This window comes from Serratia sp. TSA_130.1, assembly GCF_052691795.1.
Genome location: NZ_JBQZFS010000009.1, coordinates 56,337 through 112,414, shown reverse-complemented (window position 1 = coordinate 112,414; position 56,078 = coordinate 56,337). Strand labels below are relative to the sequence as shown.

Below are 56,078 nucleotides of genomic sequence, written 5' to 3'. Positions count from 1 at the left end.
TGCGTTGATTCAACGGGTGTTAAACGCCAGCGTCACGGTGGGTGGCGAGACAGTAGGCAAGATTGGCCCCGGTTTGTTAGTGTTATTGGGCGTGGAGCAGGGCGATAACGAGCAAAAAGCGCAGCGCCTGTGCGAACGCGTATTGGGATACCGCATTTTCGGCGACGAGAACGACAAGATGAATCTCAACGTCCAGCAGGCCGGGGGCAGCGTGCTGGTCGTTTCGCAGTTCACCCTGGCGGCGGACACCCAGAAGGGCATGCGGCCCAGCTTCTCGCGCGGCGCCGCGCCTTTGGTCGCCGATCGGTTGTATCAATATTTTGTTGGCCAGTGCCGCGAACGCGGCGTAGAGACCCAGACCGGCGAGTTCGCCGCCGACATGCAGGTGGCGCTGGTCAACGATGGTCCGGTGACATTCTGGCTACAGGTCTAAGCATTCGGAGAACAGGCGTCTATGTATCACCTACGAGTACCCGTAACAGAGCAAGAACTGAAGGAGTATTACCAGTTTCGCTGGGAAATGCTGCGCAAGCCGCTGCACCAGCCGGTGGGTTCGGAAAAGGATGCCTATGACGCCATGGCCCACCACCAAATGGTGGTGGACGAGGCCGGTAAAATCGTCGCCATCGGGCGGCTGTACATCAATGCCGACAACGAGGCGGCGATCCGTTTTCTGGCGGTAGATCCGACGCTGCAGGATAAAGGGCTGGGGACGCTGGTGGCGATGACGCTGGAGTCCGTCGCGCGGCAGGAAGGCGTGAAGCGGGTGGTGTGCAGCGCCCGTGAAGACGCGGTGGATTTCTTCGCCAAACTGGGCTTCGTCAATCAGGGCGAGATCACCGCGCCGCAGACCACCCCGATCCGTCATTTTTTGATGATCAAACCGGTGGCGACGCTGGACGATATTCTGCATCGCCCCGACTGGTGCGGCCAATTGCAGCAGGCCTGGTATGAACACATCCCGCTGAGCGAAAAGATGGGCGTGCGCATCAGCCAATACACCGGCCAGCGCTTCGTCACCACCATGCCGGAGATCGGCAATCAGAATCCGCACCATACGCTGTTTGCCGGCAGCCTGTTCTCACTGGCGACGCTGACCGCCTGGGGGCTGATTTGGCTGCTGCTGCGCGAGCGCCATCTGGGCGGCACCATCATTCTGGCGGACGCGCACATTCGCTACAGCAAACCGATTACCGGCAGGCCGCGGGCGGTGGCGGATCTCGGCTCGCTGAGCGGCGATTTGGCGCGTCTGGCGCGCGGCCGCCGCGCGCGCGTACACGCCGAAGTGCATCTGTTCGGTGACGAGGACAAGGGCGCAGTGTTCGAAGGCACCTATATGGTGTTGCCGGCCGAGCCGGATGTGCCGTTGGATCAGGGCGGCTCTGAAGCGCTGGAGGAGTAAGGCGGCGGCCCTGCCCTGAGGGCGGGCCGCGCAGTGCACTACGGCAGTTGTTGGTTCACCGCTTGGCCGTCGCCGGCGGTGGCCTGCAGATTGCCTTTCAATGAGGCCTTGAACGGCCCATCGCTGTTCAGCAGCCCTTTCAACTGCAGCTCGAGGTTGCCGTCTCCCGTCAGCGGCACCGGCTGCCATCCCCATTGCTGCAAGGTGTTGATCGGTACCGAACGGCCGTGCAGCGTCAACTGGAACGGCTTGCCCGGCAGCTGATCGACGGTCGCTTTGGCCTCAAGCAACCCATTGGGCATAAAGGCGCTGAGCTCGGTGACGGCGATCTGGTTGGCGTCGGCGTTCAGCGCCAGCGAAGGGCGTCGCACGTCGATTTTGTTGAAGGTGGCCTCGCTGCCGTTCAGGTTCAGCGAACCGGACCAAATGCCCCACTGGTGGTCGCGCGCCAGCAGCAGGTTGCTGCCGTAACCGTCCAGCGCGGTGATCTGGAACGGGAAGGCCGGGTTGATATCGATAATCAGATTGCGGTTGGTGGTCAGCTTGGTGACGTACACCTCCGCCAGCCAGTCCGGCAGCGGTTTCAGCCACAGCTCGCGCCAGTCGAGCGGCAGGGTGTACTCCAGCGCCGCCATGGCCACTTCATCCAGCTGCAGGCGTTTGCCGGCGCGCAGCCAGTTGCCGGAGGTGCGCAGCAGCCCGCCTTCCCAGCGGGTGGTGAACTGCTGAATGGCGATGCCGGCGGAAGAGAGCCGCAGGGTGGCGATCGGATCGATCAGGTGGAAACCGCCGTTGACCACGTCGCCGGCGTTGAAGTTGAGCGAGCCGTCTTCACTGCGCCAGTCGCCTTTTTCGACGCTGACGTTTTGCAGCGACAGGTCGAGATCGTTAACCGCCCACGCCTTGCCTTCCAGGCGCGCATCGATCAGATCGAAACGCTTGAGGGTGACCGGCGGCAGAGTGGTGAAGCGCCGCATGAATTCCGCCAACGTCATCGGGGTCTGCATGCGCACGCCGCTCAGCCGCAGGCGATCCACCTGCCAGCTGCCGTCGGTGGCGCGGCTGGCCACGCCGGTCAGGTCGCCCTGCGCCAGATCGGCGCCGAAGTTGTTCAACAGCAACTGGCCCTGTTTTTGCTCCCCCTGCACCAACACCTTCGAGGCGGGGATGCCGTTCAGCGTCATCGAACCGGCGCTGAACTGGAACTGGTTGTTGTCCCCCAGCAGATGGCCGGCCAGCGGGCGCCACGGCGTGATGCCGGCATTGACCTGCTGCGCGTTGAGCTGCCACTCGCTATCGTTGGACTGCAGCGCCATGTTGCTCAGTTGCAGCACGTCGGCCTGTACGGGCAGCGCAGCAGCCTGTGGCTGCACGTTCAGCGTGCCGTCGCGCAGCGTGACGCTGTAAAAATAGCGCGGTTCGGTGATTTGGCGCAGGCTGAGGCCGAGATCGACGCGTTTGGCGACCAGCGCCTGTGGTTGGCCGCTGCGCGCCAGCTGCACGTCTTCCAGACCGATCTGGCCCGGCTGATTCCACGAGTGGGTGATTTTTCCTATCGACAGGCGGTATTCGCTGTTATCGCTGATCCAAGCGCTCAGACGGCCTGCCGCCCAGCGGGTTTGCCCCACCAGATACAGCACCACCGCCGCCAGCACGATCAGCAGCAGCAACGTCAGCAACAGCTTTCCGATAAATTTCATCGTCTACATCCGCATCGGTCAAAAAAGATACCCTGTTTATGCCGCAATTGGCCGGGCATCTCAAGGGCAATGGTCTGATAGACAATAAAAAACGGCCGCAAGCGGCCGTTTGAACGCCAATGGGCGGGTTACTTTTTCTCGTGTTCCTGCGGGAACACCAGGTTCAGCACGATGGCGGTAATGCCGCCGGCGGCGATGCCCGAAGAGAGCAGGGTTTTCAGCCAGTCCGGCGCGAACTGCAGGATCAGCGGCTGCTGGGAGACGCCCATGCCGACGGCCAGCGACAGCGCCATGATCATGATGGCGCGGCGGTTCAGACGCTCGCGCGACACGATGCGCACGCCGGAGGCGGCGATGGTGCCGAACATCACGATGGTCGCGCCGCCCAGTACCGGCTCGGGGATGTGCTGCACGAAGCCGGCCACCGCCGGGAACAGCCCCAGCGCGATCAGCATCAGCGCCACCACGAAGCCGACGTAGCGGCTGGCGACGCCGGTCAGCTGGATCACGCCGTTGTTCTGGCCGAAGCAGGAGTTGGGGAAGGTGTTGAACACCGCCGACAGCATCGAGTTCAGGCCGTTGGCCAGTACGCCCCCTTTCAGACGCTTCATGTACAGCGGCCCGCTGACCGGCTGTTCGGAGACGTCAGAGGTGGCGGTGATGTCGCCGATGGTTTCCAGCGAGGTGACCATAAAGATCAGCATCAGCGGCAGCAACAGGTTCCAGTCGAAGCCCAGGCCGTAATAGAGCGGCGTTGGAATGGTAATCGCCGCCGTCGGCGCCGCCGGAGCGTCGGCGGGCAACATGTCCATCGCCCAGGCCAGCAGGTAGCCGACCGCCATGGCGATCACCAGCGAAGCGACGCGCAGGTAAGGGTTGCGCTGGCGGTTCAGCAGGATGATGACCGCCAGCACCGCGCCGGCCAGCAGCAGGTTTTTCGGCGAGCCGAAGCTGTGGTCGTTCATCGCGGCATAGCCGCCGCCGATCGAGGTCAGGCCGACCTGAATCAGCGATAGGCCGATGATCATCACCACGATGCCGGAAACCAGCGGGGTGATGATGCGGCGCGCCAGATGCAGCACGCGCGACAACAAAATTTCGGTGCAGGAGGCGACCATCAGGGTGCCGAACAGCGCGGCCATCATGGTCGGCACGTCGGCGCCGCCGTTTTTCAGCGCCAGGCCACCCATGATCAATGGCGAAACGAAGTTGAAGCTGGTGCCCTGAATCGACAGCAGCCCGGAGCCCACCGGCCCCCAGGTTTTGATTTGCAGAATGGAAGCCAGACCGGAAGCGAACAGCGACATGCTGATGATGTGTTGGGTATCCTGCGCCGGCAGACCCAGCGCCTGGCAGATCAGCAGCGCCGGAGTGATCACCGCAACGAACATCGCCAACAGGTGCTGGCCGGCGGCAAACAGCGTTTGTGGCAGCGGCGGGCGGTCTTCGAGGCGATAAATCAGTTCGCTGGCGCGGGGTTCAGAGGCGGTTTGGCGTGCGGCATCAAGCTCGGAGGATGACATGCTCATGGTGTGGCGTTTCCAGATACGGCAAAGCAGGCATTTTAATGCGCCGCCCCGCAAAAGCAAACGGTTGCGCCTAAATATTATGTTGCCGACTTTCCCGTTTATGTCGCATTTTCATTCATTTTTTCTTGTCATCTCAGCGTTTTTTACTTCTAATCCTGCACTCATCAAGTTTAAAAACTACGTGGTTTTCTATAACTTATTATTTTTATTTGGATCTTTTCCCTTACATGGAGTACCTGGATGTTTCATCTTGATACTTATGGCACGTTAGTCGCGGCGACGCTGGTTTTGCTCCTTGGGGGCAAGTGCGTCAGAAGTATTCCTCTGCTGCGAAAATATACCATTCCCGCTCCCGTCGCCGGCGGTTTGCTGGTGGCCCTCCTGCTGTTAGTCCTGAAAAAATTCGCCAACTGGGAAATCAGCTTTGACATGTCGTTGAAGGATCCGCTGATGCTGGCCTTCTTCGCCACTATCGGCCTGAACGCCAACCTGGCGCGGTTGCGCGCCGGCGGCAAAGCGCTGATGGTATTCCTGTTCGTGGTGTTGGGGCTGCTGCTGGTGCAGAACGCCATCGGCATCGGCATGGCGAAAATGCTGGGGCTGGATCCGTTGATGGGCCTGATCGCCGGGTCGATCACCCTGTCGGGCGGCCACGGCACCGGGGCGGCCTGGAGCAAGCTGTTCATCGAGCGCTACGGCTTTGAAAACGCGACGGAAGTCGCCATGGCCTGCGCCACCTTCGGCCTGGTGCTGGGCGGCCTGATCGGCGGTCCGGTGGCGCGCTATCTGGTTAAACACTCCTCTACGCCGGAAGGCACACCGGAAGACAGCGTGCAGCCGAGCGGCTTCGAGAAGCCGGAAAGCGGCCGCCTGATCACCTCGCTGGTGATGATTGAAACCATCGCCATGATCGCCATTTGTTTGAGCCTGGGGCAGCTGATTGCCGGTCTGCTGAGCGGTACGGTGTTTGAACTGCCTAACTTCGTTTGCGTGCTGTTCGTCGGGGTGATCCTCAGCAACACGCTGGCCTTCACCGGTTTCTATACCGTGTTCGAGCGGGCGGTATCGGTGCTGGGCAACGTCAGCCTGTCGCTGTTCCTGGCGATGGCGTTGATGAGCCTGCGCCTGTGGGAGCTGGCTTCGCTGGCGCTGCCGATGCTGGCGATCCTGGCCGTACAGACGCTGGTGATGGCGCTGTACGCGATCTTCGTCACCTACCGGGTGATGGGCAAGAACTACGATGCGGCGGTGCTGGCCGCCGGCCACTGCGGCTTCGGCATGGGCGCCACGCCGACGGCGATCGCCAACATGCAAGCGATCACCGATCGCTTCGGCCCGTCGCACCTGGCATTTCTGGTGGTGCCGATGGTGGGGGCGTTCTTTATCGATATCGCCAACGCCATCGTCATCAAGCTGTATCTGCTGTTGCCGGTGTTCCCGGCGGTGGGGTGATATCGCGAGTCATCATGAGAAGGGCGCCTGCGGCGCCCTTTTTTATGCGTTGGAGTAGCGCGCCTTCTCCGGCAGCCAGCGTTCGATCAGCGCCTGGGCGTGTTCCGGGTAGTGCTGATGGAGATGGCGAGCGACGCGCTGCACTTCGGGGATCATCGCCTGGTCGCGCAACAGGTCCGCCACCTTGAATTCGGCGCTGCCGGTCTGGCGGGTGCCGAGCAGCTCGCCCGGGCCGCGGATCTCCAGATCGCGCTGCGCGATGACGAAGCCGTCGTTGCTGTCGCGCAGCACCTGCAGGCGCGTTTGCGCGGTTTTGCTCAGCGGCGTTTTGTACAGCAGCACGCAGTGTGAAGCCACCGCGCCGCGCCCTACGCGGCCGCGCAGCTGGTGCAGCTGCGCCAGGCCCAGCCGTTCCGGGTTTTCGATGATCATCAGGCTGGCGTTCGGCACGTCGACGCCGACCTCGATCACCGTGGTGGCGACCAACAGCTGCAGCTCGCCCTGTTTAAACGCCTGCATCACCGCCTGCTTTTCCTGCGCTTTCATGCGGCCGTGCACCAGCGCCACCTTCAGCTCCGGCAGCGCGGCTTTCAATTCTTCCCAGGTGGCTTCCGCCGCCTGCGCTTCCAGCAGCTCGGACTCTTCGATCAGCGTACACACCCAGTAAGCCTGCCGTCCTTCTTCCAGACAGGCGTTTTTCACCCGTTGAATGATGTCGGCGCGGCGGGTATCGGGAATGGCGACGGTGGTCACCGGCGTGCGGCCCGGCGGCAGCTCGTCGATGACCGAGGTATCGAGATCGGCATAGGCGGTCATCGCCAGCGTGCGCGGGATCGGCGTGGCGGTCATGATCAGCTGATGGGCATGGAAGCCTTGCTCTTCGCCTTTCTCCCACAGCGCCAGCCGCTGATGCACCCCGAAGCGGTGCTGCTCATCAATGATCACCAGCGCCAGGCCGTTGAACTGAACCTGCTCCTGGAAGATGGCGTGGGTGCCGACCACCATCGACACCTGGCCGCTGGCGATGGCTTCCTGCTGCGCGATGCGCGCCTTGCCTTTCTGTTTGCCCGCCAGCCAGCCGACCTCCAGCCCCAGCGGCTCGAACCACTGGCGGAAGTTGTTGGCATGCTGTTCGGCCAGCAGCTCGGTCGGCGCCATCAGCGCCACCTGCTTGCCGTGCGCGATGGCGCGCAGCGCCGCCAGCGCCGCCACCAGCGTTTTGCCGGAGCCGACGTCGCCCTGCACCAGCCGCATCATCGGGAAGTCTTTTTGCATATCGGCTTCGATGTCGGCCACCACGCGCGTTTGCGCGCCGGTTGGCGAGAACGGCAACTGGGCGAGAAAACGGTTTTTCAGCCGATCGTCCGGCAGCAGCGGCTGCGCCTGATAACTCTGCGCGCCAGCACGCACCGCCAGCATGCTGAGGTTATGCGCCAGCAACTCTTCGAGGATCAGACGCTTTTGCGCCGGGTGTTTGCCCAGCTCCAGATCCGCCAGCTGGATGTCCGGCGGCGGGCGATGCAGGGTGTGCAGCGCCTGCGGCAGGCTCATCAGGCCGCCGCTCAGCTCCGGCGGCAGCAGTTCGGCGATGGCGCAGGTATCCAGCAGCTCCAGCGCCTGGTCGGTCAGCTTGCGCAGCGTGGCCTGCCGCACCCCCTCGGTGGTGGGGTAGACCGGCGTCAGCGACTCCTGCAGCTCAACCTCGCTGGTTTCGCCCTGAATACGGTACTCCGGATGGATGATCTCCGCGCCGTGGTTGCCGCGTTTGATCTCGCCGTAGGCGGTCACGCGGCGGCCGGTGGCCAGGCTGTTCTTCATTGCGGCGTTGAAGTTGAAGAACCGCATGGTGAGGATGCCGGTGCCGTCGCTGATCTGGCAGGTCAGCATGCGGCGGCGGCCGAAGCTGATGTCGCTGCGCAGCACTTCCCCTTCTACCGTGGCGTAGATGCCCGGCAGCAGATCGTTGATCGGGTAGAGGCGGGTGCGGTCTTCGTAGCGCAGCGGCAGGTGCAGCAGCAGATCCTGAATGGTGTCGAGGCCAAGCTTGGCCAGTTTGCCCGCCTGGCTGGCGCCAACCCCGGAAAGCGTGGTGAGTGGGACAGCATCCAGCAGGCGGCCTTTCATTTGCGCACCGTCGCCTGCATGGCCGCCCACCATTCGGCGCTGGCGACCACCTGGCCCTGTTCGTCGATCTGCGGACGCGGCAGCCCCTTGCGCTTGGCCACGTTGGCCAGCACCGGATAGCCGCCTTCGAACAGCAGACGCTGCTGCTCTTCTTCGTCCAGCATGCTGTTGTCGCGGCGATACAGGCCGGCGTTTTGCCGCTGGCGCTGCGCCTCATACAGGATCAGCGCCGAAGCCACGGAGACGTTGAGCGATTGCACCATGCCGATCATCGGAATGACGATGTCTTGATCGGCGAGCGCCAGCGCTTCTTTGGTGATGCCGGTTTTTTCCTGGCCGAGCAGCACGCAGGTTGGCCGGGTGTAGTCCACCTCGCGGAAATCGACCGCGCGCGCAGACAGGTTGGTGGCCAGAATTTGCATGCCCTGCGCTTTCAGGTGGCCGACCGCGTCGCCGATGGTGCGATGGGTCTTGACGCTGACCCAGCTGTTGCTGCCGGCGGCGGAGGAAACCAGGGTGCGCATGCGGGTGGTGGGCCACACGGCGTGGACCTGATGCACGCCGACGGCGTCGGCGGTGCGGATAATGGCGGAGACGTTATGCGGTTTGTGCACTTGCTCCAGGCAGACCGTCAAATCCGGCTGCCGGGTCGCGAGCATTTCACAAATCCGCGCATAGCGTTCAGGACTCATAAGCGCTAGTTTCGGTTGCGGTTAACTTTGATCACATCCGGCATGATACGGATTTTACGCATAATGTTTGCCAAATGGATGCGATCGCGGGTGGTCAAGCGGATAAAGGCGCTATAAACCCGACCGTCTTTCTCTTCGGTGTTCAGGCTCTGAATATTGGATTCGGCCGCGTTGATTGCCGCCGTCAGGTTGGCCAGCGCGCCCTGGTGGTTAAACATATCCACTTTGATCTCGGCGATGAACTCCTGCTCGGTCTCTTTATCCCACTCGACCGCCATGAACTTCTCAGGCTCTTTCTGATAGCCGCGAATATTGCGGCAGGATTCATGGTGGATCACCAGCCCTTTGCCCGGGCTGACGTGAGCGATAATCGGGTCGCCCGGAATCGGACGGCAGCACTTGGCGAAGGTGATCAACACGCCGTCGGCGCCCTTGATGGCCAGGTTGCGCACGCCGGAGGTGGTGCCCAGGCTGGACTGATCGCCCTGCAGGTTCTTCGCCACCACTACGCTCATGGCGTTGCCGAGGCCGATTTCCGCCAGCAGATCGTCCAGCGTCGCCAGCTTCATGCGGTCCAGCTCGTGCTGAATGTTTTCCTGCGGGATTTCGGCCAGCTTGCGGCTGCCGCCCAACGCATGGTTGAGCAGACGGCGGCCGAGGCCGACGGAGTCGTCGCGCTTGAGGTTCTTCAGCATCTGGCGAATCTTGGCGCGCGCTTTCGAGCTGACCACGAAGTTCAGCCAGGCGGCGTTGGGCCGTGCGCCCGGCGCGGTGATGATCTCGACGGTCTGGCCGCTGGTCAGCGACTGCGACAGCGGGTATGGCTGACGATCGACGCGCGCGCCGACGCAGGCATGGCCGATATCGGTATGCACCGCATAGGCGAAGTCGACCGGCGTGGCGCCGGCGGGCAGCTCGACGATGCGGCCTTCCGGGGTGAAAACGTAAATCTCATCCGGGAACAGATCGGATTTGACGCTCTCGATAAATTCAAACGAACTGCCGGCGCTTTGCTGCAGCTCCAGCAGGCTTTGCATCCAGCGTTGGGCGCGGATCTGCGCCGTGGTGCCGGTTTCGCCCTGTTCTCTTTCCTTGTAAGCCCAGTGCGCGGCCACCCCCATCTCAGCCATCTGGTCCATGTCTTCGGTGCGGATCTGCACTTCGACCGGCACGCCGTGCGGGCCGATCAGCGAGGTATGCAGCGATTGATAGCCGTTGGCCTTGGGAATGGCGATGTAATCTTTCACTCGCCCCGGGCGCGGTTTATACAGGCTGTGCACCTGGCCGAGCACGCGGTAGCAGGTATCGACCTCTTTCACGATCACCCGGAACGCGTAGATATCCATGATGGAATGGAAACGCTGTTCTTTCAGGTGCATCTTGAGGTAGATGGAGTAGAGGTGTTTTTCCCTTCCGCTGACGCGGCAGGCGATGCCGGCCTCGGTCAGCCGCCCTTCGATCTCGGAGAGGATTTTTTGAATCATCTCTTTGCGGTTGCCGCGCGCGGCTTTCACCACTTCCTTGATCACGCGATAACGGTTTGGGTACAGCGCCTCGAAGCCCAGCTCTTCCAGCTCGGTTTTCAGGTGATGAATACCCAGACGGTGGGCGAGGGGGCTGTAGATTTCCAGGGTTTCACGCGCGATGCGCCGGCGTTTGTCGGGGCGCAGCGAACCGAGGGTGCGCATGTTGTGCGTACGGTCGGCCAGCTTGATCAGCACGACGCGGATATCCTGCACCATCGCCATGATCATCTTGCGGAAGTTTTCCGCCTGCGCTTCTTTCTTGTCCTGGAACTTCAGCTTGTCTAGCTTGGAGACGCCCTCAACCAGTTCGGCGACGCTCTTGCCGAACAGCTGTTCCATATCTTGATAGGTGGCTGGGGTGTCTTCGATGACGTCGTGCAGCAACGCCGCCATCAGCGTCTCGTGATCGAGACGCATTTCCGCCAAGATGCAGGCCACGGCGACCGGGTGAGTAATGTAGGGCTCACCGCTGGAGCGTGTCTGGCCCTCGTGCGCGTCGCGCGCGACGAGGTATGCCTGTTTGAGGCGCTTAATCTGCTCCTCGGGCAGGTAACGTTGAATCAGCAGATTCAGGCTTTCAAACAGGTACAAGGCGGACTCGCAGTCTAATTAACGACGACCTTCAGCAATCGCGGTAACCGCTTGAATCTCTGCGGCTTCCTGCTCTTGCTGTTCCTGGCGCTCACGCACGTCGAGGATCTGGCTGGTGATCAGGCCTTCTTCGATTTCGCGCAGGGCGATAACGGTGTACTTGTCGTTCTCTTCCGGAACCAGTGCATCTTTGCCGCCGGTCTGGATCTGACGCGCCCGACGAGCAGCGACCAACACCAGGTCAAAACGGTTACCAATTTTCTCTACAGCGTCTTGAACAGTTACGCGTGCCATATTTGTGCTACTCCACAGGTGACGAAAAGACTGGGCATGATACTGAAACTGCCTTCAGTCTGCCAATAGTTTGCTGATTAAAGCGTCATGCCGCAGCAACTGGCGGCCCAAACGCAGGCGTTCGGCGCGAATGATGGTCTTCAGATCGGACAGCGCCAGATCGAAATCATCGTTCACGATCAGGTAATCGTACTCCGCGTAATGCGTCATTTCCGCCACGGCCTGAGCCATGCGTTTGGCGATCACCTCTTCGGAATCCTGCCCGCGCCCACGCAGGCGGCGGCCCAGTTCTTCCTTCGACGGCGGCAGAATGAAGATGCTGCGCGCCTGCGGCATTTTGGCGCGGATTTGCTGCGCGCCCTGCCAGTCGATATCCAGAAACACATCCACGCCGGTCGACAAGACTTGTTCGATGGCGGCGCGCGAGGTGCCGTAATAGTTGCCGAACACTTCGGCGTGCTCAAGAAACGCGTCCTGCTCGATCATCCGGCGGAATTCGTCTTTCGAGACGAAGAAATAGTGCTCGCCGTGATTTTCACCCGGGCGACTGTCGCGCGTGGTGTGCGAAACCGAAACCTGCGTGTCGTACAGCGGTTGCGTCTTTAACAAAGCCTGAATCAGACTTGATTTACCTGCGCCACTGGGAGCAGAGACAATATAAAGCGTGCCTTGAGCCATGATGATGTTCGTTGATAACGGTTGATATGCCAAAAACAGCGGATGTGTATTTTCTCCGCACAGTATACACGGCTAACGCGCCGGGTGCAGCGTTAGCTCGCATTTTGCCCGCGGCTTTGCGTGGAAAAAGCGCCGAAAGGGCGAATATGCGCGCTGAAGGGCGACATTTTTGCAGTTTTGGCCTCGGCGGCGGCGCGTTGCCGCCCCGAGATCAGTGATCCGGATGCTGGTAGTTGAACACCGGCAGGCCGAGGCGGAAGCGCAGGGCGATAAGACGCGCGCTCAGGCCGGCGATCAAGGTGAGGATCACCACCAGATTGTGCGGCAGGCTAAGGTGCTGCAGGCCGATATACAGCCAGGCGGCGCTGAAGGAGATGCCGGCGTAGATCTCCTTCTGGAAAACCAGCGGGATGCGGTTGCAGAACATATCGCGCAGCACCCCGCCGAAGACGCCGGTGATCACCGCGGCGATGGCGGCAATAATGGCGCTGTGCCCCATATCCAGGGCCACCTGAGCGCCGATGATGGAGAAGACGATCAGGCCGACGGCGTCGAGCACCAGGAACAGGCGGCGCAGATGGCGCATCAGAGGAGCCACCCAGGTGGTGACGATCGCCGCTATCGCGACGATGACGATGTATTCCGGGTGTTTGACCCAGCCCAACGGAAAATGCCCGAGCAACATATCGCGCACCGACCCGCCGCCGATTGCGGTGACAGAGGCGATGATGATCACGCCGAACATGTCCATTTGGCGGCGGCCGGCCGCCAGCGCGCCGGTCATGGCTTCGGCGGTGATGCCGATGATATAAAGGATGCTCAGTAACATAAGGGGGTCACAGCGTAATTGCGTCAGAATGATGGCCGGCAGGGTAATCGCCGCCGAGGACGCGCGCCACTGAGTTTTTTTCACCGATGGCGTTTCGGATTAATATAGCTAATCCAAACTCCATTTTTATTGCCGATAACCAGCCTTTTTTAACATCTGGCTGTTAATGAAAGCATTAGAAATTTCGCGCTAATTTCCATCGCTGACTATGATTTTTGCAGCGAATCCTTCAACCGAAAAATCGAGATTGCAGATGAAAAACTCCCCGAGACTGGCCGCCGGCGCCATGGTGGCCGCCCTGCTGCTGAGCGGCTGCGTGGCGCCAAGCCACCAGGCTGTTTCCCCCGCCCCGGCTTGTCGCACCGGCGATCCGCTGGTGCAGACAACGCTCTACTTCGGCCTGAACCGGCCGGCGGGGCCGGCGATCACCGCCGCCGAGTGGCAAACCTTCGTCGATAGCCAGGTGACGCCGCGTTTTAAAGACGGGCTGACGGTGTTTGATGCCAAAGGGCAGTGGCTGGGTCACGACGGCAAGCTGGCGCGCGAGAACAGCAAGGCGCTGCTGTTGATCCATGCGCCGGGCAAAGAGAGCGAGGCGAATATCGAGGCGCTGCGCAGCGGCTATAAACAGCAGTTTGCGCAGGATTCGGTAATGCGGGTGGATGCGCCGGTGTGCGTGGCGTTTTAAAGCGAACTCCCGGCCCTGCGGCCGGGAGTGGGGATTACAGTACCAGGCCGGCGATGGCCGCCGACAACAGGCTCACCAGCGTCGAGCCGTAAACCAGCTTCAGGCCAAAACGGGAAACCACGTTGCCTTGCTGCTCGTTCAGCCCCTTGATGGCGCCGGCGACGATGCCGATGGAGGCGAAGTTGGCGAACGACACCAGGAACACCGACAGAATGCCCAGCCCGCGCGGCGACAGCTCCGCCGCGATTTTCTTCAGCTCAATCATCGCCACGAATTCGTTGGCCACCAGTTTGGTCGCCATGATGCTGCCCGCCTTCAGGGCCTCTTCCGCCGGGATGCCGATCAGCCAGGCCAGCGGATAGAACACGTAGCCGAGGATTTGCTGGAAGCTGATGCCGAGCACCGCCGAGAACAGCGCATTGACGGCGGAGATCAGCGCGATAAAGCCGATCAGCATCGCCGCGATGATCATCGCAATTTTGAAGCCGGCCAGAATGTACTCGCCCAACATTTCGAAGAAGCTCTGATCTTCGTGCAGCTTGTTCAGCTTCAGCTCCGGCTCGTCTTCGACCTGATACGGGTTGATGATCGACAGGATGATGAAGGTGCTGAACATATTAAGGATCAACGCCGCCACCACGTACTGCGCGTCGATCATCGACATGTAGGCGCCGACGATGGAGAGCGATACCGTCGACATGGCGGTCGCGGCCATGGTGTACATGCGGCGCGGCGAGATGTCGCCGATGATGCCCTTGTAGGCGATGAAGTTCTCCGACTGCCCCAGCACCAGCGTGCTGACGGCGTTGAACGATTCCAGCTTGCCCATGCCGTTGACCTTGGACAGCAGGGTGCCCACCAGGCGGATGATCAGCGGCAGGATGCGGAAATGCTGCAAAATGCCGATCAGGGCGGAAATAAAGATGATAGGGCACAAAACGCCGAGGAAGATAAACGCCAAGCCATCTTTGCTCATGCCGCCGAACACGAACTCCGACCCTTGGGCGGCGTAGGCGAGCAGAGTGTCGAAGAAGCCGGCGACGTGTTTGATCACGCTGAGCCCGCTGGCGGAGTGCAGGAAGAAATAGGCCAGCGCGCCTTCGATCACCAACAGCTGGATGATATAGCGCAGGCGGATTTTCTTGCGATTATTGCTGACCAGCAGCGCCAGGGCGATGATCACCACCAGGGCCATAATAAATTGCAGAATTTGTGGCATAAACGGTCCGTACGGTTCACGGGCAGGAAAAAACACATTTAGCCACAGCATCGCCGTCCTTTCATTACCTTGCGTGATAATTAGAACAAAATACTTATGGCGTGCGGGATATCTTGCCGATTGTCATCCGCACGCGCTGCTCGGCAGTTTTTCATAAGTCCCCGACGTTCCTTAGTGGGCTGTCTTCCATGATGCCTGCCGGCTCGCAGCCTGATGCAACCACCGTCCCGCACGTTCAGGCGCCTGGAATCTGGCTCGCAATGGGCGATTTTTCCCGGCGCAAAGCGTGGCTTTCTTGGCTGAGGAAGAGAAACATGTTTGGACAAGGCGCCGGTCGCGATCGGCGCGCATTTTATCGAACAAGGAGACGAACGATGAATATCGGCACGTTGCTCAGGGCGCTGGCCAACGGCGTTAATCCCGACACCGGCGAGCTATTGAGACCGGCTTCAGCGGCCTGCGCGCCGGAGGCTATCCGCCTGCTGTTCGCGTTGGCCGACGAGTTTGACGGTGAATCTGAACTGCAGAAAAAAGCCAGGCTGACGCCGGAAGAAAAGCGGCAGAAGAATCTGGCCGAGGGCCGGCCGGCCAATGCCTACTTCCCCTGGCCGGAAGAAGAAAAACTGCGGCTGCGCGAGAGCCATGCGGCCGGGGCGACGCTGGAGGCGCTGAGCGATGAGTTCGAGCGTTCAACCTGGAGCATTGCGGTGCAACTGCAGACAATGGGGTTGATCGGTGAGGAACAGGCGGCCGCCTATCGCTGATCTATAGCCATAAAAAAGCCCGCGTGGCGCGGGCTTGATGGCGTGCGGAGCGGATCACTCGATGTTCTGGATCTTAATATTTTAGGCAATTCAAGGCAATGAATTTTATGTAAATTTAATACTAAACTGTTTTTTTGTACATGTTTTGGTACATGCGTGTAAACAACATGCTTCTTCTGATATTAGTCATCTATCACTGTTTGGCTATTAAATACATGACAAATATGGATACTAAATGTAACGTAAACAAATGGATTCTTTATGGAAGAGTGGCATGTATATATCTCAAGTTAGTCTCGTTAATTATCGTAATTTTAAAAGAGAGAAATTTGTCTTTGAAAAAGGTGTCAATACCATTATTGGTGAAAATGGTAGTGGTAAAAGCAATCTATTTAGGGCCATGAGATTAATTCTGGACCCTAATTTAATTAGGTATGTATATGCTCTAAATGAAAATGACTTCCACCGAGGGTTAGGATCTTGGAAGGGGCATTGGATAATAATAAGTGTTGAGTTTAAGGAAGTTGGCAACTCAGAAACTATAAGGTCTCTTTTTTTACAAAATGGTTTGGTTATTGATGGCACTAACAAAGGGGTGGCGACGTATAATCTAATTTTTAGACCTAAAAGCAATATCAGGATGAAACTTTCCGCATTAGAGCGTGGAGATAATGAGGGGCTAAATAGAGAGTTGTCAAGTATTAATATTGATGACTATGAAACAATCTTTACAGGTAGAAGTTCCTCTGATTTTTGCGATAAAGAGACTTATTCGAAAATTGTCGGTGATTTTGAAAACGTGATTTTCCCTTCCAAAATAGACCATAGCATTACAGGAGTCACTGTTCCTTTTCAACTATCAATAGCCAAAGAGGTATCGTTTAACTATATAAAAGCTTTAAGGGATGTAGTATCAGAGTTTAATAACAATAAACTTAATCCGCTACTTAACCTTTTACGTACAAAAAGCGAAACATTAGAGCTAGATAAATATGATGAAATAACTCAGGATGTTATAAAGCTAAATGAGAAAATTGAATCACTTGATGATGTTGTTGATGTAAGGAATGACATTAGTGAAACTATTAAGGAGGCGGTTGGGGAGTCATATGCGCCATCCTCAATGTTAATTAAATCAGATTTACCAGAGGATGCTGAGAAGCTTTTCAAAAGTTTGGATTTGTTTGTTGGTGAATCATTTGATGGATTTAATGGGAATATGAGTGAAATTAGTCTTGGTGGGGCTAACTTAATATATATTTCACTAAAAATATTAGAATTTAAATACAAAAAATCAAAAAAAGAATCTGCTAACTTTCTACTTATAGAGGAACCTGAGGCTCATATTCATACTCATATACAAAAGACTCTTTTTGAAAATATAGATTATAACGACACTCAAATAATATATTCAACTCACTCCACTCAAATATCAGAAGTTAGTAATATTAAAAGAGTAAACGTACTAGCGAAAGAGAACGGCTCTTGCATTAGCTTTCAGCCTTCGAATGGGTTGAGCCCAGAAGAGATAAAACATCTACAAAGATACCTTGATGCAACTAGAAGTAGTCTATTATTTGCAAAAGGTGTTATTTTGGTTGAAGGAGATGCGGAAGAGATACTGATACCTCTTATGGTAAAGCGAGTTTTCGGTATTTCTCTGGATGAAATGGGCATAAGTTTAATAAACATTAGAAGTACAGGGTTTGTCAATGTTGCAAATATATTTCACAAAGATAGAGTTCGGCGTTATTGCAGTATAATTACGGATTTAGATGAAGCCATCGGGGATGTTATTGTTCTTGAAGAAGATGATGAAAAGTTACAGGCTTACAAAAAGAGAATGAAAGCATCACAAAAGTCAGGTGCGGAAAGGAAAGCAATACTTGATAACTTTTCAAAAAATAATGAATATCTAAATGTTTTTTATGCGAATAACACGTTTGAGGTCGATTTCATCGCCAATGGTAATTCTTGGGAGGTGGATAATATTGTCGATGATGTTTACAAGCAAGATGGACTAAGGGCGCAAGCAAAATTAGATATTAACAATAATGATAAAAGTATTTATGGTCGTAGGGTTTTATCTATGGCAAAAAAAGTAGGTAAAGGTTGGTTTGCGATTCTTCTTGGGGACGAAATATCAGGAGTAACATACATGCCTGATTATATAATTAAAGCAATAGTTTTCGCAAAAAATGGATTCTCTTTAAATTTATGTATGCGTATAGTTTCATATAGAGCAAAATTTTTAATTAAAAGTTTCCCTAGCAATAAAAAACATATTGAAACAAACGATATACTAAAATCTTACACTGCAGGAGATATTGATTTCATTGACTTAAAAGGTAAGATTATGTCCCAAACAAAAGATAGGGTCATTTATTTTGTTTTGGAAGGTACAAATGAAATTTGAATTTAGCGAAATCCTTAATGAAGAGCAAATGATCGCTCATAGAGCTCCAGGGAGTGTAATGCTCATAGCGTGTCCTGGAAGTGGTAAGACAAGAACTCTCACTTATAAAATCATCAGTGAGCTTAATAGAGAAGATAAGGGAAGATATGTTATAGCTATAACATATACCAATCGTGCTGCCGATGAAATATTAGACCGAATAGAGTTATTGGGAGTTAATACAGATGGTTTATGGATTGGTACAATTCACTCCTTCTGTTTAGAATGGATATTAAGACCTTATGGAATTTATCTTGATAGGCTAAAATTCGGCTATTCAATAATAAACCCCTTTGACTCAGATAGTATAATTGATGGTTTTTGTCGTTCTTACTCTAACCCTAAGATAACCCCGTTCGACTGCGGTTATTATATCTCATCTGGCAAGTTAGTTTTAAACTCATCGGATAAAAGAAAGCACGCTAACATAAAGAGCGTACTGAAGGATTATATTAAATATCTCAAAGATAACAATCTAATTGATTTCGAACTGCTCCTTTTTTACTCCGAGAAGCTTATAAAGTCTTATCCCGAGATATCAGATAATCTCTCTTCATTGTTTGGTATTATTCTAGTTGATGAGTTTCAAGACACGAAACAAATACAGTATAGTATCATAAATAATATTTTTAAATCTGGCAAAGGAAAAACTAGAGCATTTTTAGTTGGAGATCCTAATCAATCAATATTTACTTCTCTTGGAGGGTATCCTATTTCTTTTGATGCTTTCTGTAGTGAGTCAGGCCTAAAGGTAGATGAGCTTTATCTATCAGTAAACTATAGGTCGTCTAAGAACATAATTGAATATTATAGTCATTACAAGGTTTTTAAATCTGAAATAAAAAGCTTCATTGGTAATAAATCAAAAGGTATTATTTCCTATGATAGGAATACAGATCACAAAAATTTACCAAATGAGATAGGACGGATTTTAGATAAAATAACAAAAAATGAAAATGTACCTCAAGAAGAAATATGTATTGTATGTCCGCAATGGATGCCACTGGCATCTCTAACAAGAGCTCTTTCGTCAGCTTACCCTCAATACGATTTTGATGGTCCAGGAATGATTCCGTTTGGAAGAGATATTGAGAATTTCTGGTACAAAGTAAGCAAGCTATCGTTAACTGAGCCTAGTCCAGATATGTTTTTACGTAGAATAAGATGGGCAGGGAATGTAATAAATCATTTGTTGAGATGTGATTTTAATATTTCCTTATCACCAAAGGATTTGTTGGAAATAATAAATGGCATTAACATAACTGACAGTCGTGGCATGGTATACTTGGAAAAATTTTTCCATTCCTTCATGTCGGAGATTGGTATGGAAATTGAATTCTACACGGAAATTAAGAGCCATTATGATTCGTTTTTTAAATCTTCACATGAAAGACTTGATAAAATGAAAGCATCAAATATTTTAGATGCTGATAATATAGATTATTTTAAACGAGTTTTTAGACCAAAAAAAGGAATAACAATATCAACTATACATGGAGTAAAGGGGGCCGAGTTTGAATGTGTGATTGCTTATGGATTGAATGAGGGTATGGTTCCATACTTCGCGGATCCAGATCAAGTTAATAGTGCGAAGAAAACACTGTATGTCGTTTCCTCTCGAGCTAAACGTTACCTTTTTCTAATTTCCGAAGTTAGAGATAGAAAAACACCAACTAAAGTTTTGAGTGCTTATAACTATACCTACGATGAATTTTAATACTCTAATTCATAGAGGTTTCCTGCTTACGCGCAATACTCTCCCCGCCTCGCCTGCCCGCTTCATGTACCGCTTTTCATGCAGTTGCATGACCGGCTCCAAACCGCGCCAGTACTGGCGCGGAGGGGGGCGGCAACTGCATTTTTTTGCATGCAAAATAATGCACCCTATGCATGCACGCTCAAAAAGAGAGACCCGCCAGAGAAAAAGCCGCGAAAGAAGAGGGGGGTGAGGTAATAAAAAACCCGCACCGGGAAGGGGGCGGGTGGGGAGGCATCAATGCACGTGGTGGTGGCTTCCGTATCGGTTAAGCGTTCGATGGGGTGGTGGTGACACCGGTGCCATGAGCGGTTGTGGCGGCAATGGCTGGCGGATCACGTGTTCGATACTCTCTCGCGTCTTAAAGGTGCTGGAGCAGTCAATATTCTGGCACTGGTAATAAGCCTCTTTGGTCTGTTCCGTCAGATAGCGGCTGGTGCGGGTATGTGCGCCGCTGCGGCAGAAAGGACAGCGCATCATGGTTATTCCTCCTCTTCCGCTTTGGCTTGTTTGCGGGCAGCGATTTCCTTGCCGAGTTTGATTCGTGCGGCCGGGCTGTTAATTAGCCTCTGGTCAAGGCCACTGAAATCCGGGCCGTATAACCCAATCGCCTCAAGAATAGGGTCGCCCTCTGTACTCAGGTGGAAATTAGCGGCACGTTCAACCAGTGCCTGCATGACTTCCTGCATCACGACACCGTGTGGATCTCGCGCGCACAGGTTGTTGTTATGGAACTGCTGTTCATCGTGGCCGAGACGCGGCTGGGCATGGAGTCGTAAAGCAACCGCGCGGATCAGGATTGAGGCTTGATCCAGCGCAACCTCCAGCGTCATTTCGGAGTAGGTGCGCAAAAGCGTGCGGTGCTTCTGGTCATAAGCACTGGCGGCGTTGCAGACCGCAACCATTGCTTCTTCCTTATCATCTTCCAGTTCGGCCAGCAGCCCGTCGTATTCATTCACGAGTTCACGTTTGATGATGCGTTGGGTATGCAGGTCTTGCATCTCCGGCGTCAGTTCGCCTTTTGCTTTGCGGAACCGCTTACGCCAGCCTTTGTCGTCCATGACGGCCTGCTCTTCCGCTGCGCGTTTCTTATCGTGTGTGGTCGCAATGACCTGACGGATGTCATTCAGCTCCGTTTTCTTTTTGTAAAAGCCGTTACGTGCGTCATCAAAGCCGGGTTGTTGCTGCAACAAGCGTTCAGACAGTGCGACAAGCGGGGTCTTGGTGGTCATCGAAAAAACTCCAGTTCGTTATGTTGTGTGAACAGTGTCCGATAACCGGCACAACCGCTCAATCAAACACGGTTGTCACTCCGGCTACACAACATGGCTTTTTTTCAATTGGTTAGGTGGCACTTTTGGGGAGGCAATGGCCCGCCAGAGAAGGGGCGTTTCGGTGAATCAGCCTATGCCTTTATCGATTCGCGGGGGTAACAGGGGTTACACAGGTTACAGAGATGATTTAAAAGGAAAAAATGTGTTACCCCGGCGAGAATGGTTGGGGTAACAACGGGTAACAGGATAAAACGACGCCGATATTGTTACCCCTGTTACCCCAACCCAAATAAAAGGGGTAACAGATTTTCTCCAATGATTACAACGTTGTAACCCCTGTTACCTCTGTTACCCTTTAATAATAAGACTCGCGTAAAGCCTTACCCTAAGACGTCACTGGTGAAGACATACAGCTTCTTGACGCCCATCTCTGGCGGGCGGGTGGCCGTTTGCATTTTGCCGTCCTTGGCCGGAACCAGAAAACCTGCTTCCGCACACAGCCTTGCCACCTTCCGTGCATCGTAGCCCTTGCAGATTTCCTTCCAGCCGGACGGCATCACATAGAACGTCGTCACCGCCTCCACCTTCCGGGCATGGTTGCCTTTCTCCACCTTGCGCCAGCCCACCATGTTGCCGGGGCGGTTCATCTCGTTATGCCAGTCGGCAAAGCGGCTGAACTGCCCGGCCGTGAAGAAGGTGCGCACCTGCTCCAGCGCGGCAATGTCTTCCTGATTGGCGCTGTGGCCCCGGTCAGCCAGCCATGCCCGCATGCAGGTCTGGGTTGCCCGCAGCGCTTCCCCCTCCGGCCACCCGGTGATGCCGAGTCGCGTCGCCAGCTCCCCGGCCATGGCAACCAGCGCAAAGCGGTTGATGGCCCGCCCGACCTGATTACCGGCGTTATCCGGCATCAGCAATTGGGTGTACTCCTTCATCAGCGCCTTGGCGTTGGCCGTCATGCCGTTCAGGTCGGCGGTGAGGGCTTTCAGCCAGGCGCGGAACGGCGTGCCGTACACCGTCGCGGTGGCTACTTCAAAATGTTCCGCCAGCGCCTTGCCGCTGTCGAAGCCGTGCAGGCTTTCAAATACGCCGTATTTGCCGGAGTCGCTCGGTATCTGGATCATCCGCACTTCCATCCCGGCAAACGTGCGTTCGCCGGCGCGGGCGGCGTGCTCGGTAAGCGACAGTTCCCCTGTCGAGAAGAACAACAGCCGCCACTGCTTGCGGGCGCGTAACTCGCCGTCGGTGCCTGCCCGCCCCTTGCCTTGGCCGTTCGCCAGCATATAGGCGATGTTTCCGGCCTCGCGGCCGTCCACTTCCCGGATTTCATCGAGCATCATTGCTGCGTCGTTACGTCGGCTGGCGGTGCCTTCCAGCGCATTACCGGTGGAGCGCCACGTGTGCCAGTAATCCGGGCCGCCGCACACCGAGGTGGCCGCCTTCATGGTGGTGGTCTTGCCGTCGGTGGATTCGCCCTTGAGGTGATACCCGCCGCCGTCCATTCCCACCAGTCGCAGCAGCGGCGCGGCAAATGCCAGACTGACCGCAAAGGCCACGCGGGAGTTGCCGACACAATACCGGCCAATCTGCTCCTGCCAGTCCTCCAGCGTACCGGCCACGCGAAAATCTTTGCCCTGCACGCTGGCGGTTTGCAAAATTACCGCTTCCGCACCGTCGCCAATCACCTCGTCCTGCAACACATACACATCGCCGTGCCAGCCGGTTTTGTTCACGCAGGTGACTTTGCGCTCCGGCTTGCACAGGGAGATATACTCCATCAGCCGGGCGCGGGCCTCACCGGTGGTGCTGATGTACGACAGGCCGTTGACCAGCAGGATACGGCGCAGCTCTTCGCCGCTGCCGCTCAGCATCTCCATCGGCATCGCCCATTTACGCGGCTGGCCGTAGGTGTCCTCCCATTCCAGCAAACGGCCGAAGTTGCCGCCGTCGGCGTCGCAGGTGATGGCCGTCACCCGTAACGGGTTGCTGATTTTGATGTTGCGAATTTCGGTGTCGCCGTCCGACTTCTGTACCTGCTTGTCGAACCACAGGTATTCCTGCGTCAGCCGGAAGCCCTGCGGCAGTTTCACCGCCGACTTACCCAGTTGCACCAACTCTTCGTTAAATGCCTCTTTGGCGCGTGCCGGGCCGTTCTCCTGCATAAAGTCGTTCCAGTCCGCCTTATGGCGGGTCGGCGGCAGCGTCACACAGCCGTTGACGGCCTTGGCGGCTTTCTCCGCCCAGACCTTGCCGGTGTTCTCTTTGCCGTCGTAGAAGTCATTGTCTGCGGCGATGACGATACGGGCCTGCGGCCAGCGGGCGTGCACCGCCTGCGCCACGTTCGGCAGGTTGCTGGCCGAGATGGCAGCCACCACCCAGCCTGTGGCGAGCTGGGCGGCCGTCAGCGCGGTGGCGTAGCCTTCGGTGATAATCACCTGCGTCGGCGGCGCGTCGTTCTGTGGGGACGCACTGAGGGCGATAAATGCCCCCTTTTGCACCGTCCCCGGCAACAGCCGCTTATCCCCCAGCGGAGAAATCAACTGCGCACCCGTCACGGTGCCGTCTATGTCCGTCAGCGCCAGCAGCAGCGAGCCCGGCGGAAAGTCCACGCCGCCGCTCTTGCGGGCCGTGGTGGTCAGCGGCTGCGGCAGGCTGGCAAACCCCTTGCCGGTAAGATACTCGCTTTGCCCCTCCGTGCAGGCGGCCAGCCACTGCGCTACCGTGTCGGCCACCGCCGGTGCCGGTTTGGCGGCTTCTCTTCTGGCGGGCTTGGGCGGCTGTTGCTGCACCTGACTCAGTTGCAGCACGTCGGCCACTTCGTTGACGGCCTGACCGAGGCTGAGGCCGTTGACCTTCGCCACCAAGTCCAGTCCGTCGCCGTGTGTGCAGTGCGTACAAATCCAGCGGCCGTCGCCGTTCTTGTCATCCATGCGAAACGGTTTGGTGCCGCCGCACGACGGGCAGGGGCCGTGCTGGCCGTGAGGGGGTACCGTGACCCCCAGCAGCGGAAAAATAACGTCCCAGCGGCCGCGGGCGGCCTGTTTGGTCTGTTCTAACTTGGTCATTGCGCCCCCTTAATGCAGCGTCGGTGCCGGATGACCGGATGTGACCGCCACGCCGCACAGCTCCGCCATGATGTTGCAACCCTGCGCCGTGAGCTGCGGTGCCGCCAGCAGAATGTCCGGGGCCACCATGTCACCCAGCAACGAGCAGGCAATCGCCATGCCTTCGTCAACGCCGTGCAGCTTCACGAACAGCGCTTCGATGTCGCTGGCAATCAACATCTGCAGGCTGTCCAGCGTGTGGGGAAGCGTCATGCCCTGCGCCGCACAGGCGGCGAGATAGGCTTCGGCCACCGCACGGCGAAACAGCGCGGTGCGCACTTCCAGTGGAATGCAGGAGGCAGAACCGTTATCCAGCGTCATGCGACCACCTCCCCGTTAATTGCGGCGCACTGCGCCTGAACGAAGGCCAAATCCTCCGACAGGTAAGCCACCATGGCGGCCATTTCCTGCGTGGTGATGCCAGTCGGGAACGGCGTAGAGGCGGCCTGCCCGGCGAACAACATATCCAGCAGCGAACACGCCTGCTTGGCGCGATTAAGTTTCTCAAAGGCGTCTTCGGTCATGCCGTAAGACAGGTAGCGGCAGGATGGCGGCAACAGCGTGCCCTGAGCTGATGTTTGCCCATGTGATGAGGTCATGATTTTTGTCCGTCAGAATCGAAAATGAAGCGTGATAAACCGCGTTACAGGAAGCGGGAATAATGGGTGTCGTCGTGCTCCGGCGTCGGCCGTCGCGTCTCCCACTGGCGGCTGTAGACCACCTTTACAGACGGGTGCAGCCGGAGCGGCGACTGACCGGCGGCAGGCCGGGGAGCAAGATTGCGCGGCGCATCAGCGATTTTGCGGTACACCTCGCTGAACCACGGCAGCGGCATGGAGGTCATGTTGCCGGACAGGTCATACTCAAACACCACTTCATAGGCGAACTCGGGGTTGTTACGGGCCGTTGCCTCACCGGCGCGATACAGGCTCAGGATACGCACCGTTCTGCCTTGCTGATGGCGATAGCGCTCGCCGCGCTGGGGAAACTCACGCATGGCAGCCTCCCTGTGGCAGGCGACCGGCAAACAGGAGTACGTAGTCACCGGCCAACTGGCGGCGGGCGCTGCGTTCGTCACCGGCGGTAATGCGCAACATCACCGGGCGGATTTTGCGCTGGGTGCGGTTGATTGCGGCAAAGATGTAGGTACACTTTGATGTAGCCATAGCGTTGCTCTCAATTTACGTGAATGGTGAGGCTCTGGCAGTGTTGGCGCACTGTTCAGAGCCGCTTCTTTTTCAGGGGTTACCGTGATAAGGTGGCCACCTAACGATGTAAACATTAATTCAATAGGTGGCCACTTGTCAACAGTGACAACTCGAGATCGCAGTCCAAAAGGGGGCGGGCAATCTCCACAGTTTAAAATGCGTATTACTCCTGAGTTGAAAGAACAACTCGAGGTAGAAGCCGCTAAGGACAACGTAAGCTTGGCTAACTGGATGAAAGAGCTAGCTAGGCAAGAACTGATCCGTAGAGGTGTCGTCCCCAAAGGTTGATTCTTTGTTTGATGCGGTGTTCTGGCCGCATCAGGCAAGATCGTTTTGAGCATTGATCCACTCCCTGATTTCTTCTGCTTTCCATGCAGTAATCTTCGCTGAAATTTTTACAGGTTTTGGAAATGTACCTGCTGAAACCCTTCTCCAAAGTGTTGCGTGTGAAAAAGGTAAACAAGGCATAAGCGTTCTTTGTCTAACAAAACCCGTATGCGGTATAAAACCGTAATTATTACAATTAGTTGTTTGCATTTTGATACCTGTGATGCCATGAGATGATGCGAGATTAAAACCCACGGCGTTGTAGTTCCAGCGAAAATGGAATTACATAAAATCAATGTTAATTCCAATAAAACAAAACCAATTTTATTGAGTTTGTGTGGTGTTGTGGTTTTTGTATGTAATTGATTTTTATTTGTTTTTATTTTTAGGGGTAATCTTTGGGAGCTGCATGGATACGCAGGGAGGGGGATGGAGGGTGATGAAGCGTGATGAGTTGGTTTTTAAGGTGGTAAACACCCACATGTATGTTTTGTGAGTGTTAATGTATTGATTTTAATCGTAAATTGTCTTTATGGCGGCTGATATTTTACTTCTGATCGAGGAGGCTCTTAACCCATCACTGGAAATTCCATTTTTTTCGACAAAGTCATCAATTAAGTCTTTAACATGCTCAACACATACAGTGTTGTCTTTTTTTAGCCATTTTGATGGATTGGACTTATTTTTCTCCTGCGCAAGTAAGCTTACGGTTATACCAATAATTTTATTTAGGCTAACAACTTCCTCTTCTTTTTTGTATAGCCCTCTATTATTAGCGACTAATTGTTTACCCAGTAATTCAGCTTCGCCGCCAATAAATTGAAGAAGTGACCTTGTTTTGGCGTTCATTGCTAAACTACTAATGGCAACTTTACATCTATCAATGATTGCACTTGGCGTTGTCACATCATCCCGACAGTTAAATCCGACTGAGAATATAATGTCTGATTTTATCTTCTCATCCATATCTATTGGGTGTGGGTGCGGTTTGTATTCACCATAGTTTGTAACTCTGGGTATTTTTTCGTTTTTGAAAATCTCTTCTAGAGTTCTTTTTATCCTCACTCGTATATGAGTGATTATCTCAATATGTTCGCCATCTATGTCTTTTCTTCTTGCGTATGGTGATACTCCGACCAAACATTTAGACAACTCATCGATAGTAATAGACGGTAAGGTTGCGAATCTTTCGAATTCCGTCATCCGCTGAAAACTTTTCATTAATCAGAGTCCATATCTAATTTAATTAATTTATCTTGCCATAATAGTAATGCTTTTTTGCGCTCATCAAAGTACTGATGTCTATTATAAATACCTTCAACACCTTTGATTCTGTGATTAAGACAGCGCTCTGCAACTATAGGATCAACACCAAGTGAGGCTAGGTGTGTTCTGGCCGTACGTCGAAAATCATGAATAGTGAAATTATCAATGCCATGTAAGTGAGGTCGTAGCTTTGCAAGAGCAACTGGGAGGGTGCTTTCTACAATATGGGGGATCATACGATTTTGCATTTTCCTTGCCGGAAGAACCCATTCACTGTTGCATGACATAATCTTGAGTTCATTTAGCCATAATATGGCATTTTCGGGAAGAGGAATGTCAATATCATCACCATTTTTTGTACCGGTTAGGTGCCAAATGGCATTATTTAAGTCTATGTTTTCCCATCGAGCTGAGCATAGCTCCATTTTCCTACAACAAAGGAGTAAAAGTAGTTTAAATGTGAGCTCATTTTGTCGGCCAAATCCCTTGGCTTTTTTCATTGCCGAGAATAATTGGGATAGTTCGTCATCAGTAAGAAATCTTTCCCGCGATTTCTCTTGCCCGCCTGCATCTGAAAGTTCGAATGCTGCAGCAGGGTTCACCTCCAGAATATGTCTTTTAATCCCGTAATTGAAAATTCTTTTAGTCCAACGTAAGACATCGTTGGCTACGGTTGGGGCGCCACGTGAAACGATATTTTGTAGCATTTCATCTATATGTCGTGGTTTAACTTCGTCAGCTTTGAGATTACCAATATGTGGATTGATATCCTTATCGATACGACGACGAAGAATATCAGGATGTTTCCAGCGGCCAAGAATTTGCCGTTCAAAATATTCGGTCGCTAGGTCAGAGACTCGACGTGCGTTCTTATCAGCCTCGATTTTGGCGATAGCAGACGCTTTACGCTCTTTTTTCTCACCAGCCACGTCATATCCAAGGGCAACTCTTGCTGAAAGCATTCTGACTGTTTCACGCGCTTTAGCAAGGGAAAGCTCCCCATAGGACCCGATCCACATAGCTCGGGCTTTACCTGCCAAACTGTAGCGGAAGCGCCATTTTGGTGTTGCGAAGCTATCGCGGTAGCAAAGATAGAGACCATTACCATCGGCCCTGCCTTCGAAGCGTTCCCCCGCCTTTACCCAAGCTTTTATCTGTATATCCGTAAGTTTGCCCACGCTCAATAACTACCTTGTACCAAAAGTGTATGTACCATTTTCATGGTTGGTACAGTCTATGGTACATCAAAATGGTGAGATTTGAGTAGGTGAAGTGGGACTGAGTGAGATTAAAAAAGCCCGTAAGTTACGGGCTTTTATGAATATTTTATATAGCATGATACATGCTGATAAATTACTCGATGTTCTGGATCTGCTCGCGCATCTGTTCGATCAGCACCTTCAGCTCGATGGCGGAGGCGGTGACGTCGGCATTGATTGACTTGGAGGCCAGGGTGTTCGATTCGCGGTTGAATTCCTGCATCATAAAGTCGAGGCGGCGGCCGACGGCTTCTTTCTTCTTCAGGATGTTGTGCGTCTCTTTCACGTGCGCTTCCAGGCGATCCAGCTCTTCGGCGACGTCGATGCGCTGCGCCATCAGCACCAGCTCTTGCTCCAGGCGAGTGTTTTCCAGCTGCACCTGCGCCTCTTCCAGCTTGCTGACCAGGCGCTCGCGCTGCCATTGCAGGATGTTCGGCATCTGGGCGCGCACTTTGACCACTTCGGCGCTGACGCCGTCGAGGCGCTGTTCGATCAGCGTTTTCAGCGCGGCGCCTTCGCTTTCGCGTGCGACGATAAAGTCATCCAGCGCGCCGTCCAGCGCTTGCATCAGCTCGGCGCTGATGGCGTCCAGATCCTGCTCCTGCGCGGACATCACGCCCGGCCAGCGCAGCACGTCGATCGGGTTGATTTCCCCTTCGTCGCTCTGCATTTTCACCCAGTTGGCGGCTTCGACCAGCTGTTTGGCCAGTTTTTCGTTCAGGATCAGCGAGCTTTGCGCGCTTGGATCCAGTTCAAAACGCAGGTTGCATTCGACTTTGCCGCGGGTCAGGCGGCCACGGATACGTTCACGGATCACCGGCTCCAGGCTGCGGAATTGTTCCGGCAGGCGGATGTAGGTTTCTAAGTAGCGCTGGTTAACGGAACGCAGCTCCCAGGCTGCGCTGCCCCATTCACCCTTGATTTCACGCCGGGCGTAGGCGGTCATGCTGCGGATCATTGATGCGTACCCGTAATAGGAAAAGATGGGGCGATTATAGCGTCGCGGCTGCGGGCAGGATAGGCATTACGTCACGAAGCCCGTATAATGCGCAGCCAATAGTTGATTTGAAGCCGGAGAGAGCCCATGCGTCCTGCAGGCAGAGCACCACAGCAAGTTCGCCCCCTGACACTGACCCGTCACTATACCAAACACGCTGAAGGTTCAGTGCTGGTTGAGTTTGGCGATACCAAAGTCTTGTGCACCGCCACGGTAGAAGAGGGCGTTCCGCGCTTCCTGAAAGGCCAGGGGCAAGGTTGGATCACCGCCGAGTACGGCATGCTGCCGCGCTCCACCCACAGCCGCAACGCCCGTGAAGCCGCCAAAGGCAAACAGGGTGGCCGCACGCTGGAGATCCAGCGCCTTATCGCCCGTTCGCTGCGCGCCGCGGTGGATCTGAAAAAGCTCGGTGAATTCACCATCACTCTCGACTGCGACGTACTGCAGGCCGACGGCGGTACCCGCACCGCTTCCATCTCCGGCGCCTGCGTGGCGCTGGCCGATGCGCTGAACACCCTGGTGGCCAACGGTAAGCTGAAAGCCAATCCGATGAAGGGCATGGTGGCGGCGGTTTCCGTCGGCATCGTCAACGGCGAAGCGCTGTGCGATCTGGAGTATGTGGAAGATTCCGCGGCGGAAACCGACATGAACGTGGTGATGATGGAAGACGGCCGCATGATTGAAGTGCAGGGCACCGCCGAAGGCGAGCCGTTCAGCCACGATGAGCTGTTGGCGCTATTGGCGCTGGCCCGAGGAGGCATCGAAACCATCTTCCAGGCGCAGAAAGCGGCGCTGGCGGACTAATTTTTCAAGGCGACTGAGAAGTCGCCTTTTTTATGCCCGCCGATCGGGCGGCAGTAATGACAAGACCCAAGCAGATTCAGACGAGGAGAAGCAGTAATGAAAGCCTATCAGCGCCAGTTTATCGAGTTCGCGCTTAACAAGCAGGTATTGAAATTCGGCGAGTTCACCCTGAAATCCGGCCGCACCAGCCCGTATTTCTTCAACGCCGGCCTGTTTAATACCGGGCGCGATCTTGCGCTGTTGGGGCGCTTCTATGCCGAAGCCCTGATGGATTCCGGCATCGATTTCGATCTGCTGTTTGGCCCGGCCTATAAAGGCATTCCTATCGCCACTACCACGGCGGTTGCGCTGGCGGAACACCATGAGCGCGACGTGCCTTACTGCTTTAACCGCAAGGAAGCCAAGACCCACGGCGAGGGCGGTTCGCTGGTGGGCAGCCCGCTGCAGGGCCGCGTGATGCTGGTGGACGATGTGATCACCGCCGGTACCGCGATCCGTGAGTCGATGGAAATCATCGGCGCCAGCGGCGCTTCGTTGGCGGGCGTGCTGATCTCCCTCGACCGTCAGGAACGCGGCCGCGCGGATATCTCAGCCATTCAGGAAGTGGAACGCGACTATCACTGCAAGGTGATTTCGATCGTGACGCTGAAGGACCTGATCGCTTATCTGGAAGAGAAACCGGAAATGGCGGACCACCTGGCGGCGGTGCGCGCTTACCGCGAGCAGTACGGGGTATAAATAAAAACGCCGGGCATGCCCGGCGTTTTCGTTATTGCAGCTGTGCCGCCAATAGCGGCCAGCGGGCGTCGAATTCCTGCGTTGGACGATAGCGGAATTCCGAACGCACATAGCGCGACAACATGCCTTCGCAGAAGGCCAGCAGTTGGCTGGCCAACAGCGTTTCATCGACGATGAAGCCTTTGCCTTCGCGCAATTTGCGCTCTTTCAGCACCTGACGCAGCTGCGCCTCGATACGTTCGAACAGCTGGTTGATGCGGCCCTGCAGGCGATCCTGTTCAAACATCAGCGCGTGGCCGGTCATGATGCGCGTCAGCCCCGGGTTACGTTCCGCAAAGCCCAGAATCAGCAGTAAAATCAGGCGCAGACGATTAAACGTCTCTTTCTCGTCCTGCAAGATCAGGTTGATGCGGGTGATCAGGCTGTCTTCGATAAACTCGATCAGACTGTCGAACATCCGTGTCTTGCTGGGGAAATGCCGGTACAGCGCAGCTTCAGAAACACCCACGTTTGCGGCGAGCTTGGCGGTGGTAATGCGCTGGCTGCCGTCGCTGGATTCCAGCATCTGGGCTAACGCCTGCAATATTTCCTCGCGCCGATTCCTTTTCGTATTTTCTTTTTCTGCCATGTCTGATTAGACCCTTGCTAAAACTTAACTGACGGAAACCCGGGCACCGGCCGCTGCAGAGCAGGCTCTGTGCGGCTTATGTGATAGCTTTTTTACGATGCTGGGGTCAGCGGCCTTCACGGCCTTTTTCCGCGCTGCCTGGTGTGCGCTGCAATTGTCGCGGTAAAACCTTGCCGCAGAGACATCCTTCTCCCCGGAAAGGCAAGGTTCAGGCGACGTTTCCCTGCCGGCCATCGTGCATTGGGTGGCGCTTAGTGGCGCCCCGAGTGGCCGAAGCCGCCTTCGCCGCGCTCGCTACTGTCGAACTCTTCCACCAGGTTGAATTCGGCCTGCACCACCGGCACGAAGACCATCTGCGCGATGCGTTCGCCCGGCTCGATGGTGAAGTGCTTCTGGCCGCGGTTCCAAACGGACACCATCAGCTGGCCCTGGTAATCGGAGTCGATCAGGCCGACCAGATTGCCCAGCACGACGCCGTGCTTATGGCCCAGGCCTGAGCGCGGCAGGATCACCGCCGCCAGGCCGGCGTCGGCGATATGGATCGCGAGACCGGTAGGCAGCAGCGTGGTTTCACCCGGCGCCAGCTCCACCGCGCTGTCCAGGCAGGCGCGCAGGTCGAGACCGGCTGAGCCCGGAGTTGCGTAGGCCGGTAGCGGGAAATCCTGACCGATGCGCGGGTCGAGGATCTTAACGTCGATTTTTTTCATCATAACGGCTGACTATCTCGTCTATTAAACGTTGGCCAAGGAGTGCCTTGTCGCTCAGCGCCAGGCGTTTCTCTCCATCCTGCCAAAAAAGGTGCAGGGCATTGGTGTCGCTGTTGAACCCGTGCTCTGCAAGCGATACATCGTTAGCGCAAATCAAATCCAGCTTCTTACGCGCCAGTTTTTGCCGCGCGTATTCTTCCACATTCTGGGTTTCGGCGGCAAACCCCACGACAAACGGTCGATTTTTGGTCATCGCCGCCACGCCGGCGACGATATCGGGGTTTTTTACCATCTTGAGGACGATTTCATCACCCTGTTTTTTTATTTTTTCATCGGCGATCCGCTCGGGACGGTAGTCGGCTACGGCGGCGCAGGAGATGAAAATCTGCTGCTGAGCGGCGCGCTGTTGCACCGCCTGTTCCATCTCCAGCGCGCTGGTGACGTCCACGCGTGTGACCTTCGGCGGCGTCGGCAGGCTCACCGGCCCGGCGATCAGCGTCACCTGCGCGCCGCGGGCGGCGGCGGCGCGGGCGATGGCGAAGCCCATTTTGCCGGAGCTGTGATTGCTGATGAAGCGTACCGGATCCAGCGCTTCGCGCGTCGGGCCGGCGGTGATCATAACCTGCAAATGTTGCAGATCCTGCGGGGCGGAGAAATGACCGTTCGCCAGCTCGACGATGTCCAGCGGATCCAGCATGCGGCCCGGGCCGACGTCGCCGCAGGCCTGGCTGCCGCTGTCCGGCCCCCAGAGCAGCATGCCGCGCGCCTGCAGCGTTTGCAGGTTGGCCTGCGTGGCGGCGGCGCGATACATCTGCTGGTTCATGGCGGGGGCGGCGGCGATAGGGGCGTCGGTCGCCAGGCAGACGGTAGTCAGCAGATCGTTGGCCATGCCGGCGGCGACGCGCGCCAGCAGATCGGCGGTCGCCGGCGCCAGAATCACCAGATCCGCCCATTTACCGAGTTCGATGTGGCCCATGGCGGCTTCGGCGGCGGGATCCAACAGATCGTCGGACACCGGGTGGCCTGAAACGGCCTGTAGCGTCAGCGGTGTAATGAACGCCTTGGCGGCGTGGGTCATCACCACGCGCACTTCCGCGCCCCTGTCGCGCAGGCGGCGCACCAGCTCTGGGCATTTGTAGGCGGCGATGCCGCCGCTGATGCCAAGCACAATATGTTTGCCGGAAAGTCCCGTCATCATCATTGTCCGATTGAAAGCCGAAAGATGCGCCATTTTAGCATATCCGCCGTTCAGGTGAGCGATTCCGCAATGGCTGCAGGGCGTTACATTGTGCTTTGCGAAACACTTCGCAATGTTATCAAACACCTGTCGAACGCGCCGGGGGGCGCATGGCATGCTGTAGCCCTTTCAGGGAGGAATACGATGAGCAACCCGACTGTGGCGTGCTGGCCGGGCGCGCTGGCGCCGCGTGAAAAGCTGTTGATGCAGGGGGCCGCGGCGCTGTCCGACGCAGAGCTGTTGGCCATTTTCTTGCGCACCGGGTTGCCCGGCGTGCATGTAATGCAGCTGGCGGAGCAGCTACTGCGCCGATTCGGCTCGCTTTACCATCTGATGTCGGCCGATCATCAGGCGTTTTGCAGTCAAAAAGGCCTGGGCGACGCCAGCTATACGCAGCTGCAGGCGATTGCCGAGCTGGCGCTTCGCTTCTTTTCCAGCCATCTCTCGCAGGAAAACGCCATGCTTAACCCGCGCGTCACCCAGCATTATCTGCAAAGCCTGCTGGCGCATCGTGAGCGAGAGGTCTTTTTGGTATTGTTTTTAGACAATCAGCATCGGGTTATTCGCCATCAGGAGATGTTTGCTGGTACCATCAGCAGCGTCGTCGTCTACCCGAGAGAAATTGTGCGTGAAGCGTTGAAGGCTAATGCCGCCGCGCTGATTCTCGCGCATAATCACCCCTCGGGTAAGGCTGAACCCAGTCATGCCGACCGTTTGATAACTGAACAGGTGGTGAAAGCCTGCCAGTTATTGGAGATCCGAGTGCTCGATCATTTGGTGATCGGTCGGGGTGAATGCGTCTCTTTTGCCGAGCGCGGATGGCTTTAAGCGATTTTTTCGCGATCCTTGTGGGATCTTTAGCTGTTCGGGACTTGAGCACTTACGCTTCAGAGCGTATACTACGCCACCTTTGAGAATCTTGGGTTTGGCGCAAGAGCCTATCTCAGCAGGTTTCTGACCTGATGTGTGGTTTCTACCTGATGACGAGAGTCTCCTCAGTATGAAGTTTGCTGAGATGGGCTCTAAAAGCCTGACGAGGCGGCCATACCCTATACGAAGCTCGAGCTGATTTGATTTTTGGAGAATAGACATGTCCCGAGTCTGCCAAGTTACTGGCAAGCGCCCGGTGAGCGGTAACAACCGTTCCCACGCAATGAACGCGACCAAACGCCGTTTTCTGCCTAACCTGCACTCACACCGTTTTTGGGTTGAGGCTGAGAAGCGCTTTGTAACTCTGCGTGTATCTGCTAAAGGTATGCGTGTTATCGATAAGAAGGGTATTGAGACGGTTCTGGCCGATCTGCGTGCCCGTGGTGAGAAGTATTAAGGAACTGAATCATGGCTAAAGGTGTTCGCGAGAAGATCAAGCTGGTTTCTTCTGCTGGTACTGGTCACTTCTATACCACCACGAAGAACAAGCGTACTAAGCCGGAAAAATTGGAACTGAAGAAATTCGATCCAGTTGTCCGTCAGCACGTAGTATACAAAGAAGCTAAAATTAAATAATTTTAGTGGATTAATGAAAAACCCGGCCTTGGCCGGGTTTTTTGTTTTATAAAGGGTAGAAAACATCGGAGGGGAAGCCAGATGCCTGAATTACCGGAAGTTGAGACGAGCAGACGCGGTATAGAGCCTTATCTTGTCGGCCACAGCATTCAGTATGCGGTGGTGCGCAACGCGCGCCTGCGCTGGCCGGTTTCCGAGCAGATCCTGACGCTGAGCGATCAGCCGGTGCTCAGCGTGCAGCGTCGGGCCAAATACCTGCTGATTGAGCTGGAGCGCGGTTGGATTATCGTGCATCTGGGCATGTCGGGCAGCCTGCGCATGCTGCGTGAGGAAAACGAAGACGAAGCCGGCAAACACGACCACGTCGATCTGGTGATCAACAACGGTATGATCCTGCGCTATACCGATCCGCGCCGCTTCGGCGCCTGGCTGTGGTGCGAAGACCTGGCGACCAGCAGCGTGTTGGCGCATCTGGGGCCGGAACCGCTGAGTGAGGCGTTCAACGGTGACTACCTGTATGAAAAATCACGTAATAAGCGCACGCTGATCAAACCGTGGCTGATGGATAATAAGCTGGTGGTCGGGGTCGGTAACATTTACGCCAGTGAATCGCTGTTCAGCGCCGGGATCCTGCCCGATCGTCCGGCGGGATCCTTGACCAAAGCCGAAGCGGCGCTGTTGGCGAAGACCATCAAGGCGGTGTTGCAACGCTCCATCGAGCAGGGCGGCACCACATTGCGCGACTTTTTGCAGTCGGACGGCAAACCGGGGTACTTCGCGCAGGAGCTGCAGGTTTATGGACGGGCGGGAGAACCCTGCCGCGCATGCGGCACGCCGATTGAATCCGCCAAGCACGGGCAACGCAGCACCTTCTTTTGCCGACGCTGCCAGCGCTGAGTATCACGCGGCGGCGAGCTTCGCCATCAGCGCCTGAGTGACCACATCGGGCAGGAAAGGCGCGATATCGCCGCCGTGGCGGGCGACCTCCTTCACCAGTGAGGAGGAGATGAACGACCACTCTTCGGAAGGCATCAGGAACACGCTTTCCAGCGTCGGCATCAAATGGCGGTTCATGTTCGCCAGCTGCAGTTCATACTCAAAGTCAGACACCGCCCGCAGGCCGCGCACCAGGATATTGGCATTCTGGTGAGCGGCGAAATGCGCCATCAGCTCGCTGAAGCCCAGTACCTCCACATTGTCCAGATGCGAGGTGACCTGCGTCGCCAGCGCCACGCGCTCATCCAGGCTGAATAGCGGCTTTTTGCTCGGGCTGGCGGCGATGGCCAGAATCACGTGATCGAACATCAGCGACGCGCGCGTCACTAAATCCAGGTGGCCGTTGGTCATGGGATCGAAGGTCCCGGGATAGATGGCTTTGCTGGTCATGATTCACTTCTCTGAGTAGTTGCGGCCCAATGCCCATAATGCGGCATATTTATTGAAGGTATATTGCGCGTTGACCACCGCTAACAGCAACCCCTGTTTACCGTCGAGGAAGCCGGCCCGCAGCAGCCAGGTTTTGACGAAGGCGCCGAGCGTGTGGGTCAGGATGGACAGATAGCCGCAACGCTTGCCGGCCCGGTGGCGCTGTGTGGCCCATTCTTCGGCATAGCGCAGCTGTTTGCGCTGAAAGGCGAAGAAGTCGCGGCAGGTCAGGTGCAGCATATCGCCGCTGAGGGGGATCACTTTGGCGTCGCCGATGTTCAGCGACTCGTGCACCAGATCGTCGTTATAGCGATAGCGTGAATTGGCGTACAGGCGGTTGACGCGGTCGGGATACCAGCCGCTGTGGCGCATGAAGCGGCCAAGGAACAGGTTGCGCCGCGCGCAGCTGTAAACGGCGCCGTCGTCCGGCGCGTTCAACACCCGCTCGATGGATTGCCGCAGTTCGGGGGTGACGCGTTCGTCGGCGTCGATCATCAATACGTAGTCATGGCTGGCGTAGCTTTGCGCCAGCTGGCGCTGCTTGCCGAATCCTTGCCAGTCGGTGTGCGTGAAGACTTTGGCGCCCAGACTTTCGGCGACGGCGACGCTGTCGTCCTCGCTGCCGGAGTCCAGCACGATGATTTCATCGGCCCAGGCGACAGAGCGCAGGCAGTCCGGCAACAGCCCGGCTTCGTTTTTGGCGATCATCACCACCGACAGGCTTTTGCGGCTGCTCATTCAGTGACTCCGGGGCGGCAGGTGCGGTTCCAGCAGCTGCAGCAGGCGCTGCAACGCTCCCTGATTCTGATACAACACTTCCACCGCATGGCGGCCGTAGTAACGGCGGTAGTCTTCGTCGGTCAACAGGGTTTCCACTTCCTTTACCAGCGAATCCACGTCGGTCACGGTGATCAGGCCTTCGGCCTGCGAAAGCTTGGCGCAGATGTCTTTAAAGTTGAAGGTGTGCGGGCCCATCAGCACCGGGATGGCGTGGGCGGCGGCTTCCAGCGGGTTATGCCCGCCACGTTCCACCAGGCTGCCGCCGACAAAGGCCAGATCGGCGATGCCGTACAACAGCATGAGTTCGCCCATGGTATCGCCGATCACCACCTGGGTGCTGCCGGACGGGATTTCGCCGCTGCTGCGCAGGGTGTAGCTGAAGCCGGCCTTCTGTACCAGTTCCTTGGCGGTCGGGAAGCGTTCCGGGTGACGCGGCACCAGGATCAGCAGCAGGTCGGGGTGTTTTTCCAGCAGCTTGCGGTGCGCTTCGAGCAGGATGGTTTCTTCGCCTTCATGGGTGCTGGTGGCGATCCACACCGGGCGGCGCGGCGCCCATTGGCGGCGCAGCGTAACGGCGCGGGCGGCCAGTTCCGGGGTGACGGAGATATCGAATTTCAGGCTGCCGGTAACGGCCAGCTGCGAGCGTTTCAGGCCCAGTTCGATAAAACGATCGCCGTCTTCCTGGTTCTGTGCGGCGATCAGCGTAATGCGGCGCAGCATATCGCGCATGAATCCGCCAATTTTCTTATAGCCGGCGGCGGATCGCGCCGACAGGCGCGCATTGGCGATCACCAGGGGGATTTGCCGCTGATGCAGTGCGTTGATCAGGTTAGGCCATAGCTCGGTTTCCATGATGATCACCAGCTTGGGATTCACCTGGTCGAGGAAGCGGTTCATGGAACCGGGCAGATCGTAGGGCAGATAGACATGATGCACGTCTTTGCCGAAAGCGGACTGGACGCGTTCTGAACCTGTCGGGGTCATTGTGGTCACAGTTATCGGCAAAGCGGGGTAACGATGGCGCAGCGCCCGCACCAGCGGGATGGCCGCCAGCGTTTCGCCGACGGAGACGGAATGCAGCATAATGCCGCCCGGCACGACTTTCCCGGCGCAGAAGCCATAGCGTTCCGCCCAGCGTTTACGGTAGGCTGGAGCTTTGCGGCTGCGCAGCAGTAAGCGGAGCCAGATCAGGGGTTGGATGAGGTAGAGTAGTACCTGATATAAACGCAGCAACATTCTATCAATTTCATTTATATGGGTTATTCGGAATAGTACCATAACTGGAAGGGAAAGGCGCTAATTTGGTAACCTTGGGTGTCAGTTTCAGACAACCGGCGAGCGATTTCGCCGATAGGCTCGGAATGAAGAATATTTTAATTATTCGCCGCGACAACATCGGCGATCTTGTTTGCACCACGCCTCTGATTGAAGGGGTGAAAATTGCCTATCCAGACGCAAAAGTTTATCTGCTGATCAATAAAGTCAGCCAGGACGTTGTTAAAAACAACCCTCATCTCGAGAAAGTCTTTGTCTATAAAAAGGCCAAGCACAAGGCGAAAAATGAAACGACGTTGGGCGTTTATTTCGAACGTCTGATGATCTTCCTGAAGCTGCGAAAAATAAAGTTCGATGCGGTCATTCTGGCCAACCCGGTGCCTTGCAAATACAGCTTGCGTTTAGCGAAAATGGCCGGCGCCACCCATATCATCGGCGCCGATTTGGGCACGAAAGATATTCAGCGCCCGTTCCGCAAGGACGATTTCCGCGGTCTACATCAGGTCGAACACACCTACAGCTATTTATCGGCGATAACCGATCAAGCCATTCCGATCCCGCCGGTGCGGGTATTCCTGACGCCGGAAGAGCGGCAGCTGGCGGCGCAGCGGCTGCAGGAACGCCTGCCATCGGTCGAACGGGTTTGCGCCGTGCATATCAGCAGCCGTAGCCCGAAAAGGCGCTGGCCGGTTGAACGCTATGCCGAAATCATCAACCGCCTGACCGCCGATCCCCGCACCGGCGTGCTGATCTTCTGGTCGCCGCAGGGCACGCTGGCGCCGGACGACATCGGCGATCAGCAGCGCGCAGAACAGCTGTTGGCGCTGTGCCAAAACGAACGCGTCGCGCTTTATCCGACGGCCTCGGTGCGCGAGCTGTTGGGCGGGTTCGATTTATGCGATCGGGTGCTGTGCAGCGACGGCGGGCAGATGCATCTTGCCGCCGCGCTGAATAAGGATATGGTGGTGTTCTTTGGCGATACCGATAAAACGTCCTGGCATCCATGGACCGGCCGTCATCATATTTTGCAGAGTGAGTCGGGGCACTGTGAAGATGTTTCTGTCGATGAGGTTTGGCAGAAAATGCAGGCGCTAAGCTAGCGAAGAAAATAAGGCAGGCATCACCTGCCTTATTTATTAATTTATTATTTTTCTTTCAGCTCAATATATTGACGGCAAATAGGCTCCAGCCCATAGCTCAGCAATGGCTGTTGATTTATCTGCGGTGGGTTGGCGTAAATTTCCGCCATTTTTTCTGCCAGCGACGCTTCGTTTAATTCCGCCAACGCGTTAGCCATGCCGGCTTTTTCCAGAATTTCCGCAGGGCCGCCCGGACAGCGGGTGCTGACCACCGGCGTGCCGCACAACAGCGATTCTACCAGCACATTGCCAAACCCTTCGCTATCGGAGCTGAGCACCAACAGCGAGGCATGGCGGATAAACGGATAGGGATTGGCCTGGAAGCCGAGGAACAGCACGCGCTCTGCGATCCCCAAGTCTGCCGCCAGACGCTTGACCTCGGCGACGCGGGCGTCATCCCCGGTGCCGATCAAAGCCAGCGGCGCCTGAATGCCGGATTGCGCATAGGCTTTCAGCAGGCGGTCATGCCGCTTGGTGGCGTGAAAGCGGCCGACGTGCACCAGATAGTCCTGACCGGCCAGTTCGCAAGGTGCCGCCGCCTGTTGCCGGATGGCGTCGATGTCGAACGGGTTATTGATGACCGCCAGCCGACGTGGGCGGATCGGCAAATTCTGCTGCAGATCGCCGCCGACCGCCTGTGAAACGGCGACGATATTTCTCCCCTGGTAAACGTTGGCGATTTTACGTTGCTTGAGCCAGCGATCCAGGCCTTTGCGGTGGCCGAGGTAGGAAGTGGAGAGAATGCCGTGAATGCAGAACCACAGGCGATCCGAAGCCAGCCGCTTGCTGCGGCTGACGATGCGATCGGTTTTGTGCAGGTTGGAGAACACCAGATCGAACGCGCCGTGTTGGCGCTCGTGTTCGGCTACCGCCCGATCCAGCGCGGCGGCGCGGCGCGACAGCTCGGTCAGCTTGCGCCAGGGGGCACGGCTGCGATCGGCCACCACCTGATAATCAATGCCTGACGGGATAGGGTAATTGCAGACGTCACGCAGCGAGATCAGACTGACGTCATGCCCCTGTTGCTGCATGCCTTGGCACAGGGTCAGCACCACTTTTTCCGCGCCGCCTCCCGGCAGGCCATCGATGATCATCAGAATACGCATAGCTAATCCAGTAACCGGTTATAGAGGGAAATGAGCTGTTCGGAGAGATGCGCCGGCGTAGCCGTCATAATGCGCAATCTTGCCGCTTCGCCCATGGAGGATCCCAGCGCCTGGCGCGGCAGCGCCCGAATGGCTTCTGTGATGGCCGGCACGTCGAGCGCGTCGGTCACGAAGCCGTTCTGGCCCGGGGTGATAAACTCGGCGCCGCCGCAGGTGGTGCTGGTGATAACCGGCAGGCCGCAGGACATCGCTTCCAGAATCACATTCGGGAACGGATCGTACAGCGTCGGCAGCAGCAGCGCATCCGCGGCTTGATAGAACGGCAGAGTCTGCTTCTGCACGCCCATAAAGTGAATGCGATCGCCGCAGCCCAGCGACTGCGCCAGCGCCCGGTAACGCTTTTCGGCTTTGTCTTTACCGACCACCAAGAGGTGGCTGTTGGTCGCCGCCACGGCGCGGATGGCGGCGGCCAGCCCTTTGCGCTCGAAACCGGAGCCGACGAAGATCAGGCAGTGCGCCTGTTGCGGGATCTGATATTGCTCACGCAGGCGTCGGCGCTGGGCCTCGTCGGCGGGCAGGAACTTTTGATTGTCGATGGCGTTATAGATCACCGTGATTTTGTCGGCGGGCACGCCAAAGTCGGCGATGATTTCCCGTTTGATCATTTCGGCGTTGCAGATGACGGCTTTCAGCTCCGGTGCGGCGTACATGGCGCGCTCGGCGCACATCACATAGCGGTGATAACGGTTGGAAAACAGCCACTTGCGGCGCCACTCGGGCAGCAGCCGCGCGCGTTGCAGCAGCCAGCGGCGGTGTACGCCGTCGCCGGCGCGGTAGATATCGCAGCCGGGAATGCGCTCATGGCTTTGCACCAGATCGAAGCGCTCTTTCTGCCACAGCGCCCTGGCCGCCACGGCGAAGCCCCGTTCGCGACTGATGCGGCCTAGTTTCAACGGGTTACACAGGTGGATATGCCAGTTGGGATTGGCGTCACCCTGCCATTCGCGGGTGATGACGTTCAGATCGAGATCCTGTTGTTCCAGCGCTTCCAGGGCGCGGGAAACGAAACGTTCGGCTCCGCCGTCCGGGCGGTATTTTTGGCGAACGATCGCCAAACGAAATGCTTTCATGCCAGCGTGCTCCGCGCGGCTGCAATCACCGCGTCTGTAGGAATAAGGTCGAGATACCGTTCGTCGGTGCCGGTATCAATGGCGTCCGGATCGGGTAGTTCGCCGAAGTCGCCGGCCCAGATCACGGCGCCGGTAGCCTGCCATGGCCGCCAGAAAGTCAGCTTGGAAGGGCCGAACAGCGCCACGCACGGCGTTTGCAGCGCGGCGGCCATGTGCATCGGCACCGAATCCACGCCGATAAACAGCTTGGCGTGGTCGATCAGGGCGGCCAGCTGGCGCAGCGTCAGCTGGCCGGCCAACGAGATCACGCCCTGCGGCGGGCAGAGCGCCAAAATGCGCTCGACCATGGCTTTTTCTCTGGCGTCGGGGCCGGAGGTGATCACCAGCTGGTGGCCGTCGGCCTGCAAGGCGGTGAGGGTGGCGGCCATTTTCTCTTCGCTCCAGCATTTGAAGAACCAGCGCGAGGTGGGCTGCACCACAATATAACTGCCGGCGACGCCCTGTTTCTGCAACCGTTGCTCACAAGCCTGCCAATCTTGTGGCTCATAACTCATGGTCACATGTTCGCTGAGCGCGGGCAGGTTCAGCGGCGCCAGCAGCGAGAGATTTTGTTCGACGGTATGCAGGTGGGCGTGATTGTCGACCGGCACCAGCTGCGTGTGGCAGTGGCGCCACAGGAAGCCGCGGCGTTTAGGGAAATCGAAGCCCAGACGGATGCGCGCGCCGGTCAGGCGCGTGATAATGGCGCTGCGCCACTGATCGGCCAGGTTGACTACCAGATCGTAGCGCTGCGCCTTCAGACGACGCAGCAGCGCCAGCTCGTGCCCCAGATGCGCGCGGGCGCCCTGTTTTTTCCATTGGCGGTCGATGGCGAACAGCGTCGACAATTCCGGATTACTGGCCAGCATCTCCTGCGTTTCCTGATACAGCAGCACATCGATCTGCGCCTGCGGGTAGTGTTGCCGCAGGCTGCTGATGACCGGCGTGACCAGCAGCATATCGCCGTGATGGCGCAGTTTTATGATCAAAATACGCTGTACGGATGGGGCGGAAGTTGGGGCTGGCGCGTCGTTCATCATGAGTCGCTTTCTGGGAAACCAATCTTTGATTCTAAATGACCCGATCGCATGTGGCTACTGTTGCACGGTTTTCTTGCCGGGCCGCAAAAAAATCGCCGAGCCGGGGACGAATGCGCTTCAACGTTGTCCAAACCAGGCAGCAAAGTCGTTTGCCCTGGCGAAACGGGCTGCGTAACATAGCGTATTCTGTTGATATCAGGTTCGATATTCATGACTAAACCGGCGTTTCTCATCACCATTGATACCGAAGGCGATAATCTGTGGCAAAACCACGATCGCATCGCGACCGAAAACACGCGTTTCTTGCCGCGCTTTCAGGCGCTGTGCGAGAAATATGCCTTCAAGCCGGTTTATCTCACCAACTATGAAATGGCGATGGATCCGGCTTACGTCGAGTTCGCGCGTGACGTGATCGCCCGCGGTGCCGGTGAAGTCGGCATGCATCTGCACGCCTGGAACAGCCCGCCGCTGACGCCGCTCACCGATGACGACTGGCGCCACAAGCCTTATTTGATCGAGTATCCCGCCGATCAGATACGCGCCAAAGTCGACCACATGACCAAACTGCTGGAGGACGCCTTCCAGACCAAAATGCTCAGCCATCGCGCCGGCCGTTGGGCGTTCAACGAATACTATGCCTCACTGCTGCTGGAATACGGCTATCAGGTGGATTGTTCGGTCACGCCGCGGGTCAACTGGCAGTTTTCGCCGGGCAACCCGCAGGGCAACGGCGGTACCGATTACAGCCGGTTCCCGTCGCAGGCCTATTTCATCGATCCGCAGAACATCGCCAAGCCGGGCGCTTCGTCGCTGCTGGAAGTGCCGATGAGCATCCAGTACAAGCATTCGGCGCTGATGAATGCGTTCAAGCAGGGCTATGATCGGCTGCGCGGCAAGCGGCGTTCGCCGTCCGTCAACTGGCTGCGGCCGAGTGGCGGCAACGTGGCCAAGATGATAAGCGTGGCCGAGACGTCGTTGGCGCAGGGGCATGACTACGTCGAGTTTATGCTGCACTCCTCCGAGTTTATGCCGGGCGGCAGCCCGACGTTCAAAACCGAGCAGGATATCGAAGTGCTGTACCGCGATCTGGAGCAGCTGTTTGACTGGCTGCAGCAGCGCACGGTGGGCATGACGCTGGCCGAGTATTATCAACTTAAAGCGAACTAAGCACGCACATGTCGAAGAAATGGAAAATCAAGGTTGCCGACTGGTTTTTGCGGCGCTATACGGCGAAGTACGGCCGTTTTCAGGACAAGGCGACGTTCGACGGCGCCCAGCAGTTTGACAATATCGTCATCTATTCCACCACGGCGTTGGGCGACTTCATGTTCAACACGCCGGCACTGAGGGCGATGAGGGAACGCTATCCCAACGCGCACATCACGCTGGTGGTGCACAAGAAAAACCGCGAACTGGTGGAAAACGGCCGCTATTACGATCGCGTGGTGTATTGGGACAGCAAGATCAAGACGATACGCCCATTGCTGAAATCGCTGCGCGAACATCAGCCGGATTTGGCGCTGATCCTGCACTCTCACCTGCCTTATGACATCATCAGCGCCGTCATGGCGGGGGCAAAGTACATCATCAGGGATAACTACAGCTCGGGCATTTGCGGGCTGGAACCTTGGTTAACCAACTATATCTTCCATTATTACGGCCATTTCGTGCGCCGCAAGCTGGAGCTGATTTCCATTTTGGGTTGCCGCAGCGACGATCCGACGATGGAAATTCCCGTGGACTATCAGCGCGGCGTCAAAAGCAGCGACCATCCCACCATCGGTTTTCAACTTGGGGCATCGACGGAGTCGCGTTGCTGGCCGGTGTCGCACTATGCGCGCCTGGCCGATGAGCTGGTGGCGAAGCACCCCAATGTGCGCATCGTGCTGATTGGCGCACCGCTTGACGACGGCAAAGCCCAACAGTTTATGAGCCTGATCGGCCCGCAAACGCTGGCCTGCGTGGATAATCAAATCGGTAAAACGGGGCTGCAAGGCTTGCTGACGTTGCTCGACAGTTTCCATGTTCTGGTCACCGGCGACACCGGGCCGCTGCATCTGGCGGTGGCGCTGAAGGTGAAAACCATCAGCCTGTTCGTGACCGCCGATTCACGCTCCACCGGGCCGATTCAGGATCCTGAACTGCACCGCATCATTCAGGTGTCGCGTACCGGCTATACGATGCCGCTGGAGGCGGAAAGCCCGATGGGGGTCATTCAGCCGCAGCGGATTTATGACGAACTGGTCGCGCACGTGCCTTTAGCGCGCTAGGGGTGCGGCGACGCATCGGCCGCCAGGCCGATGCGGTTAGCGTGGTTTGCGCCCGCGCAGCTTCGAAAGAAAGGTATCCACTCGCGCATAGCGCATCTGGCGGACTTTTTTGCCCGGCACGTCGCTGTTGCGGCAGACAGCGGCGGTGCGGCGCAGAATTTGCAGCGTTGCCGGCGCGTAATGATAATAACCGTACACCGCCTTCGACATGCTTTTCACCTCGGAAAAGCAGTTGGCCAGCATCAGGGCGGCCAACCGGCGCAGCGGCTCATCCCCAGGATGCTGCGCCACAAAGCGCAGCATCTTCTCCATGGCGAACAGCAAATCTTCAATATCTTTGGGTTTGATATTGCGGGTGATGCCCTGGCTGTTATCCCGGTAGAAATAGAGTTCGCAGTCAAGATGGGCGATGCGGCGAGTTTTGAAATACTGAAAAGGCGTGAAAATCACGTCTTCATAACGCCTGCCGTCTTCGAACGTTTCCCCTGCCAGCAGCGTGCGCTTATATACCCGGCTCCAGAGGTGCCACATCGAGCGTGCGAACAGCGGTTGCAGGCTGCCCAGCCCCAACGAGGAAAAGTCGTAGGCTGCGGGCTGCGTCGCGCGGTTCTCGGGTTTCGGCGGTTGTTCGGTGAACTTCTGATAATTAAAATCGATCAGGTCATATTCATCGGCGATCAGCAGGGGCCGCAGGATCGCCAGATAGTCGTCGCTCAGCAGATCGTCGCCGTCGAGAAAGGTGACGTAGCGCCCGGTGGCTCGCTGCAGGCCGACATTGCGGGCGTGCGCAATGCCGCCGTTGGCCTGTGAAATAAAAGCCACGTGCGGATGCTGCCGCTGCGCCAGATACCGGCTGACCAGCGCCCCTGACGCATCGGTAGAGCCATCGTCGATGATGACCACCTCAATCTCATCAGAAATCTGCGTAAATAACGAATCCAGCGCAGCGATGACGAACGCTTCGTTATTGTAAAACGGCACGATAACGCTGAGCAGCGGTGGCTGATGAGTTTTCACGCGGTCTGCTCCTGGGCGGAAGGCGGTTTCGCCACGGAGAGCACGGCGGCGATCAGCGCCAGACAGAACATGACGGTGCCTTCCGTGCTGAAGAAGATGACATCGCTAAGACCGTAAACGAACAGGCTGGCGCTCACGCTCAGCAACAGCGCGTTGCGCTGCGGCCGGAATGAAGAGAAGAACAGGCCGATATACAGCGCCAGCAACAGCAACGTCCCCCAGACCCCCTTGAGCGAATAGGTTTCCAGCAGCTCGTTATGCAGATGCACGTTGATGTAAGGCATGACGCCAGACAGGCGAGGTTGCTGCGCGACGATGGCGCGGATCTCTTCACCGCGCTGCTCGGCGGATTGACCCCAAGGAGCTTGTGAGCCGGTGCGCCATGCCAGCGTTTGCATCGACAGTCGGGAAATGATCGAGTTTTCAGTCTGTGGCTGATCCATCAGACGCATGTCGGTCTCAAAGGCCTGAATGCGTTCTTCTATCTGCGGTTTGAACACCAGGCCGCAGGCTACGAGCAGCAGCGGTACCGAGGCCATCAACGCGAGCTTGTGTTTCCTGGAAACCAGATGCTTGGTCGCCAGCAGCGACAGACAAATCGCCACCGGGTAAACCAGCATCGCCGCGCGGGTGCCGGTCAGCACCAGCGCAGAGAAGGAAAGCAGGAACGCCGCAATGTACAGCACCAGGCGGTAGCGGGTGCGCAGCATCAGGATGGCTTGCATCATCACCAGATCGATGGCGGTCATCAGATAGGCAGCGACCGTGGCGCGATCGAAGTTAAGCTCCACGCGAGGAATATCCAGCCGCAATCCCTGATAGAGAGAATAGCCGTTGATCGCCAGGCCGGTAACGAGGGCCACGACGATCAGCAGGCGCTGCACGCACAGCCGCTCATTGAGCGCAATCAGCAAGATGAAAGCGGTTGCGAGCTGCAGTTTGCCGGTCGACATATAAGAGCGATAAATGTTGATGTACTCACCCGGCTGTTTGAAGTGATGCATCCACAGGATGGTGCCCATGCCGACGCAGAACATCAGCGCGGGCAACAGCAGATTTTTAACGTTGCTGAAGTAGTAGCGCGGATACAGGCAAACGGCGATAAAGGCGATGTAGCTGGAAACGTAAAACAGATTGCGTCCGGTCGCGGAACCGAAAGGAATGGTGCAAAAAGCGATGGCGCATCCCAGATAAATCAAATAACTGAAGGCAGGGTGCGGCGTTTTTTGTTTTAGCATCGGGCGTGTTTTCCGGCTCACGTGTTGATTAAACGATGAAGGATCGCAGCGTGTCGTCAAACTCAGCTTTGAACTGAGCATAGTTGAAATGTTCAGCAGGATAGCGCTGCGCGTTTCGGCTCAACGTCTGGTAGGTTTCGCCCGCCAGCAATGTCTCAACGGCATCCGCACAGTCGATATGCGACAACAGCTTGGGCGACACCAGGCTGTCGGTTAACGGATCGTAGACTTCATGCGGGAAGTCGACCTCGATATCGGTGAGCTGCCGGTGTTGTTCGATGGTGACCGACGGAACCAGGCCAATGCCGCAGACGCCGTCTTTCACCGCTTCCGGCTGGCCGTCAACCTGCGGGAAGATGACCGGCACGCCGAAATAGAGCGATTCCATGCAGGACAAGCCGAACGGCTCGGTGATCGGTGTGCTCATGTAAATGTGCGTGCGATTGAAGAAGCCGGCGACGTCATCCTGGTAACCGCTGAAGGTGACGCGATCGCCGAGCTGGAGCCGGGCCGCCAGCGTCTCGAACGCCGCGCGATCCGGCCCTTTGCCGGCCACTTCCAGCGTGACGTCATGCCCGCGTCGCAGCAGTTCCTGCATCATCAATAATGAAACGCTGATGCCTTTCAGGCTGACCAGACGCGAGGCGGTGCCGATTCTGATCGGCTGTGACAGCGTTTTCGGCGTGTTGTCGATCCCCGCCGGCGTCTTGATGCGGTTGATCACCACGTGGTTTGGGCAAGGCAGATTAAAGCGCAGCTCCATCACCCGCTTCGAGGCGTGTGAGGCGGAAATCACGCCGTCCAGCATGGCGAAGAAACGTAGCGTCTTTTGATTTTTCGGGTAGCGCCAGGAGCAGCCGTGATCGTAGTAAACCAGCTTGCCGCGCTTGGGTTTGGCTGCCAGCCCCGGCACCAGATCCCAGACGATCACCACGTCGGCGTTGGCCCGCTCGATTTTCCACTTCAACAGAAATTTTCGCAGGAACTGCGGGCAGCGCAGCGGCAGTGCATTGATCAGGCGGTTGGCGAAGGTGACGGGCTGATGCGCAGGCAACTGGCGGCGGATCTCTTCGCCAATGTCGCCGCTGATGCACAAGACCTGGTTGCTGCCGTCGGTGGTATCGTTGATGTACTGCAGGAACAGGCGCTCGACGCCGCCCATTTTACCCAGGTTGATAATATGCAGTTTTTTCATGCTATAACCTTTTGCAACGCCTGCCATGCCGTATCGGCGTCGATTGTCGCCATGCTTTTTTCCGGCGAAATCAGCGAGTGCTGATTTTGCCCATAGCCGCCGATCAGGCCGGGATCGGTTGGCCCGAACAGCGTGATGTTCGGTCTGTCGAGCGCGGCGGTCAGATGACTTAGCCCGGTGTCGACCGAGACCACGCCCCTGGCGCCCGCCAGCACGTCAGCCACCTGCTGCAGGCTGAGCTTCGGCAGCACCTCGACATGTGGGAAACCTTCCGCCAACCGCAGCGCGCGCTGATGTTCATGCTCCGCCCCCCAGGGCAGTTTGATCTTCAGCCCGCTGTCGGCCGTCAGCGCGATCAGCTCGCGCCAGTTCTGCTCCGGCCAATGCTTGTCGTCGCGGGTCGTAGCGTGCAAAAACACCAGATATTGACCGGCATCGACCGGCGGCTGGCTGAGAAAACGCGCGGCGATGGCATAGTCGCCGTAGCTGCCCGGTTTATCGTAGCCGAGGCTTTTGGCGAACAGCTCGCGCGTGCGTTCCACCGCGTGCTGCCGTTTGTCTATCTCATGGCGCACGTTGTAGAACCAGCTGGCGAACGGTTCGCGCGCGCTTTTGCAGTCCGGGCCATGTTTGTTGCCCTTGGCGACGCGCGTGATCAGCGCGGCGCTTTTCATCAGGCCCTGCGCGTCGATCACCACATCGTAACGGCGTTCTTGCAGCGCGCGCTTGAAGTCGCAGCGCTGCTGTCGGGTGTCGCTGCCGAACCAGTTTTTGCGCCAGCGGCGAATGGCCACCGGGATCACGCGATCCACCGCCGGGTGCCAGGTGGGGATTTGGCTGAAACCTTCTTCCACTACCCAGTCGAAGCGGATATCGGGAATGGCCTGCAGCGCATCGGTCAGGGCGGGCAGCGTATGCAGCACGTCTCCCATCGAGGACGTTTTTACGATTAACACCTGCATGACTATTCCTCGCTGGCGACAAGCAACGGCGTCAGCGCATCCAACACTTGCTGCGGCTGAATATCGATCAAACTTTGGTGATACCCCTGTTCGGCATCGCCCTTACGCACCTTGTGGTAGCCGCTGATCAAGCGAATCACCCGCGCCTTGTCGGAGAGCGGCGGCGTGAAGTCGGGGCTGCTTGGGCCGTACAAGGCTATCAGCGGTTTGTTCAACGCTGCGGCAACGTGCATTAAACCGGAGTCGTTGCTGACCACCGCCCGGCAGGCCGCGATCAGGATCACCGCCTGCTCCAGCTGGGTTTTTCCGGCCAGATTAAGGCAGAAATCGCGCGCGTCGTCCTGCAACGCGGCGCGGATCTGTTCGCCGGCCTCATGGTCTTTTGCCGAACCGAACAGCGCGATTTGATAGCCGCTCTCGATCAGCCGTTGAGCCAGCGCCGCGTAGTGATAGTGCGGCCAGCGCTTGGCGGGGCCGAACTCCGCGCCTGGGCAGAAGCCGACGATCGGGCGGCTGTCGGTCAGGTTGAAGGCTGAGGTGGTTTCGGCGATCTCTTCGTCGCTCACCCGCAGCTGCGGCCACAGCAGCGGCTGCGGCAGATCGTCGGCGCGCTGAACGCGGCCTTTGTCATAGGCCAGCGCCACATAGCGCTGCACCATCAGCGGGAAAGCCGCCTTGTCGAGCACGCGCACGTCGTTCAGCAGGCCGTAGCGCATTTCGCCCCGCCAGCCGGTGCGCTGCGGGATATCGGCGAAGAAAGGCACCAGCGCGGATTTGAACGAGTTGGGCAGAACGTAAGCGCGATCGTAACGGTTGGCGCGCAGAGCGCGCCCCAGGCGGCGGCGTTCGCCGAGCCCCAGCGCGCCGTGGCCCAGCGGCATCGCCAGCGCCTGATTGACTTCCGGCATGCGCGCCAGCAACGGGCGGCACCAGGCCGGCGCCATCACATCGATCTCCGCTGTCGGATATTCGGCCTTCAGGGTGCGATAGAGACTTTGCGACATCATCATGTCGCCAACCCAAGAAGGGCCGATAACCAGTATTTTCATACCCAGCGTTAATTCCTTCAGCTTATGCGGTGCGGTTCAACCAGGCCATGTACTCTTTCACGCCTTCGGCGACCGTTTTGAACGGTGCGTCGTAGCCGGCGGCGCGCAGCTTGGTCAGATCGGCCTGGGTGTACGCCTGATAGCGGCCCTTCAGCTTCTCCGGGAACTCGATGTATTCCACCGCGCCTTGCTGATGGAAGTCCACCACCGCGTCAGCCACCGCCTGGAAGGTTTCCGCCCGACCGGTGCCGCAGTTGAAGATGCCGGATTTGCCGGTTTCCCAGAACCACAGGTTGACCGCCGCCACGTCGCCGACGTAGATGAAGTCACGCTTGAAGTTTTCGCTGCCGGCGAACAGTTTCGGGTTTTCGCCGCGGTTGATCTGGGTGTTCAGGTGGAAGGCGACGCTGGCCATGCTGCCTTTGTGGCCTTCGCGCGGGCCGTAAACGTTGAAGTAGCGGAAGCCGCAGATCTGCGAGTCCGCTTCCGGCAGGATCTCACGCACGTACTGATCGAACAGGAATTTGGAATAACCGTACACGTTGAGCGGCGCTTCATACTGACGCTCTTCGATAAACTCTTCGCGGCCGCCGTAAGTGGCGGCGGAGGAGGCGTACAGGAACGGAATTTCGCGATCCAGGCAGTAGTGCAGCAGGTCTTTGGAGTACTGATAGTTGTTGTCCATCATGTACTTGCCGTCCCACTCGGTGGTCGCAGAGCAGGCGCCTTCGTGGAACACCGCTTCGATCTCGCCCAGATCGTCGCCGGCCACGATGCTGGCGATAAAGTCTTCTTTATCGATATAGTCGGCGATGTCCAGATCGACCAGGTTGACGAACTTGGTGCCGTCTTTCAGGTTGTCCACCACCAGGATATCGCGATATCCCTTGTCGTTCAGTGCCTTAATGATGTTGCTGCCGATCATGCCGGCGCCGCCAGTAACGATAATCATTGGGTTACCCCTGCTAAGCTGCCTGGTGGGGCACAATGCCCCACGCTCAATGGCGGTTATCATAGCATTTCATGCCGCGGCAAACAGCGGAAGGGCTCCGAATATCCCGCATTGCCATTGAAGTCCGCCGTTTGCCGTGATATCTGCTGCAATTTTAATATTCTCTCCCGCGCATTCTCGTCAGTTTGGTTACAAATCAGTAAAATATGCCGCAATTAGCCCAATCCTGGAGATAACCGAATGTCAGCGTCTTTTTATCAGCAGTTGGAACAACAGCTTGCCGCCACGCGCAGTGAAGGGCTGTTCAAGGAAGAACGCATCATTACCTCCGCGCAACAGGCGGACATCGCCGTCGCCGACGGCAGCCATGTGATCAACTTCTGCGCCAATAACTACCTGGGCCTGGCCAACCATCCGGCGCTGATCGCCGCCGCCAAATCGGGGATGGACAGCCACGGTTTCGGCATGGCGTCGGTGCGCTTCATCTGCGGCACCCAGGACAGCCACAAGCAGCTCGAACAGAAACTGGCGGCCTTTTTGGGCATGGAAGACGCGATCCTGTACTCCTCTTGCTTCGACGCCAACGGCGGGCTGTTCGAAACCCTGCTCGGCCCGGAAGACGCCATTATCTCCGATGCGTTGAACCATGCGTCGATCATCGACGGCGTGCGGCTGTGCAAGGCCAAGCGCTATCGCTACGCCAATAACGACATGGCCGAGCTGGCCGCGCAGCTGAAACAGGCCAAAGCCGACGGCGCGCGCCACATTCTGATCGCCACCGACGGCGTGTTCTCGATGGACGGCGTGATCGCCAACCTGAAAGGGGTTTGCGATCTGGCGGACGAGTATCAGGCGCTGGTGATGGTGGATGACTCCCACGCGGTGGGCTTTGTCGGCGCCAACGGGCGCGGCACCCATGAATACTGCGAAGTGATGGGCCGCGTCGATATCATTACCGGTACGTTAGGCAAGGCGCTGGGCGGCGCGTCCGGCGGCTACACCGCCGCCAAGAAAGAAGTGGTGGAGTGGCTGCGCCAGCGCTCGCGCCCGTACCTGTTCTCCAACTCGCTGGCGCCGGCGATCGTCGCCGCGTCGATCAAAGTGCTGGAACTGTTGGAAGAGGGTGATGCGCTGCGCGATCGCCTGTGGGCCAACGCGCGTCTGTTCCGCGAAAAAATGACCGCCGCCGGCTTCACCCTGGCCGGCGCCGATCACGCCATCATCCCGGTCATGCTGGGGGAGGCGAAGCTGGCGCAGGAATTCGCCAATGCGTTGCTCAAGGAAGGCATCTATGTGACCGGTTTCTTCTATCCGGTGGTGCCGAAAGGCCAGGCGCGCATCCGCACCCAGATGTCCGCCGACCACACCCCGGAGCAAATCGAACGCGCAGTGGCGGCGTTTACACGTATCGGTAAGGATCTTGGCGTTATTGCATAAGGTAAAACCATGAAAGCACTGTCAAAACTGAAAGCGGAAGAAGGGATTTGGATGACCGACGTGCCTCAGCCGGAGCTGGGCCACAACGACATCATGATCAAAATCCGCAAAACCGCGATCTGCGGCACCGATGTGCATATCTACAACTGGGACGAGTGGTCGCAAAAAACCATTCCGGTTCCGATGGTGGTCGGCCATGAATACGTGGGCGAAGTGGTGGCGATCGGTCAGGAAGTCAAAGGCTTCAGCATCGGCGATCGCGTGTCCGGCGAAGGCCACATCACCTGCGGCCACTGCCGCAACTGCCGCGGCGGCCGCACGCACCTGTGCCGCAACACCATCGGCGTGGGCGTGAACCGTCCGGGCAGCTTCGCGGAATATCTGGTGATCCCGGCGTTCAACGCCTTCAAGATCCCGGATAACATCTCCGACGAACTGGCTTCGATCTTCGATCCGTTCGGCAACGCGGTGCATACTGCGCTGTCGTTCGATCTGGTCGGGGAAGACGTGCTGGTGTCCGGCGCCGGTCCGATCGGCATCATGGCGGCGGCGGTGTGCAAACACGTCGGCGCCCGTCATGTGGTGATCACCGACGTTAACGAATACCGTCTGGAACTGGCGCGCAAGATGGGCGTGACCCGCGCGGTGAACGTCAGTAAGGAAAACCTCAACGACGTGATGGCCGAGCTGGGTATGACCGAAGGATTCGACGTCGGTCTGGAAATGTCCGGCGCGCCGCCGGCGTTCCGCACGCTGCTCAATGCCATGAACCACGGCGGACGCATCGCCATGCTGGGCATTCCGCCTTCGGATATGTCGATCGACTGGAACCAGGTCATCTTCAAAGGGCTGTTTATCAAAGGGATTTACGGCCGCGAAATGTTCGAAACCTGGTACAAGATGGCGGCGCTGATCCAGTCCGGCCTGGATTTGACCCCAATCATCACCCACCGTTTCTCGATCGACGAGTTCCAGCAGGGCTTCGACGCCATGCGCTCCGGCAAGTCGGGTAAAGTGGTGCTGAGCTGGGATTAATCTCGGCAGACGTGAAAAAGGCCGGAATTCCGGCCTTTTTTTATGCTTGCGGTTTGGCTTGCGTCCAGTGTTGCCAATGACGCTTGATGAAGGTCACCGGCGGCGAGGTGGCAATGCTGTCGGCGATGACGCCCAGCGCGGTGCCGGCGTTGGCTTTTTCCTTCGGCGGTTTGACCTTGCACTGCTTGATGCCGCCGCTGAACGGATTTTTCGGCTGCGGTTTTTGCGGTTTGACCGGCGGTGGGACGTAGCTGCCGCCGCCGTTGCCCTGTGGTTCGTTCAGCAGCGCGCTCGGTTTGACCAGCACGATATCGGCGGGCAGCGACGGCAGCATCTGCTGCAGCACTTTCACCGTCGCCGGGCGTGGGTGGCCGATGGCGATGGCGGAGCCGTTGCGCCGCGCCAATTCGACCGCGCGGTTGAACTGGCGGCGGATGTCGGCTTCGTTCGCGGTATCGTCGAGGAACACCTTGCGTTTGATCACCTTCACGCCGGTGCCGGCCGCGGCGCGGGTCGCCTGGCTGTTACCGATGGTCATGCTGTCGAGGAAGTACAGGCGGTAGCTTTCGAGCGCCTGCATCACTTTCTGCATGCCCGGCAGGCTGGAGGTCATGGCGCTGCCCATGTGGTTGTTCATGCCGACCGCGTAGGGCACGTTGTTCACCGCATTGCGGATGATGCGCTGGATCTCGTCGCTGCTCATGGAGGGCTGCAGGGTATCGCGTTCCAGCGGCTGCTTGCTGAGCGGCGCCATCGGCATGTGGATCAAGACTTCGCGGCCCTGGCTGTGGGCGCGGGTGGCCATCAGGCGGGCATGCGGCGCGTTGGGCAATACCGCGACCGAGATCGCCGTCGGCATTTGCAGCACCGCGTTTTCTTCGTGAGGGCGGTAGCCCACGTCGTCGATGACGATGGAGAGTTTCCCTGCCTGCGCAGCGTAAACCTGCAGCAGACAGCCTATTAACAGAGCTGTACGGGTTTTGACATAGCGCAAATCTATCTTCCCAACCACGGCAGTGGGTTAACCGCCTGTCCCTGACGACGGATTTCGAAATAGAGCGACGGCGTTCCCTGGCCGCCGCTGGTGCCGACCAGAGCGATCGGCTGGCCGGCGCGCACCTGCGCCCCGACGTTGACCAACGCGCTTTGGTTATAGCCGTACACGCTCATGTCGCCTTTACCGTGTTCGACCACCACCATCAGGCCATAGCCTTGCAGCCAGTCGGCTAGCAGCACGCGGCCATCGGCGACGGCTTTCACTTCGCTGCCTTCGCGGGCTTCGATCACCATGCCTTTCCAGCGTAGCTCGCCCTGCTGCTGCTCGCCAAAGCCGTGCAGCGTGCGGCCGCGCACCGGCCACATCAGCTGGCCGGCCGGACGGCCGAGGCCGCCGGTTCGCGCCATCAGCGAGCGATCGGCTTCGCTAGGTTTGTAGGTGGTGCCGGTTTTCTTCGCCTGCTGTTCCTTGATGCGCACCTGTTCGCGCACCTTGGCCGCTTCACGCGCTTCGCGTTCGGCGCGCGCACGGGCTTCGCGCTCCGCCCGGGCGATCTTGTCGCGCATGCGGGCTTCGTTTTGGCGCAGTTCCACCAGGCGTTGTTGGTCTTTTTCCAGCGAGGCTTCCAGCGCGGTCAGCGTTTTCTTGCGGGCGCCGCGCGCCTGCTCCAGCTTCTGCTGCTGCGTCTGTTGTTCGCTCAGTAAGGATTTTTGCTGGCCCTGTTTGGCCACCAGCGTGGTTTTTTGCTTCGCTAGCTCGGCGCGGGTCTGTTTCAGCTCTTCGATGGTTTTCTGGCGCGCTTCGTTCAGATAACCGAAATAGGCCAGAATACGTTCGCTGCGCTGGCTTTCTTCACCGCTGAGGATCAGCTGCACGGCGCTGTGCTGCCCTTGCCGGAAGGCGGCGTCGAGCTGTTTGGCGAGGAGGTTTTGCTGGGTCGATTGCTGCTTTTGCAGCTTGGCGATCGAGGCGTTTAGGCCGGAAATGTCCTTGCCCAACTGGGTGAGCGTGCCCTGGGTGTCGCGCAACTGGCGGCTGGCCTGAGCGATGGTTTTTTCCTGCTGCCGCAGCTGATCCTGCAGCGAGCTGCGCTGCTGTTGCTGCTGCTTCACCGCTTTTTCTTTCTCGGCGATGCTCTGCTGAATGTCTTTCAGCTGGGATTTATTGTCTTCCGCCGCCTGGCCGGCGAGCGGCAACAGCAAGACGCCAGCGCAAAATACGCTGGCGCACATGGCGGTGAA

Annotated in this window: 56 protein-coding genes (2 of these 56 cut by a window edge); 19 read left to right on the top strand and 37 right to left on the bottom strand. The window is 57.1% G+C overall.

Annotation, left to right across the window (positions count from 1 at the left end):
• Positions 1-433 carry the 3' portion of a D-aminoacyl-tRNA deacylase gene (gene dtd, locus ACUTQY_RS23370; protein ID WP_016929644.1) on the top strand. 5 nt of this gene lie to the left of the window's left edge, so 433 of the gene's 438 nt are visible here — the last part of the coding sequence; the start codon falls outside the window, past its left edge; the stop codon is at positions 431-433.
• A gap of 21 nt (positions 434-454) precedes the next feature.
• A complete protein-coding gene (gene fabY, locus ACUTQY_RS23365) occupies positions 455-1,402 on the top strand; it encodes a fatty acid biosynthesis protein FabY (protein ID WP_004931235.1) in 948 nt (315 codons plus the stop codon).
• A gap of 38 nt (positions 1,403-1,440) precedes the next feature.
• Here fabY and ACUTQY_RS23360 read toward each other — a convergent pair whose 3' ends face one another.
• Both ACUTQY_RS23360 and ACUTQY_RS23355 read right to left on the bottom strand, forming a co-directional pair.
• Positions 1,441-3,102, bottom strand: coding sequence for an AsmA family protein (locus ACUTQY_RS23360; protein WP_046687978.1), 1,662 nt, complete (start codon positions 3,100-3,102; stop codon positions 1,441-1,443).
• A 128-nt stretch (positions 3,103-3,230) separates the two neighbouring features.
• Positions 3,231-4,631 (bottom strand): nucleobase:cation symporter-2 family protein, encoded by a 1,401-nt coding sequence (locus tag ACUTQY_RS23355; RefSeq protein WP_033645176.1) that lies wholly within the window; start codon positions 4,629-4,631, stop codon positions 3,231-3,233.
• A 240-nt stretch (positions 4,632-4,871) separates the two neighbouring features.
• On the opposite strand from ACUTQY_RS23355, the gene gltS reads away from it, so the two are divergent.
• Positions 4,872-6,083 (top strand): sodium/glutamate symporter, encoded by a 1,212-nt coding sequence (gltS, locus tag ACUTQY_RS23350; protein ID WP_033645177.1) that lies wholly within the window; start codon positions 4,872-4,874, stop codon positions 6,081-6,083.
• Positions 6,084-6,125: 42 nt separating this feature from the next.
• Here gltS and recG read toward each other — a convergent pair whose 3' ends face one another.
• From recG to ACUTQY_RS23320, 6 genes are all read right to left on the bottom strand, one after another.
• Positions 6,126-8,207 carry an ATP-dependent DNA helicase RecG gene (gene recG, locus ACUTQY_RS23345; protein WP_033645178.1) on the bottom strand — a complete coding sequence of 694 codons (2,082 nt, stop codon included), beginning with the start codon at positions 8,205-8,207 and terminating at the stop codon, positions 6,126-6,128.
• Positions 8,204-8,899: a tRNA (guanosine(18)-2'-O)-methyltransferase TrmH gene (gene trmH, locus ACUTQY_RS23340; RefSeq protein WP_046687977.1), complete on the bottom strand. Its 696-nt coding sequence runs from the start codon at positions 8,897-8,899 to the stop codon at positions 8,204-8,206. The genes recG and trmH overlap by 4 nt, the downstream gene beginning before the upstream one ends.
• Before the next feature lie 5 nt (positions 8,900-8,904).
• The gene (gene spoT / locus ACUTQY_RS23335; RefSeq protein ID WP_015379445.1) at positions 8,905-11,016 is read right to left on the bottom strand and encodes a bifunctional GTP diphosphokinase/guanosine-3',5'-bis pyrophosphate 3'-pyrophosphohydrolase; all 2,112 of its coding nucleotides are present in this window, start codon (positions 11,014-11,016) and stop codon (positions 8,905-8,907) included.
• 18 nt (positions 11,017-11,034) lie between these two features.
• Positions 11,035-11,310: a DNA-directed RNA polymerase subunit omega gene (rpoZ, locus tag ACUTQY_RS23330; RefSeq protein WP_004931221.1), complete on the bottom strand. Its 276-nt coding sequence runs from the start codon at positions 11,308-11,310 to the stop codon at positions 11,035-11,037.
• 54 nt (positions 11,311-11,364) lie between these two features.
• A complete protein-coding gene (gene gmk / locus ACUTQY_RS23325; RefSeq protein WP_033636481.1) occupies positions 11,365-11,988 on the bottom strand; it encodes a guanylate kinase in 624 nt (207 codons plus the stop codon).
• Between the two features lie 211 nt (positions 11,989-12,199).
• Positions 12,200-12,817 carry a trimeric intracellular cation channel family protein gene (locus ACUTQY_RS23320; RefSeq protein WP_033645234.1) on the bottom strand — a complete coding sequence of 206 codons (618 nt, stop codon included), beginning with the start codon at positions 12,815-12,817 and terminating at the stop codon, positions 12,200-12,202.
• A gap of 253 nt (positions 12,818-13,070) precedes the next feature.
• Between ACUTQY_RS23320 and ACUTQY_RS23315 the strand changes: the two genes are divergently transcribed.
• Positions 13,071-13,505 carry a DUF3574 domain-containing protein gene (locus ACUTQY_RS23315; protein ID WP_046687976.1) on the top strand — a complete coding sequence of 145 codons (435 nt, stop codon included), beginning with the start codon at positions 13,071-13,073 and terminating at the stop codon, positions 13,503-13,505.
• A 34-nt stretch (positions 13,506-13,539) separates the two neighbouring features.
• On the opposite strand, the gene ACUTQY_RS23310 is transcribed toward ACUTQY_RS23315, so the two are convergent.
• Entirely contained in the window at positions 13,540-14,724 is a 1,185-nt protein-coding gene (locus tag ACUTQY_RS23310) for a NupC/NupG family nucleoside CNT transporter (protein WP_004931212.1), read from the bottom strand.
• A 374-nt stretch (positions 14,725-15,098) separates the two neighbouring features.
• Between ACUTQY_RS23310 and ACUTQY_RS23305 the strand changes: the two genes are divergently transcribed.
• From ACUTQY_RS23305 to ACUTQY_RS23295, 3 genes are all read left to right on the top strand, one after another.
• Complete coding sequence (locus tag ACUTQY_RS23305; RefSeq protein WP_033652260.1) at positions 15,099-15,488, top strand: hypothetical protein; 390 nt, start codon at positions 15,099-15,101, stop codon at positions 15,486-15,488.
• A gap of 274 nt (positions 15,489-15,762) precedes the next feature.
• The gene (locus ACUTQY_RS23300; RefSeq protein ID WP_445583328.1) at positions 15,763-17,904 is read left to right on the top strand and encodes an ATP-dependent nuclease; all 2,142 of its coding nucleotides are present in this window, start codon (positions 15,763-15,765) and stop codon (positions 17,902-17,904) included.
• Positions 17,894-19,660 carry a UvrD-helicase domain-containing protein gene (locus tag ACUTQY_RS23295; protein WP_445583327.1) on the top strand — a complete coding sequence of 589 codons (1,767 nt, stop codon included), beginning with the start codon at positions 17,894-17,896 and terminating at the stop codon, positions 19,658-19,660. Before ACUTQY_RS23300 ends, ACUTQY_RS23295 begins: the two co-directional genes overlap by 11 nt.
• A 276-nt stretch (positions 19,661-19,936) precedes the next feature.
• Here ACUTQY_RS23295 and ACUTQY_RS23290 read toward each other — a convergent pair whose 3' ends face one another.
• The 7 genes from ACUTQY_RS23290 to ACUTQY_RS23260 all read right to left on the bottom strand — a co-directional run bounded on the left by ACUTQY_RS23290 (position 19,937) and on the right by ACUTQY_RS23260 (position 25,240).
• Positions 19,937-20,179, bottom strand: coding sequence for an ogr/Delta-like zinc finger family protein (locus ACUTQY_RS23290; RefSeq protein ID WP_445583326.1), 243 nt, complete (start codon positions 20,177-20,179; stop codon positions 19,937-19,939).
• Between the two features lie 2 nt (positions 20,180-20,181).
• Positions 20,182-20,931 (bottom strand): hypothetical protein, encoded by a 750-nt coding sequence (locus ACUTQY_RS23285; RefSeq protein ID WP_445583325.1) that lies wholly within the window; start codon positions 20,929-20,931, stop codon positions 20,182-20,184.
• A 422-nt stretch (positions 20,932-21,353) separates the two neighbouring features.
• Positions 21,354-24,035 carry a DUF927 domain-containing protein gene (locus ACUTQY_RS23280; protein WP_445583324.1) on the bottom strand — a complete coding sequence of 894 codons (2,682 nt, stop codon included), beginning with the start codon at positions 24,033-24,035 and terminating at the stop codon, positions 21,354-21,356.
• 9 nt (positions 24,036-24,044) lie between these two features.
• On the bottom strand, positions 24,045-24,395 hold the full coding sequence (locus ACUTQY_RS23275) for a DUF5375 family protein (protein ID WP_033636586.1): 351 nt from the start codon (positions 24,393-24,395) through the stop codon (positions 24,045-24,047).
• Positions 24,392-24,673: a hypothetical protein gene (locus ACUTQY_RS23270; RefSeq protein ID WP_145956989.1), complete on the bottom strand. Its 282-nt coding sequence runs from the start codon at positions 24,671-24,673 to the stop codon at positions 24,392-24,394. The genes ACUTQY_RS23275 and ACUTQY_RS23270 overlap by 4 nt, the downstream gene beginning before the upstream one ends.
• 44 nt (positions 24,674-24,717) lie before the next feature.
• A complete protein-coding gene (locus ACUTQY_RS23265) occupies positions 24,718-25,071 on the bottom strand; it encodes a hypothetical protein (protein ID WP_445583323.1) in 354 nt (117 codons plus the stop codon).
• Complete coding sequence (locus ACUTQY_RS23260; RefSeq protein ID WP_021807316.1) at positions 25,064-25,240, bottom strand: host cell division inhibitor Icd-like protein; 177 nt, start codon at positions 25,238-25,240, stop codon at positions 25,064-25,066. Before ACUTQY_RS23260 ends, ACUTQY_RS23265 begins: the two co-directional genes overlap by 8 nt.
• 135 nt (positions 25,241-25,375) lie before the next feature.
• On the opposite strand from ACUTQY_RS23260, the gene ACUTQY_RS23255 reads away from it, so the two are divergent.
• The gene (locus tag ACUTQY_RS23255; protein WP_072010298.1) at positions 25,376-25,570 is read left to right on the top strand and encodes a toxin-antitoxin system HicB family antitoxin; all 195 of its coding nucleotides are present in this window, start codon (positions 25,376-25,378) and stop codon (positions 25,568-25,570) included.
• A gap of 30 nt (positions 25,571-25,600) precedes the next feature.
• Here the strand turns inward: ACUTQY_RS23255 and ACUTQY_RS23250 are convergent, their stop codons facing one another.
• The 4 genes from ACUTQY_RS23250 to ACUTQY_RS23235 form a co-directional block, all read right to left on the bottom strand.
• Positions 25,601-25,864, bottom strand: a complete 264-nt coding sequence (locus ACUTQY_RS23250; protein WP_445583322.1) for a helix-turn-helix transcriptional regulator — start codon at positions 25,862-25,864, stop codon at positions 25,601-25,603.
• Between the two features lie 258 nt (positions 25,865-26,122).
• Positions 26,123-26,830, bottom strand: a complete 708-nt coding sequence (locus ACUTQY_RS23245; RefSeq protein ID WP_445583321.1) for a hypothetical protein — start codon at positions 26,828-26,830, stop codon at positions 26,123-26,125.
• Entirely contained in the window at positions 26,830-28,053 is a 1,224-nt protein-coding gene (locus tag ACUTQY_RS23240; protein WP_445583320.1) for a tyrosine-type recombinase/integrase, read from the bottom strand. Before ACUTQY_RS23240 ends, ACUTQY_RS23245 begins: the two co-directional genes overlap by 1 nt.
• A 175-nt stretch (positions 28,054-28,228) precedes the next feature.
• Positions 28,229-29,092: a YicC/YloC family endoribonuclease gene (locus tag ACUTQY_RS23235; protein WP_015379441.1), complete on the bottom strand. Its 864-nt coding sequence runs from the start codon at positions 29,090-29,092 to the stop codon at positions 28,229-28,231.
• A 126-nt stretch (positions 29,093-29,218) separates the two neighbouring features.
• On the opposite strand from ACUTQY_RS23235, the gene rph reads away from it, so the two are divergent.
• Together rph and pyrE are read left to right on the top strand one after the other, a co-directional pair.
• Complete coding sequence (rph, locus tag ACUTQY_RS23230) at positions 29,219-29,935, top strand: ribonuclease PH (protein ID WP_025160305.1); 717 nt, start codon at positions 29,219-29,221, stop codon at positions 29,933-29,935.
• A gap of 96 nt (positions 29,936-30,031) precedes the next feature.
• Positions 30,032-30,673, top strand: a complete 642-nt coding sequence (pyrE, locus tag ACUTQY_RS23225; RefSeq protein WP_004931204.1) for an orotate phosphoribosyltransferase — start codon at positions 30,032-30,034, stop codon at positions 30,671-30,673.
• Between the two features lie 31 nt (positions 30,674-30,704).
• On the opposite strand, the gene slmA is transcribed toward pyrE, so the two are convergent.
• From slmA to coaBC, 3 genes are all read right to left on the bottom strand, one after another.
• Entirely contained in the window at positions 30,705-31,301 is a 597-nt protein-coding gene (slmA, locus tag ACUTQY_RS23220) for a nucleoid occlusion factor SlmA (protein WP_025304700.1), read from the bottom strand.
• Between the two features lie 251 nt (positions 31,302-31,552).
• The gene (dut, locus tag ACUTQY_RS23215) at positions 31,553-32,011 is read right to left on the bottom strand and encodes a dUTP diphosphatase (RefSeq protein WP_033645181.1); all 459 of its coding nucleotides are present in this window, start codon (positions 32,009-32,011) and stop codon (positions 31,553-31,555) included.
• On the bottom strand, positions 31,989-33,206 hold the full coding sequence (gene coaBC / locus ACUTQY_RS23210; RefSeq protein ID WP_033634306.1) for a bifunctional phosphopantothenoylcysteine decarboxylase/phosphopantothenate--cysteine ligase CoaBC: 1,218 nt from the start codon (positions 33,204-33,206) through the stop codon (positions 31,989-31,991). Before coaBC ends, dut begins: the two co-directional genes overlap by 23 nt.
• 183 nt (positions 33,207-33,389) lie before the next feature.
• Here coaBC and radC point away from each other — a divergent pair, with 183 nt between their 5' ends.
• The 4 genes from radC (at position 33,390) to mutM (ending at position 35,648) form a co-directional block, all read left to right on the top strand.
• Positions 33,390-34,073, top strand: coding sequence for a RadC family protein (radC, locus tag ACUTQY_RS23205; protein ID WP_016929682.1), 684 nt, complete (start codon positions 33,390-33,392; stop codon positions 34,071-34,073).
• 262 nt (positions 34,074-34,335) lie between these two features.
• The gene (rpmB, locus tag ACUTQY_RS23200; RefSeq protein ID WP_004931195.1) at positions 34,336-34,572 is read left to right on the top strand and encodes a 50S ribosomal protein L28; all 237 of its coding nucleotides are present in this window, start codon (positions 34,336-34,338) and stop codon (positions 34,570-34,572) included.
• Positions 34,573-34,583: 11 nt separating this feature from the next.
• Entirely contained in the window at positions 34,584-34,751 is a 168-nt protein-coding gene (gene rpmG / locus ACUTQY_RS23195) for a 50S ribosomal protein L33 (RefSeq protein ID WP_002442576.1), read from the top strand.
• Between the two features lie 81 nt (positions 34,752-34,832).
• Positions 34,833-35,648 (top strand): bifunctional DNA-formamidopyrimidine glycosylase/DNA-(apurinic or apyrimidinic site) lyase, encoded by an 816-nt coding sequence (gene mutM / locus ACUTQY_RS23190; protein WP_046687975.1) that lies wholly within the window; start codon positions 34,833-34,835, stop codon positions 35,646-35,648.
• 3 nt (positions 35,649-35,651) lie between these two features.
• Here the strand turns inward: mutM and coaD are convergent, their stop codons facing one another.
• The 3 genes from coaD to waaA are packed head-to-tail and all read right to left on the bottom strand — an operon-like array spanning position 35,652 to position 38,192.
• A complete protein-coding gene (gene coaD / locus ACUTQY_RS23185) occupies positions 35,652-36,137 on the bottom strand; it encodes a pantetheine-phosphate adenylyltransferase (RefSeq protein ID WP_033645183.1) in 486 nt (161 codons plus the stop codon).
• 3 nt (positions 36,138-36,140) lie between these two features.
• Positions 36,141-36,914 carry a glycosyltransferase family 2 protein gene (locus tag ACUTQY_RS23180; RefSeq protein WP_033645184.1) on the bottom strand — a complete coding sequence of 258 codons (774 nt, stop codon included), beginning with the start codon at positions 36,912-36,914 and terminating at the stop codon, positions 36,141-36,143.
• Positions 36,915-38,192, bottom strand: a complete 1,278-nt coding sequence (gene waaA / locus ACUTQY_RS23175; RefSeq protein ID WP_019452200.1) for a lipid IV(A) 3-deoxy-D-manno-octulosonic acid transferase — start codon at positions 38,190-38,192, stop codon at positions 36,915-36,917.
• Between the two features lie 125 nt (positions 38,193-38,317).
• On the opposite strand from waaA, the gene ACUTQY_RS23170 reads away from it, so the two are divergent.
• Positions 38,318-39,331 carry a glycosyltransferase family 9 protein gene (locus tag ACUTQY_RS23170; protein WP_033645185.1) on the top strand — a complete coding sequence of 338 codons (1,014 nt, stop codon included), beginning with the start codon at positions 38,318-38,320 and terminating at the stop codon, positions 39,329-39,331.
• A 44-nt stretch (positions 39,332-39,375) separates the two neighbouring features.
• Here the strand turns inward: ACUTQY_RS23170 and ACUTQY_RS23165 are convergent, their stop codons facing one another.
• The 3 genes from ACUTQY_RS23165 to rfaQ are packed head-to-tail and all read right to left on the bottom strand — an operon-like array spanning position 39,376 to position 42,685.
• A complete protein-coding gene (locus ACUTQY_RS23165) occupies positions 39,376-40,476 on the bottom strand; it encodes a glycosyltransferase (protein ID WP_046687974.1) in 1,101 nt (366 codons plus the stop codon).
• 2 nt (positions 40,477-40,478) lie between these two features.
• On the bottom strand, positions 40,479-41,606 hold the full coding sequence (locus ACUTQY_RS23160) for a glycosyltransferase family 4 protein (protein WP_046687973.1): 1,128 nt from the start codon (positions 41,604-41,606) through the stop codon (positions 40,479-40,481).
• Positions 41,603-42,685: a putative lipopolysaccharide heptosyltransferase III gene (rfaQ, locus tag ACUTQY_RS23155; protein WP_046687972.1), complete on the bottom strand. Its 1,083-nt coding sequence runs from the start codon at positions 42,683-42,685 to the stop codon at positions 41,603-41,605. Before rfaQ ends, ACUTQY_RS23160 begins: the two co-directional genes overlap by 4 nt.
• A 210-nt stretch (positions 42,686-42,895) precedes the next feature.
• Between rfaQ and ACUTQY_RS23150 the strand changes: the two genes are divergently transcribed.
• On the top strand, positions 42,896-43,852 hold the full coding sequence (locus ACUTQY_RS23150) for a polysaccharide deacetylase family protein (protein ID WP_033645189.1): 957 nt from the start codon (positions 42,896-42,898) through the stop codon (positions 43,850-43,852).
• Between the two features lie 8 nt (positions 43,853-43,860).
• Positions 43,861-44,955, top strand: a complete 1,095-nt coding sequence (locus ACUTQY_RS23145) for a glycosyltransferase family 9 protein (protein WP_033645190.1) — start codon at positions 43,861-43,863, stop codon at positions 44,953-44,955.
• 36 nt (positions 44,956-44,991) lie between these two features.
• On the opposite strand, the gene ACUTQY_RS23140 is transcribed toward ACUTQY_RS23145, so the two are convergent.
• Genes ACUTQY_RS23140 through rfaD form a run of 6 tightly spaced genes read right to left on the bottom strand, consistent with a single transcriptional unit; the run spans position 44,992 to position 51,368 of the window.
• Positions 44,992-45,972: a glycosyltransferase gene (locus ACUTQY_RS23140; protein WP_046687971.1), complete on the bottom strand. Its 981-nt coding sequence runs from the start codon at positions 45,970-45,972 to the stop codon at positions 44,992-44,994.
• Positions 45,969-47,210, bottom strand: coding sequence for an O-antigen ligase family protein (locus tag ACUTQY_RS23135; RefSeq protein ID WP_033645192.1), 1,242 nt, complete (start codon positions 47,208-47,210; stop codon positions 45,969-45,971). Before ACUTQY_RS23135 ends, ACUTQY_RS23140 begins: the two co-directional genes overlap by 4 nt.
• Positions 47,211-47,238: 28 nt before the next feature.
• On the bottom strand, positions 47,239-48,405 hold the full coding sequence (locus ACUTQY_RS23130) for a glycosyltransferase (protein WP_046687970.1): 1,167 nt from the start codon (positions 48,403-48,405) through the stop codon (positions 47,239-47,241).
• Positions 48,402-49,367 (bottom strand): lipopolysaccharide heptosyltransferase RfaC, encoded by a 966-nt coding sequence (rfaC, locus tag ACUTQY_RS23125; protein ID WP_033645194.1) that lies wholly within the window; start codon positions 49,365-49,367, stop codon positions 48,402-48,404. Before rfaC ends, ACUTQY_RS23130 begins: the two co-directional genes overlap by 4 nt.
• Positions 49,368-49,369: 2 nt before the next feature.
• Positions 49,370-50,416, bottom strand: a complete 1,047-nt coding sequence (rfaF, locus tag ACUTQY_RS23120) for an ADP-heptose--LPS heptosyltransferase RfaF (protein WP_033645195.1) — start codon at positions 50,414-50,416, stop codon at positions 49,370-49,372.
• Between the two features lie 22 nt (positions 50,417-50,438).
• Positions 50,439-51,368 carry an ADP-glyceromanno-heptose 6-epimerase gene (gene rfaD, locus ACUTQY_RS23115; protein WP_033645196.1) on the bottom strand — a complete coding sequence of 310 codons (930 nt, stop codon included), beginning with the start codon at positions 51,366-51,368 and terminating at the stop codon, positions 50,439-50,441.
• 240 nt (positions 51,369-51,608) lie between these two features.
• Between rfaD and kbl the strand changes: the two genes are divergently transcribed.
• Positions 51,609-52,805, top strand: a complete 1,197-nt coding sequence (kbl, locus tag ACUTQY_RS23110; RefSeq protein ID WP_033645197.1) for a glycine C-acetyltransferase — start codon at positions 51,609-51,611, stop codon at positions 52,803-52,805.
• Between the two features lie 9 nt (positions 52,806-52,814).
• A complete protein-coding gene (gene tdh, locus ACUTQY_RS23105; RefSeq protein ID WP_033645198.1) occupies positions 52,815-53,840 on the top strand; it encodes an L-threonine 3-dehydrogenase in 1,026 nt (341 codons plus the stop codon).
• Positions 53,841-53,880: 40 nt separating this feature from the next.
• On the opposite strand, the gene ACUTQY_RS23100 is transcribed toward tdh, so the two are convergent.
• Entirely contained in the window at positions 53,881-54,834 is a 954-nt protein-coding gene (locus ACUTQY_RS23100) for a divergent polysaccharide deacetylase family protein (RefSeq protein WP_046687967.1), read from the bottom strand.
• A 2-nt stretch (positions 54,835-54,836) separates the two neighbouring features.
• A protein-coding gene (gene envC, locus ACUTQY_RS23095) for a murein hydrolase activator EnvC (protein ID WP_028128084.1) crosses the window boundary here: on the bottom strand, positions 54,837-56,078 show its 3' portion. 93 nt of this gene lie beyond the right edge of the window; 1,242 of the gene's 1,335 nt are visible here — the last part of the coding sequence; its start codon lies beyond the right edge, outside the window — the gene reads right to left on this strand; its stop codon occupies positions 54,837-54,839.

Bases quoted from the DNA above. Each gene is read 5' to 3' on its own strand.
- fabY (WP_004931235.1), top strand. From the start codon at position 455: ATGTATCACCTACGAGTACCCGTAACAGAGCAAGAACTGAAGGAGTAT.
- ACUTQY_RS23360 (WP_046687978.1), bottom strand. From the start codon at position 3,102: ATGAAATTTATCGGAAAGCTGTTGCTGACGTTGCTGCTGCTGATCGTG.
- ACUTQY_RS23355 (WP_033645176.1), bottom strand. From the start codon at position 4,631: ATGAGCATGTCATCCTCCGAGCTTGATGCCGCACGCCAAACCGCCTCT.
- gltS (WP_033645177.1), top strand. From the start codon at position 4,872: ATGTTTCATCTTGATACTTATGGCACGTTAGTCGCGGCGACGCTGGTT.
- recG (WP_033645178.1), bottom strand. From the start codon at position 8,207: ATGAAAGGCCGCCTGCTGGATGCTGTCCCACTCACCACGCTTTCCGGG.
- trmH (WP_046687977.1), bottom strand. From the start codon at position 8,899: ATGAGTCCTGAACGCTATGCGCGGATTTGTGAAATGCTCGCGACCCGG.
- rpoZ (WP_004931221.1), bottom strand. From the start codon at position 11,310: ATGGCACGCGTAACTGTTCAAGACGCTGTAGAGAAAATTGGTAACCGT.
- gmk (WP_033636481.1), bottom strand. From the start codon at position 11,988: ATGGCTCAAGGCACGCTTTATATTGTCTCTGCTCCCAGTGGCGCAGGT.
- ACUTQY_RS23320 (WP_033645234.1), bottom strand. From the start codon at position 12,817: ATGTTACTGAGCATCCTTTATATCATCGGCATCACCGCCGAAGCCATG.
- ACUTQY_RS23315 (WP_046687976.1), top strand. From the start codon at position 13,071: ATGAAAAACTCCCCGAGACTGGCCGCCGGCGCCATGGTGGCCGCCCTG.
- ACUTQY_RS23310 (WP_004931212.1), bottom strand. From the start codon at position 14,724: ATGCCACAAATTCTGCAATTTATTATGGCCCTGGTGGTGATCATCGCC.
- ACUTQY_RS23305 (WP_033652260.1), top strand. From the start codon at position 15,099: ATGAATATCGGCACGTTGCTCAGGGCGCTGGCCAACGGCGTTAATCCC.
- ACUTQY_RS23300 (WP_445583328.1), top strand. From the start codon at position 15,763: ATGTATATATCTCAAGTTAGTCTCGTTAATTATCGTAATTTTAAAAGA.
- ACUTQY_RS23295 (WP_445583327.1), top strand. From the start codon at position 17,894: ATGAAATTTGAATTTAGCGAAATCCTTAATGAAGAGCAAATGATCGCT.
- ACUTQY_RS23290 (WP_445583326.1), bottom strand. From the start codon at position 20,179: ATGATGCGCTGTCCTTTCTGCCGCAGCGGCGCACATACCCGCACCAGC.
- ACUTQY_RS23285 (WP_445583325.1), bottom strand. From the start codon at position 20,931: ATGACCACCAAGACCCCGCTTGTCGCACTGTCTGAACGCTTGTTGCAG.
- ACUTQY_RS23280 (WP_445583324.1), bottom strand. From the start codon at position 24,035: ATGACCAAGTTAGAACAGACCAAACAGGCCGCCCGCGGCCGCTGGGAC.
- ACUTQY_RS23275 (WP_033636586.1), bottom strand. From the start codon at position 24,395: ATGACGCTGGATAACGGTTCTGCCTCCTGCATTCCACTGGAAGTGCGC.
- ACUTQY_RS23270 (WP_145956989.1), bottom strand. From the start codon at position 24,673: ATGACCTCATCACATGGGCAAACATCAGCTCAGGGCACGCTGTTGCCG.
- ACUTQY_RS23265 (WP_445583323.1), bottom strand. From the start codon at position 25,071: ATGCGTGAGTTTCCCCAGCGCGGCGAGCGCTATCGCCATCAGCAAGGC.
- ACUTQY_RS23260 (WP_021807316.1), bottom strand. From the start codon at position 25,240: ATGGCTACATCAAAGTGTACCTACATCTTTGCCGCAATCAACCGCACC.
- ACUTQY_RS23245 (WP_445583321.1), bottom strand. From the start codon at position 26,830: ATGAAAAGTTTTCAGCGGATGACGGAATTCGAAAGATTCGCAACCTTA.
- ACUTQY_RS23235 (WP_015379441.1), bottom strand. From the start codon at position 29,092: ATGATCCGCAGCATGACCGCCTACGCCCGGCGTGAAATCAAGGGTGAA.
- rph (WP_025160305.1), top strand. From the start codon at position 29,219: ATGCGTCCTGCAGGCAGAGCACCACAGCAAGTTCGCCCCCTGACACTG.
- pyrE (WP_004931204.1), top strand. From the start codon at position 30,032: ATGAAAGCCTATCAGCGCCAGTTTATCGAGTTCGCGCTTAACAAGCAG.
- slmA (WP_025304700.1), bottom strand. From the start codon at position 31,301: ATGGCAGAAAAAGAAAATACGAAAAGGAATCGGCGCGAGGAAATATTG.
- dut (WP_033645181.1), bottom strand. From the start codon at position 32,011: ATGATGAAAAAAATCGACGTTAAGATCCTCGACCCGCGCATCGGTCAG.
- coaBC (WP_033634306.1), bottom strand. From the start codon at position 33,206: ATGATGACGGGACTTTCCGGCAAACATATTGTGCTTGGCATCAGCGGC.
- radC (WP_016929682.1), top strand. From the start codon at position 33,390: ATGAGCAACCCGACTGTGGCGTGCTGGCCGGGCGCGCTGGCGCCGCGT.
- rpmB (WP_004931195.1), top strand. From the start codon at position 34,336: ATGTCCCGAGTCTGCCAAGTTACTGGCAAGCGCCCGGTGAGCGGTAAC.
- rpmG (WP_002442576.1), top strand. From the start codon at position 34,584: ATGGCTAAAGGTGTTCGCGAGAAGATCAAGCTGGTTTCTTCTGCTGGT.
- mutM (WP_046687975.1), top strand. From the start codon at position 34,833: ATGCCTGAATTACCGGAAGTTGAGACGAGCAGACGCGGTATAGAGCCT.
- coaD (WP_033645183.1), bottom strand. From the start codon at position 36,137: ATGACCAGCAAAGCCATCTATCCCGGGACCTTCGATCCCATGACCAAC.
- ACUTQY_RS23180 (WP_033645184.1), bottom strand. From the start codon at position 36,914: ATGAGCAGCCGCAAAAGCCTGTCGGTGGTGATGATCGCCAAAAACGAA.
- waaA (WP_019452200.1), bottom strand. From the start codon at position 38,192: ATGTTGCTGCGTTTATATCAGGTACTACTCTACCTCATCCAACCCCTG.
- ACUTQY_RS23170 (WP_033645185.1), top strand. From the start codon at position 38,318: ATGAAGAATATTTTAATTATTCGCCGCGACAACATCGGCGATCTTGTT.
- ACUTQY_RS23165 (WP_046687974.1), bottom strand. From the start codon at position 40,476: ATGCGTATTCTGATGATCATCGATGGCCTGCCGGGAGGCGGCGCGGAA.
- ACUTQY_RS23160 (WP_046687973.1), bottom strand. From the start codon at position 41,606: ATGAAAGCATTTCGTTTGGCGATCGTTCGCCAAAAATACCGCCCGGAC.
- rfaQ (WP_046687972.1), bottom strand. From the start codon at position 42,685: ATGATGAACGACGCGCCAGCCCCAACTTCCGCCCCATCCGTACAGCGT.
- ACUTQY_RS23150 (WP_033645189.1), top strand. From the start codon at position 42,896: ATGACTAAACCGGCGTTTCTCATCACCATTGATACCGAAGGCGATAAT.
- ACUTQY_RS23145 (WP_033645190.1), top strand. From the start codon at position 43,861: ATGTCGAAGAAATGGAAAATCAAGGTTGCCGACTGGTTTTTGCGGCGC.
- ACUTQY_RS23135 (WP_033645192.1), bottom strand. From the start codon at position 47,210: ATGCTAAAACAAAAAACGCCGCACCCTGCCTTCAGTTATTTGATTTAT.
- ACUTQY_RS23130 (WP_046687970.1), bottom strand. From the start codon at position 48,405: ATGAAAAAACTGCATATTATCAACCTGGGTAAAATGGGCGGCGTCGAG.
- rfaC (WP_033645194.1), bottom strand. From the start codon at position 49,367: ATGCAGGTGTTAATCGTAAAAACGTCCTCGATGGGAGACGTGCTGCAT.
- rfaF (WP_033645195.1), bottom strand. From the start codon at position 50,416: ATGAAAATACTGGTTATCGGCCCTTCTTGGGTTGGCGACATGATGATG.
- rfaD (WP_033645196.1), bottom strand. From the start codon at position 51,368: ATGATTATCGTTACTGGCGGCGCCGGCATGATCGGCAGCAACATCATT.
- kbl (WP_033645197.1), top strand. From the start codon at position 51,609: ATGTCAGCGTCTTTTTATCAGCAGTTGGAACAACAGCTTGCCGCCACG.
- tdh (WP_033645198.1), top strand. From the start codon at position 52,815: ATGAAAGCACTGTCAAAACTGAAAGCGGAAGAAGGGATTTGGATGACC.